The organism is Chelatococcus composti, assembly GCF_014201415.1.
GTDB lineage: Bacteria > Pseudomonadota > Alphaproteobacteria > Rhizobiales > Beijerinckiaceae > Chelatococcus_A > Chelatococcus_A composti.
The window spans coordinates 112,791-168,398 of sequence record NZ_JACHEH010000005.1 but is presented as its reverse complement, the minus strand read 5'-3'; the positions used below and the strand labels follow the sequence as shown (position 1 = coordinate 168,398).

Annotated in this window: 53 protein-coding genes (2 of these 53 running past the window's edge); 43 read left to right on the top strand and 10 right to left on the bottom strand. The window is 68.9% G+C overall.

Features of this window, described 5'->3' with window-relative positions; all coding sequences use genetic code 11:
- The 8 genes from repC to HNQ73_RS12010 form a co-directional block, all read left to right on the top strand.
- Positions 1–1,183, top strand: the 3' portion of a protein-coding gene (gene repC, locus HNQ73_RS12045) for a plasmid replication protein RepC (protein WP_183335117.1). The gene continues 215 nt to the left of window position 1, outside the view; the window shows 1,183 of its 1,398 coding nt (coding positions 216–1,398); its start codon lies beyond the left edge, outside the window; the stop codon is at positions 1,181–1,183.
- A gap of 346 nt (positions 1,184–1,529) precedes the next feature.
- Positions 1,530–2,588 (top strand): LacI family DNA-binding transcriptional regulator, encoded by a 1,059-nt coding sequence (locus HNQ73_RS12040; protein ID WP_183335116.1) that lies wholly within the window; start codon positions 1,530–1,532, stop codon positions 2,586–2,588.
- 76 nt (positions 2,589–2,664) lie between these two features.
- A complete protein-coding gene (locus tag HNQ73_RS12035) occupies positions 2,665–3,951 on the top strand; it encodes an ABC transporter substrate-binding protein (RefSeq protein ID WP_183335115.1) in 1,287 nt (428 codons plus the stop codon).
- 72 nt (positions 3,952–4,023) lie between these two features.
- Positions 4,024–4,878, top strand: a complete 855-nt coding sequence (locus HNQ73_RS12030; RefSeq protein WP_373284917.1) for a carbohydrate ABC transporter permease — start codon at positions 4,024–4,026, stop codon at positions 4,876–4,878.
- Positions 4,875–5,726: a carbohydrate ABC transporter permease gene (locus HNQ73_RS12025; RefSeq protein WP_183335113.1), complete on the top strand. Its 852-nt coding sequence runs from the start codon at positions 4,875–4,877 to the stop codon at positions 5,724–5,726. Before HNQ73_RS12030 ends, HNQ73_RS12025 begins: the two co-directional genes overlap by 4 nt.
- 22 nt (positions 5,727–5,748) lie before the next feature.
- The gene (locus HNQ73_RS12020; protein WP_183335112.1) at positions 5,749–6,822 is read left to right on the top strand and encodes an ABC transporter ATP-binding protein; all 1,074 of its coding nucleotides are present in this window, start codon (positions 5,749–5,751) and stop codon (positions 6,820–6,822) included.
- 1 nt (position 6,823) lies between these two features.
- The gene (locus HNQ73_RS12015; RefSeq protein ID WP_183335111.1) at positions 6,824–8,110 is read left to right on the top strand and encodes an MGH1-like glycoside hydrolase domain-containing protein; all 1,287 of its coding nucleotides are present in this window, start codon (positions 6,824–6,826) and stop codon (positions 8,108–8,110) included.
- A gap of 15 nt (positions 8,111–8,125) precedes the next feature.
- Positions 8,126–8,809, top strand: coding sequence for a PIG-L deacetylase family protein (locus tag HNQ73_RS12010; protein WP_183335110.1), 684 nt, complete (start codon positions 8,126–8,128; stop codon positions 8,807–8,809).
- On the opposite strand, the gene HNQ73_RS12005 is transcribed toward HNQ73_RS12010, so the two are convergent.
- Complete coding sequence (locus tag HNQ73_RS12005) at positions 8,806–9,669, bottom strand: LysR family transcriptional regulator (protein ID WP_183335109.1); 864 nt, start codon at positions 9,667–9,669, stop codon at positions 8,806–8,808. The genes HNQ73_RS12010 and HNQ73_RS12005 overlap by 4 nt on opposite strands.
- Positions 9,670–9,789: 120 nt before the next feature.
- On the opposite strand from HNQ73_RS12005, the gene HNQ73_RS12000 reads away from it, so the two are divergent.
- Both HNQ73_RS12000 and HNQ73_RS11995 read left to right on the top strand, forming a co-directional pair.
- A complete protein-coding gene (locus HNQ73_RS12000; RefSeq protein ID WP_183335108.1) occupies positions 9,790–10,725 on the top strand; it encodes a dihydrodipicolinate synthase family protein in 936 nt (311 codons plus the stop codon).
- A 166-nt stretch (positions 10,726–10,891) separates the two neighbouring features.
- Positions 10,892–11,836, top strand: coding sequence for a ring-cleaving dioxygenase (locus HNQ73_RS11995; protein ID WP_183335107.1), 945 nt, complete (start codon positions 10,892–10,894; stop codon positions 11,834–11,836).
- Here the strand turns inward: HNQ73_RS11995 and HNQ73_RS11990 are convergent.
- A complete protein-coding gene (locus tag HNQ73_RS11990) occupies positions 11,833–12,510 on the bottom strand; it encodes an aspartate/glutamate racemase family protein (protein ID WP_183335106.1) in 678 nt (225 codons plus the stop codon). The genes HNQ73_RS11995 and HNQ73_RS11990 overlap by 4 nt on opposite strands.
- Before the next feature lie 362 nt (positions 12,511–12,872).
- Between HNQ73_RS11990 and HNQ73_RS11985 the strand changes: the two genes are divergently transcribed.
- The 5 genes from HNQ73_RS11985 to HNQ73_RS11965 all read left to right on the top strand — a co-directional run bounded on the left by HNQ73_RS11985 (position 12,873) and on the right by HNQ73_RS11965 (position 17,337).
- On the top strand, positions 12,873–13,307 hold the full coding sequence (locus HNQ73_RS11985) for an Rrf2 family transcriptional regulator (protein WP_183335105.1): 435 nt from the start codon (positions 12,873–12,875) through the stop codon (positions 13,305–13,307).
- An 80-nt stretch (positions 13,308–13,387) separates the two neighbouring features.
- Positions 13,388–14,605, top strand: a complete 1,218-nt coding sequence (locus tag HNQ73_RS11980; protein WP_183335104.1) for an MFS transporter — start codon at positions 13,388–13,390, stop codon at positions 14,603–14,605.
- 181 nt (positions 14,606–14,786) lie between these two features.
- A complete protein-coding gene (locus HNQ73_RS11975; protein WP_183335103.1) occupies positions 14,787–15,446 on the top strand; it encodes an RraA family protein in 660 nt (219 codons plus the stop codon).
- 20 nt (positions 15,447–15,466) lie between these two features.
- Positions 15,467–16,519 (top strand): LacI family DNA-binding transcriptional regulator, encoded by a 1,053-nt coding sequence (locus HNQ73_RS11970; protein WP_183335102.1) that lies wholly within the window; start codon positions 15,467–15,469, stop codon positions 16,517–16,519.
- Positions 16,520–16,758: 239 nt separating this feature from the next.
- Positions 16,759–17,337: a cupin domain-containing protein gene (locus tag HNQ73_RS11965; RefSeq protein ID WP_183335101.1), complete on the top strand. Its 579-nt coding sequence runs from the start codon at positions 16,759–16,761 to the stop codon at positions 17,335–17,337.
- Positions 17,338–17,372: 35 nt separating this feature from the next.
- Here the strand turns inward: HNQ73_RS11965 and HNQ73_RS11960 are convergent, their stop codons facing one another.
- Complete coding sequence (locus HNQ73_RS11960) at positions 17,373–18,809, bottom strand: aldehyde dehydrogenase family protein (RefSeq protein WP_183335100.1); 1,437 nt, start codon at positions 18,807–18,809, stop codon at positions 17,373–17,375.
- Positions 18,810–19,166: 357 nt separating this feature from the next.
- Between HNQ73_RS11960 and gabT the strand changes: the two genes are divergently transcribed.
- The 13 genes from gabT (at position 19,167) to HNQ73_RS11895 (ending at position 34,242) form a co-directional block, all read left to right on the top strand.
- Complete coding sequence (gene gabT / locus HNQ73_RS11955) at positions 19,167–20,450, top strand: 4-aminobutyrate--2-oxoglutarate transaminase (protein WP_183335099.1); 1,284 nt, start codon at positions 19,167–19,169, stop codon at positions 20,448–20,450.
- A 30-nt stretch (positions 20,451–20,480) separates the two neighbouring features.
- The gene (locus HNQ73_RS11950) at positions 20,481–22,037 is read left to right on the top strand and encodes an acetolactate synthase large subunit (RefSeq protein ID WP_183335098.1); all 1,557 of its coding nucleotides are present in this window, start codon (positions 20,481–20,483) and stop codon (positions 22,035–22,037) included.
- 325 nt (positions 22,038–22,362) lie between these two features.
- Positions 22,363–23,940 carry an ABC transporter substrate-binding protein gene (locus tag HNQ73_RS11945; protein WP_210305171.1) on the top strand — a complete coding sequence of 526 codons (1,578 nt, stop codon included), beginning with the start codon at positions 22,363–22,365 and terminating at the stop codon, positions 23,938–23,940.
- A 102-nt stretch (positions 23,941–24,042) separates the two neighbouring features.
- On the top strand, positions 24,043–25,020 hold the full coding sequence (locus HNQ73_RS11940; RefSeq protein WP_183335097.1) for an ABC transporter permease: 978 nt from the start codon (positions 24,043–24,045) through the stop codon (positions 25,018–25,020).
- Between the two features lie 5 nt (positions 25,021–25,025).
- A complete protein-coding gene (locus tag HNQ73_RS11935) occupies positions 25,026–25,862 on the top strand; it encodes an ABC transporter permease (RefSeq protein WP_183335096.1) in 837 nt (278 codons plus the stop codon).
- A 10-nt stretch (positions 25,863–25,872) separates the two neighbouring features.
- Positions 25,873–27,501: an ABC transporter ATP-binding protein gene (locus HNQ73_RS11930; RefSeq protein WP_183335095.1), complete on the top strand. Its 1,629-nt coding sequence runs from the start codon at positions 25,873–25,875 to the stop codon at positions 27,499–27,501.
- Positions 27,502–27,535: 34 nt separating this feature from the next.
- Positions 27,536–28,579 carry a histone deacetylase family protein gene (locus HNQ73_RS11925; protein ID WP_183335094.1) on the top strand — a complete coding sequence of 348 codons (1,044 nt, stop codon included), beginning with the start codon at positions 27,536–27,538 and terminating at the stop codon, positions 28,577–28,579.
- A 5-nt stretch (positions 28,580–28,584) separates the two neighbouring features.
- The gene (locus HNQ73_RS11920) at positions 28,585–29,295 is read left to right on the top strand and encodes a GntR family transcriptional regulator (RefSeq protein ID WP_183335093.1); all 711 of its coding nucleotides are present in this window, start codon (positions 28,585–28,587) and stop codon (positions 29,293–29,295) included.
- 18 nt (positions 29,296–29,313) lie between these two features.
- Positions 29,314–30,570, top strand: coding sequence for a Zn-dependent hydrolase (locus tag HNQ73_RS11915; RefSeq protein WP_183335092.1), 1,257 nt, complete (start codon positions 29,314–29,316; stop codon positions 30,568–30,570).
- 24 nt (positions 30,571–30,594) lie between these two features.
- Entirely contained in the window at positions 30,595–31,659 is a 1,065-nt protein-coding gene (locus HNQ73_RS11910; protein WP_183335091.1) for a phosphotransferase, read from the top strand.
- Positions 31,656–32,975, top strand: coding sequence for an aspartate aminotransferase family protein (locus HNQ73_RS11905; RefSeq protein WP_183335090.1), 1,320 nt, complete (start codon positions 31,656–31,658; stop codon positions 32,973–32,975). The genes HNQ73_RS11910 and HNQ73_RS11905 overlap by 4 nt, the downstream gene beginning before the upstream one ends.
- Entirely contained in the window at positions 32,972–33,889 is a 918-nt protein-coding gene (locus tag HNQ73_RS11900; RefSeq protein WP_183335089.1) for a DMT family transporter, read from the top strand. The genes HNQ73_RS11905 and HNQ73_RS11900 overlap by 4 nt, the downstream gene beginning before the upstream one ends.
- A gap of 23 nt (positions 33,890–33,912) precedes the next feature.
- On the top strand, positions 33,913–34,242 hold the full coding sequence (locus tag HNQ73_RS11895) for a cupin domain-containing protein (RefSeq protein WP_183335088.1): 330 nt from the start codon (positions 33,913–33,915) through the stop codon (positions 34,240–34,242).
- A 7-nt stretch (positions 34,243–34,249) separates the two neighbouring features.
- Here HNQ73_RS11895 and HNQ73_RS11890 read toward each other — a convergent pair whose 3' ends face one another.
- Complete coding sequence (locus HNQ73_RS11890) at positions 34,250–34,732, bottom strand: Lrp/AsnC family transcriptional regulator (RefSeq protein WP_244650145.1); 483 nt, start codon at positions 34,730–34,732, stop codon at positions 34,250–34,252.
- Between the two features lie 58 nt (positions 34,733–34,790).
- On the opposite strand from HNQ73_RS11890, the gene ehuR reads away from it, so the two are divergent.
- The 11 genes from ehuR to HNQ73_RS11835 all read left to right on the top strand — a co-directional run bounded on the left by ehuR (position 34,791) and on the right by HNQ73_RS11835 (position 46,805).
- Positions 34,791–36,257: a MocR-like ectoine utilization transcription factor EhuR gene (ehuR, locus tag HNQ73_RS11885; protein WP_244650143.1), complete on the top strand. Its 1,467-nt coding sequence runs from the start codon at positions 34,791–34,793 to the stop codon at positions 36,255–36,257.
- Between the two features lie 92 nt (positions 36,258–36,349).
- On the top strand, positions 36,350–37,369 hold the full coding sequence (gene eutB, locus HNQ73_RS11880; RefSeq protein WP_183335086.1) for a hydroxyectoine utilization dehydratase EutB: 1,020 nt from the start codon (positions 36,350–36,352) through the stop codon (positions 37,367–37,369).
- Complete coding sequence (gene eutC / locus HNQ73_RS11875; protein WP_183335085.1) at positions 37,366–38,379, top strand: ectoine utilization protein EutC; 1,014 nt, start codon at positions 37,366–37,368, stop codon at positions 38,377–38,379. The genes eutB and eutC overlap by 4 nt, the downstream gene beginning before the upstream one ends.
- Positions 38,376–39,557 (top strand): ectoine hydrolase DoeA, encoded by a 1,182-nt coding sequence (gene doeA, locus HNQ73_RS11870; protein WP_183335084.1) that lies wholly within the window; start codon positions 38,376–38,378, stop codon positions 39,555–39,557. The genes eutC and doeA overlap by 4 nt, the downstream gene beginning before the upstream one ends.
- Before the next feature lie 12 nt (positions 39,558–39,569).
- Positions 39,570–40,580 (top strand): N(2)-acetyl-L-2,4-diaminobutanoate deacetylase DoeB, encoded by a 1,011-nt coding sequence (gene doeB / locus HNQ73_RS11865; protein WP_183335341.1) that lies wholly within the window; start codon positions 39,570–39,572, stop codon positions 40,578–40,580.
- A gap of 100 nt (positions 40,581–40,680) precedes the next feature.
- Positions 40,681–41,532 carry an ectoine/hydroxyectoine ABC transporter substrate-binding protein EhuB gene (gene ehuB / locus HNQ73_RS11860; protein ID WP_183335083.1) on the top strand — a complete coding sequence of 284 codons (852 nt, stop codon included), beginning with the start codon at positions 40,681–40,683 and terminating at the stop codon, positions 41,530–41,532.
- Positions 41,533–41,613: 81 nt separating this feature from the next.
- Entirely contained in the window at positions 41,614–42,279 is a 666-nt protein-coding gene (gene ehuC, locus HNQ73_RS11855) for an ectoine/hydroxyectoine ABC transporter permease subunit EhuC (protein WP_019403067.1), read from the top strand.
- On the top strand, positions 42,276–42,968 hold the full coding sequence (ehuD, locus tag HNQ73_RS11850; protein ID WP_183335082.1) for an ectoine/hydroxyectoine ABC transporter permease subunit EhuD: 693 nt from the start codon (positions 42,276–42,278) through the stop codon (positions 42,966–42,968). Before ehuC ends, ehuD begins: the two co-directional genes overlap by 4 nt.
- Positions 42,965–43,774, top strand: coding sequence for an ectoine/hydroxyectoine ABC transporter ATP-binding protein EhuA (gene ehuA / locus HNQ73_RS11845; protein WP_183335081.1), 810 nt, complete (start codon positions 42,965–42,967; stop codon positions 43,772–43,774). The genes ehuD and ehuA overlap by 4 nt, the downstream gene beginning before the upstream one ends.
- Positions 43,775–43,902: 128 nt before the next feature.
- Positions 43,903–45,402 carry an NAD-dependent succinate-semialdehyde dehydrogenase gene (locus HNQ73_RS11840; protein ID WP_183335080.1) on the top strand — a complete coding sequence of 500 codons (1,500 nt, stop codon included), beginning with the start codon at positions 43,903–43,905 and terminating at the stop codon, positions 45,400–45,402.
- Between the two features lie 14 nt (positions 45,403–45,416).
- Entirely contained in the window at positions 45,417–46,805 is a 1,389-nt protein-coding gene (locus HNQ73_RS11835) for an aspartate aminotransferase family protein (RefSeq protein WP_183335079.1), read from the top strand.
- 32 nt (positions 46,806–46,837) lie between these two features.
- Here HNQ73_RS11835 and HNQ73_RS11830 read toward each other — a convergent pair whose 3' ends face one another.
- The 4 genes from HNQ73_RS11830 to HNQ73_RS11815 all read right to left on the bottom strand — a co-directional run bounded on the left by HNQ73_RS11830 (position 46,838) and on the right by HNQ73_RS11815 (position 50,937).
- Positions 46,838–48,094 (bottom strand): quaternary amine ABC transporter ATP-binding protein, encoded by a 1,257-nt coding sequence (locus tag HNQ73_RS11830; RefSeq protein ID WP_183335078.1) that lies wholly within the window; start codon positions 48,092–48,094, stop codon positions 46,838–46,840.
- A gap of 11 nt (positions 48,095–48,105) precedes the next feature.
- Positions 48,106–48,963 (bottom strand): ABC transporter permease, encoded by an 858-nt coding sequence (locus HNQ73_RS11825; RefSeq protein ID WP_373284916.1) that lies wholly within the window; start codon positions 48,961–48,963, stop codon positions 48,106–48,108.
- Between the two features lie 65 nt (positions 48,964–49,028).
- Positions 49,029–50,057, bottom strand: coding sequence for an ABC transporter substrate-binding protein (locus HNQ73_RS11820; protein WP_183335076.1), 1,029 nt, complete (start codon positions 50,055–50,057; stop codon positions 49,029–49,031).
- A gap of 292 nt (positions 50,058–50,349) precedes the next feature.
- Positions 50,350–50,937 carry a dioxygenase family protein gene (locus HNQ73_RS11815; protein WP_183335075.1) on the bottom strand — a complete coding sequence of 196 codons (588 nt, stop codon included), beginning with the start codon at positions 50,935–50,937 and terminating at the stop codon, positions 50,350–50,352.
- Positions 50,938–51,131: 194 nt separating this feature from the next.
- Here HNQ73_RS11815 and HNQ73_RS11810 point away from each other — a divergent pair, with 194 nt between their 5' ends.
- The 3 genes from HNQ73_RS11810 to HNQ73_RS11800 all read left to right on the top strand — a co-directional run bounded on the left by HNQ73_RS11810 (position 51,132) and on the right by HNQ73_RS11800 (position 53,329).
- Entirely contained in the window at positions 51,132–52,127 is a 996-nt protein-coding gene (locus tag HNQ73_RS11810) for a c-type cytochrome (protein WP_183335074.1), read from the top strand.
- Between the two features lie 70 nt (positions 52,128–52,197).
- The gene (locus HNQ73_RS11805) at positions 52,198–52,581 is read left to right on the top strand and encodes an antitoxin Xre/MbcA/ParS toxin-binding domain-containing protein (RefSeq protein ID WP_183335073.1); all 384 of its coding nucleotides are present in this window, start codon (positions 52,198–52,200) and stop codon (positions 52,579–52,581) included.
- On the top strand, positions 52,541–53,329 hold the full coding sequence (locus HNQ73_RS11800) for an RES family NAD+ phosphorylase (RefSeq protein ID WP_183335072.1): 789 nt from the start codon (positions 52,541–52,543) through the stop codon (positions 53,327–53,329). Before HNQ73_RS11805 ends, HNQ73_RS11800 begins: the two co-directional genes overlap by 41 nt.
- On the opposite strand, the gene HNQ73_RS11795 is transcribed toward HNQ73_RS11800, so the two are convergent.
- Both HNQ73_RS11795 and wrbA read right to left on the bottom strand, forming a co-directional pair.
- On the bottom strand, positions 53,292–54,491 hold the full coding sequence (locus HNQ73_RS11795; RefSeq protein ID WP_183335071.1) for an MFS transporter: 1,200 nt from the start codon (positions 54,489–54,491) through the stop codon (positions 53,292–53,294). The genes HNQ73_RS11800 and HNQ73_RS11795 overlap by 38 nt on opposite strands.
- Positions 54,488–55,186 (bottom strand): NAD(P)H:quinone oxidoreductase, encoded by a 699-nt coding sequence (gene wrbA, locus HNQ73_RS11790; RefSeq protein ID WP_183335070.1) that lies wholly within the window; start codon positions 55,184–55,186, stop codon positions 54,488–54,490. Before wrbA ends, HNQ73_RS11795 begins: the two co-directional genes overlap by 4 nt.
- Before the next feature lie 96 nt (positions 55,187–55,282).
- Here wrbA and HNQ73_RS11785 point away from each other — a divergent pair, with 96 nt between their 5' ends.
- Positions 55,283–55,608, top strand: the beginning of a protein-coding gene (locus HNQ73_RS11785; protein WP_183335069.1) for a LysR family transcriptional regulator. 622 nt of this gene lie beyond the right edge of the window; only the first 326 of its 948 coding nucleotides appear in the window; it begins with the start codon at positions 55,283–55,285; its stop codon lies beyond the right edge, outside the window.

Below are 55,608 nucleotides of genomic sequence, written 5' to 3'. Positions count from 1 at the left end.
GCTGACGTCGGGAAGCGATCTCGTCGTCTTTCCCTCCAACCGCGAACTCTCCCTGCGTGCCCACGGCATGGCGGCTGCGACCCTCAGGCGCCATCTCGCTGCGCTCATCGAGGCCGGTCTCATCATCCGGCGCGACAGTCCCAACGGCAAGCGCTATGCCCGCAAGGGCCCCGGCGGCGTCATCGAGACCGCATACGGCTTCGACCTGTCGCCACTCATCAGCCGGGCGAGCGAGTTCGAGCGCATTGCCGAGGAAGTGCGGGCCCATCGTCACGCCATCCGCCTCCTGCGGGAGCGCATCACGCTGTTGCGCCGCGACATCCGCAAGCTCATCGCCTTCGCCGAGCAGGAAAAGCTGCCAGGCCCCTGGCATGATCTTGCCGTACGCTTCGCCGACCTCTCCGCTCCGCTCCCCGCAACGACTCCAAGTGACGTTCTCGAAGCGACGGCCACTGCCCTGCAGCGCCTCTGCCAGGAAGTGCATAAGTCACTGAAAGAAAATGCAATTTTTCAAAATTTGAGCGCCAATGAGTCCCAAATTGAGCGCCACCAACAGACTCCCCCTGCAGAGAATCCAGATTCTGAAAGCGCGCAGATCGCTGCAACGGCTTACGCCTCCGCCCCAACCTCGCACCAAGGCAATGGCAATCCGAGCGATATCCACCTGCCGGATGTCCTGACGGCCTGCCCGACGATTTCCAGCTACAGCAGCACGCCCATTTCCAGCTGGAGCGATCTGCTCAAGACAGCAGAACTCATCCGCCTCTTTCTCGGCATTGGCCAGCACACCTGGCACGAGAGCTGCCAGATTCTCGGATCAAGAACGGCTTCCGTCGTCGTCGCAGCCATCCTCGAGCGACACGACCAGATCCGCAGCCCCCGGGCCTATCTCCATTCCCTGACGACCCGGGCCAAAACGGGTGCCTTCTCGGTTGCCCCCATGATCAAGGCCCTCCTGCGTGCCAGACTTGCGGCAACACAACCGCCAAACGCCACCCTCAAGGTAACGGATAACACTGCCGGAGAAGCCATCGGCTCCCTCCCTTCACCGCGTCGTGCCGAGCATCCGGCAGAACGCCTCCCGATGCCTCCTTTTCCAGGACAATCGCGGCTTCGCGACCTGAAAGATCCGCCCCGTCGTCCAGAGCACCGCTTGTTCGCCCGGTCGGGACATGGGCCATGACGAGGAAGGAACGCGCCACAGCGTTCAGGTCCAAGCGCATTCTTTGACCAGCACGCCGATGCCATCGCCGATGTGGTCATGGTGCCCAGGACACGCAGCGAAGGGGAGAGTGGACGTCAGAGAGCGGCCATTTCATCCATGGTTCCCGCCAATTTTCGATGGCCTTGGCCGTGATGCTCGCGTGCGGCACGATTTTCGGTGCGCGAAGGACAAGAAGCCCTCTCTCGCTCACCGCCAAGCCCGGCTCTGCCAGCGTCACGCGACCTTCGCTGCCTTTGGCTGAGACAATGCCCGCTTGACAGGTCGGGCGGTTGGCGGCACGCTTCCAAAACGTTTTGGATGAGCGATGCACGCACCGACGAACAGGACGGAAACGAAGCGGCTGCGCCTCAAGGAGCTTGCGGCCCATCTCGACCTGTCGATCACGACGGTATCGAGGGCACTCGCGGGCTATCCGGACGTGAGTGAACAGACGCGCCAGCGCGTCCGCGAGGCGGCCGACGCCTTCGGCTACGTGCCGAACCAGGTTGGCCGGATGCTCGTGTCAGGCCGCAGCAATTTCGTCGGCATGCTGCTGCCGATCGAACCGCACGCGCTCGTCGACCCCTATCTGGCGGACTTTCTCGCCGGTCTCGCCGGCGGTCTCACGCAGCGCGGGCGCGACCTTTTCCTCGCGACCGTTCCGGCGGGGCAGGATGACCTTGCCGTTCTGCGCCGCGTCGTCGAGAGCCGCAGGGCGGACGCAGTCGTCCTCTATCGCCTCACCTGCGAGGACCCGCGTGTCACCTTCCTCATCGAGCGCGGCGTGCCCTTCGTGGCACACGGGCGCACGCTGGCCAGCACCGAGGCCTATTCGTGGCTCGACACTGACGGCGAGGGCGCCTTCTACGATCTCGGCCGCAGGCTCATCGCCCTTGGCCATCGCCGCTTTGCCATGCTGGGGCCGGCGAAGGACTATACCTATGCCTTCCTGCGTCGGCGCGGCCTGGAGCGGGCGCTTGCGGAGGCGGACCTGCCGCCGCCGGTGGTGATGGCGGCGCCGCTCGGCGATGCAGGCGCGATGGCGCGGGCGGCGGCGGCGCTCATCAATTCCGACCCGCGGCCCACGGCCGTCGTCGGTCTCAAGGATCAGCTTGCGCTTGCCGTGCTCGAAGAGGCCCGGCGCGAAGGCATCGCTGTGCCGCAGGCGCTCACGGTGGTCGGCTTCGACGACACGCCGGTCGCCGCCTATGCCGACCCGCCGCTGACGACCTTCAGCCAGAGCATCGCCGAGGGCGCGGCGACGATCGCCGCCATGGTGGTCGAGCGTCTCGAGCAGGGCGAGGCCGGCATCAGGGGACATCTCGTCAAGCCGCGCTTCGTGCCACGCGCGAGCCACGGGCCCGCGCCGGCCGGGGCGGGATGAACGCGGCGGACAGCCGCAACGGCGCGAGCGCAAGACCAACAACAAGCGCTTCGCCCGACCCCAGGGAGGACGTGACATGACGCTGAGAAAACCGGGAAGGAAGATCGCGCTCGCTGCGCTGGCGCTCGCTCTGGGCGTCGCGGGCAGGGCCGAGGCGCAGGGGCTGCTGTTCTGGTCGACCCAGGCCAAGCCCGTCGAGGAGACGCAGAAGATGCGCACCGAGGTGCTCGGCGGCTTCGGCAAGCCCGTCGAGTACTACGGCAACGACGCGGGCCCCTTCTTCACCCGCATCCAGGCGGAGCTGAAGGCCGGCAAGGGCACCATCGCGCTGCTCGGCGGCCTGCACGGCGAGCTCGCCTCGCTGTCAGCCGATCTGATCGACCTGAAGGACGTGCTCGCCGCCGCGGGCGACGCCAGGGTCAACCCCACGCTCCTGTCGCTCGGCACCTACGGCACGGCCGAGCAGAAATACGTGCCCTGGATGCAGGCGAGCTACGTCATGGCCGCCAACAAGGAGGCCCTGAAATACCTGCCCGAGGGCGCCGACATCCAGAAGCTCACCTATGACGAGCTCATTGCCTGGGGCAAGGCGATGCGCGAGGCCACCGGATCGCCGAAGATCGGGCTGCCGGCCGGGCCCAAAGGCCTGCTGCACCGCTTCCTCCAGGGCTACCTCTACCCCTCCTACACCGGCTCGGTGGTGACGAAGTTCCGCTCCGGCGAGGCGGAGGCGATGTGGAACGCCTTCAAGACGCTGTGGGCGGAGGTGAACCCCGCCTCGACTAATTACGGCTTCATGCAGGAGCCGCTGCTCACCGGCGAGGTGTGGGTCGCCTGGGAGCACACGGCCCGCCTGCAGGACGCACTCAACCAGAAGCCGGACCAGTTCGTCACCTTCCCGGCTCCGGCCGGCCCCGCGGGACGCGGCTTCATGCCGGTCGTTGCCGGCATCGCCATCCCCAGAACCTCGCCGAACGTCGAGGAGGCCAAGGCGCTCGCCGCCTACATGCTGAAGCCCGAGACGCAGATCGCGACGCTGAGGGCGACGAGCTTCTTCCCCGTGGTCGAGGTGGCGCTGCCCGACGACATGCCGGCCGCGGTGAAGATGTCGGGAGCGGCGGTGGCAGCCCAGTCCGCCGCGCCGGATGCGTTGCCGAGCCTGCTGCCCATCGGCCTCGGCAGCCTCGACGGCAAGTTCAACAAGGTCTTCCTCGACACTTTCCAGCGCATCGTGCTGCGCGGGCAGGACGTGCGCGCCGTGCTCGACGACCAGGCGGCGACGCTCAGGGACATCATGGCTGAGAGCAAGGCGCCGTGCTGGGCACCGGACAAGGCGAGTGAAGGCCCTTGCCCGGTCGAGTGATCTGTCGCGACCATTCGGGGCGGTCCGCGCGCCGCGCCGGGCCGCCCTCACGGAGGCATGCGCATGCTTAGGCTGGCGAGCGGCGAGAAGGTGCTGTCCTACGTGCTCATCCTGCCGGCGAGCCTGTTTCTCGCGGCCTTCTTCTTCGTGCCCTTCGTGCAGGTGGTAGTCGAGGCCTTCACGGGCGAGGAGGGCTTCACCCTCGCCCATTTCAGGACCATGGCCGATGACTGGAAGTTCGGGCCTGCGCTCGCCAACACGCTGGGCCTCGCCCTCGTCGTCGTGCCCGTCCAGATTACGCTCGCGCTCGTCATGGCGAGCCTCGTCACGCGGCTGGAGCGCGGGCGGGACATGGTGCTCTACGTCTTCACCATCCCGCTCGGCATCTCCGACCTCGCGGCCGGGCTCATCTGGTTCGCGCTGCTCGAGCAGAACGGCTTCCTCAACAGCATCCTCTACGGCCTCGGGCTCATCTCCGGGCCACAGAACCTGCTCGACTACCGCAACACGGCGGCCCTGTTCGCGGCGGTGGTGGTGGCGGAGGTGTGGCGCGCCACGGCCATCGTGCTCGTCATCCTCGTCGCCGGCATGGGGCTTATCCCGAAGGAGTATGACGAGGCGGCCGAGGTCTTCGGCGCAGGGCCGTTGAAGCGCTTCTTCCTCATCACGCTGCCGCTGCTCAGACCCAGCCTGCAGACGGCGCTGATCCTGCGCACGATCCTTGCCTTCGAGGTCTTCGCCGTCGTCGCCGTGCTCGCCGGCAACAACCTGCCGGTACTGATGGGCGAGACCTATTCCTGGCAGTTCGACCTTCAGGACCACAAGGTGGCCTCGGCCTATGCCATCGTCATCCTGGCCATCTCGCTCGCCTTCACGGTCTTCTTCCTGTGGGCGCTGCGCGACCGCACGCGGGAGGCTGCGGCATGACCAGTCTCGCAACGACGGAAGCGGAGGCCCCGGCTCGGGCGGAGCCGCGCCGCAGCGGCCGCCTCCTCATGGCAAGCGCCGTTGCAGTACTCGTGGCCTGGGTGCTCGTGCCGATCTACCTCCTCGTCGTCAATGCCTTCGGCTCCGTCGCGGCGGTGTCGGCCTGGCCGAAGTCGCTGGTGCCGGAGTTCGATCTTTCGAGCCTCGCCTTCTTCGCCAACTACGCCGGCGTGCCGAGGGCGCTGCTCAACTCCTTCCTCGTGGCGGGGCTGACGATGGTCATGTCCATCGGGCTCGGGGCGCCGGCCGGCTACGCGCTGGCGCGCTTCCGGTTTCCCGGCGCCAACCTCTTCCGCCTCGCGGTGCTGATGACGCGGGCCTTCCCGCTGCCGCTGCTGGCGCTGCCGCTGACGGTGCTCTTCATCCGCGTCGGCCTCGACGACACCATTATCGGCCTCGCGCTCGTCCACACGACGCTCGCCATGCCCTTCGCGGTGCTCATCATGGCTTCGCTCTTCCTCAGCATTCCCGAGGAGCTCGAGGAGGCGGCCTGGACGCTCGGCTGCTCGCGGCTCTCCGCCTTCCGCAAGGTGGTGCTGCCGCTGGCGCTGCCGGGCATCGCGGCGGCCGGCATCTTTGCCTTCGTCATCTCGTGGAACGAGGTCTTCGCGGCAGCGGTGCTCACCATCGAGAACAAGACGCTAACGGCATTCCTCCTGCAGAGCCTCGACGTCTCGCCCCTGCCACTCAAGTTCGCAGGCGGGGCCGTTCTCATCGTGCCGGCGCTCCTCTTCCTCTTCGCAGTGCGCAAGTACCTCTTTTCCCTCTGGGGCATCGCCAACCGCTAGGCGATGGGCAAAGGGCAACCGAATGGCCGACATCGACATCAGGCAGGTCGCCAAGCGCTTCGGCAACCACCAGGCCCTGCATGCCGTGAACCTCACGGTGGCCGACGGGGAGTTCGTCGTCCTTCTCGGCGCCTCAGGCTCGGGCAAGACGACGCTCCTGCGCATCGTCGCCGGGCTTGAGAAGGCGAGCCATGGCACGGTGATCATCGGCGGCCGGCGGGTGGACGACCTGCCGCCGCGCCGGCGCGGCATCGCCATGGTGTTCCAGAACTACGCCGTCTTTCCGCACATGACGGTGTTCGACAACATCGGCTTTGGCCTCGCCATGCAGAAGGTGCCGGCGGCCGAGATCGAGCGCAGGGTGCGCCGCGTCGCCGAGCTGCTGCACATCGAGGAGCTGCTGAAGCGCTATTCCGGCCAGCTCTCCGGCGGCCAGCGCCAGCGCGTCGCCGTCGCCCGTGCGCTCGCCGTCGAGCCCGCCGTGCTGCTGATGGACGAGCCCCTGTCCAACCTCGACGCCCTGCTGCGGCTCGAGATGCGCGCCGAGCTCAAGGGTGTGCTGCAGGAGAGCCGCACCACCACCATCTACGTCACCCATGACCAGGTGGAGGCGATGAGCCTCGCTGACCGCATCGCCGTCATGCACGAGGGCCGCATCGTCCAGGCGGCCCCGGCCACCGAGGTCTATCACCACCCCGCGACGCGTTTTGTCGGCGGCTTCATCGGCAACCCGCCCATGAACTTCCTGCCGGCCGAGCGGGAAGGGGAGGGGGCGCGCGTCGCCGGCCACCTCTTCCGTGATGCGCCCGCCGCCGACGCCGCGCTGCTGTTCGGCATCCGGCCCGAGGATCTGGTGCCGGCCGGGAAGGGGCTTGCCGGCCGCGTCCGGGTGGTGGAACCGCTCGGTCCGCACCAGCTCGTGACCATGGATCTCGCCGGCCACCTCTTCCGCGTCGTGCTCGACAACGACCTTGCCGTTCGCCCCGGGGAGACCCTGACGCTCGCGCCGCGCCCCGGCCGGGTGCGCTGGTTCGACGCCGACAGCGGGGTGAGCCTGACCCAGACGACCCAGCCCGAACCCGCCACCGGAGCATGAGATGACCACCCATTCCCTTGAGGCCCTGCGCGCGCAGGCCGCCGCCATCGTGCGTGACAACGACCGCGGCGCCTATACCGTGCCGACCAAGGGCCTCTATCCCTTCCAGTGGAACTGGGACTCCTGCCTCACCGCGCTTGGCCAGCGGCACAGCGACGAGCGCCGCGCCTTCCTGGAGATCGAGACGCTCTTCGCGCACCAGTGGCCGGACGGCATGGTGCCGCACATCGTCTTCCACACGCCGGACGACAGCTACTTCCCGGGCCCCGAGGTCTGGCGCACGGGCCGGCCGACGCCGACCTCGGGCATCACGCAGCCGCCGGTGGCCGGCCTCGTGCTGCGCCGTCTCGTCGAGACGGCGGCGGACAGGGCCCTCGCGGAGGAGAAGGCGCGGCTCCTGTTGCCGAAGATTGCCGCCTGGCATCGCTGGTTCCATGCCATGCGTGACCCTGCCGGCTCTGGTCTCGTCGCCATCCTCCACCCCTGGGAATCGGGCCGCGACAACAGCATCGACTGGGACGAGGCCCTGGCACGGGTGCCGACCGACGGGGTGGAGCCCTACGTCCGGCGCGACACCCAGCACGTCGACCCTGCCGAGCGGCCGCGAAAGGTCGAGTACGACCGCTACCTGTGGCTCGTGCAGCGCTTCCGCAGCCTTGGCTGGGACAACCGCGTGCTGCACGACGCCTCCCCGTTCCGGGTTGTCGACCCCGCCATCAACGCCATCCTCGTCCGCTCCGAGGAGGACATCGCCCATCTCGCCAGACGCTTCGGCGAGACTGAGCTGGCTGCCGAGGCAGAGGCGCGGGCGGCACGGGCGCGGGCGGCCTTCGACAGCCTGTGGAGCCCGGACCTCGGCCAGTACCTGCCGTTCGACCGCGTGGCCGGACAGCTCGTCACGAGCCCCTCGGTGGGCGGGCTGCTGCCGCTACTCGCCGGGCTGGGCGACGAAGGCAAGCGCATCGCGATGCGCGACCGCATCCGCACCCTGCGCTCGCGCGTGCGGCGGGGCGTGCCGACCCACGATCCAGCCGATCCGCGCTTCGAGGCGAAACGCTACTGGCGGGGGCCCTGCTGGCTCATCATCAACTATCTCCTCGCCGACGGGCTCGACCGCTGCGGCTTTCCCGAGGATGCGGCGGCGGTGCGGGCGGACAGCCTGGCGCTGGTCGAGAACGGCTTTGCCGAATATTACGATCCGCTGACCGGCGAGGGCCTCGGCGGCGGCAACTTCACGTGGACAGCGGCCATCGTCATCGAAACGCTCGCAACGAGCGCCGCCGCCTGAGCGTGGGGAAAAGCCATGCGCATCATCGGCTTCGGCGCCCATCCGGACGATGTCGAGATCTTCTTCTTCGGCCTCCTCGCCGTCTACCGGGCGGCGGGGCACGAGATCGGCTGGGTCGTCGCGACAGACGGTGCCGCCGGAGGGGAGGGGGATGCGCAGATGCTGCGCCGCACCCGCCGCGCCGAGGCGACGGCCGGGGCGGCCGTCCTCGGCATCTCGCCTGTCTTCCTCGACGCGGCGGACGGCGCACTGGCCGAGGACCGGGCGGTGCCTGGCCGCATCGAGGCCCTGATCGCCCAGATGGCACCGGATCTCGTCGTGACGCACGCGCCGAACGACTACCACCCGGACCATCGGGCGCTGAGCCGGATGGTGAGCGACGCGGCGCGCTTCCGGGTGCCTGTGCTGTTCGCCGACACGATGCTTGGCGTCGATGCCTCGCCCACGATCTATGTCGATATCTCGGCGCATTTCGACGCCAAGTGCGCCGCCATCGCCGAGCACGTCTCGCAGCGCCCGCAGCGCTTCATCGAGGCGGTGACGGGCTGGAACCGCTTCCGCGCGCTGCAGTGCGGCTATGACGGCTGTGCCTTTGCGGAGGCCTTCTCGTTCACGCCACGCTTTCCCTTCAGCGACATTCGCGCCCTCCTGCCGCCGGCGCCGCCGCTGCGCCCTCTCGGCCGGCCGGCGGCTGGCTAGCGTCTGCGCGCCTCGCCGATGAGGGCCTCAATCAGCCTCCGGCGTCGCGAGCTGCGTGGCCAGATGACGCCGATGCGCCGCGAGATGTCGAGGCCCGGTACCGGCAGCCTGGCGATGGCAAGGCCCTCAGGCCACGGCGGTGGCCAGTCGGGCAACAGTGCGACGCCGAGGCCGCGGTCGACCAGCACTGCGATCGCATCGAGCGCGTCCAGCTCGAAGCGCTCGCGCGGGCGGATGCCGAGGCGGCGCAGCGCGCCGTCGACGAGCCGGCCGCCCCAGTGGTTGCGGTCGTAGCGGATGAAGGGCTCGCCCGCGAGCAGGCGCAGCGGGTCCCTGTCCGCCCAGGCGCGCGGCGCGGCGAGGACGAAGGGCTCTTCCCGGATGAGGGCGAAGGCGAGCGTCTTGGGCGGGGCAAAGGGCGGCTCCACGACGAGGGCGGCATCGAGTTCGCCGCCGATGACCCGGTCATACAGTTCGATCGAGTTGCCGGGCTGCACGTAGATCTCGACCTGCGGGTAGTTGGCCGCGAGGCGGGCGAGCACGCCCGGCAGGATGCCGGTGACGGCGGTGGCGATGGCGCCGATACGCAATTCGCCGGCCGGCGTATCGGCGAGGGCGAGCGCCTTCAGCTCGCGCTCGTCGGCGAGGAGGAGGCGCGCCCGCTCGATGACGGCGGCGCCTGCCTCCGTCGGCCGCATGGTGCGGCCTGCGCGGACGAGGAGGGTCGTGCCCAGCTCGGCCTCGAGCGCCCTGATGCGCTGCGCGACGGCGGCGGGCGTGATGGCGAGGCGCCGGGCGGCTTCGGCCATGGAGCCGTGGTCCGCCACGGCGACAAGGCTTTCGAGAAAGCGGGTGTCCATCGAACAGAAAATCTACGTTCTAAACAAAGAACAATAGAGATTTTATTTCGAGACGCCAGGGCCGATGTATGGCCGGCGGCTTGACCGAAGCCGCTCCGAATGTCCGCCAAGGAGACGATCATGCCACTCACCAACGAAGCCCGCGGCGTGTTTCCCATCGCGCCGACGCCCTTCCTTCCCTCGGGCGAGATTGACTGGGCGAGCGTGGACCGGCTGTTCGACTTCTACCGCGAGATCGGCGCCGACGGCCTGACCGTGCTCGGCATCATGGGCGAGGCGCCCAAGCTGGAGGCCGAGGAATCGGTTGCCCTCGTCAAGCGCTGCATCGCGCGCGTGGGCAACCTGCCCGTCATCGTCGGCGTCTCGGCGCCGGGCTTTGCCGCCATGCGCGCGCTGGCGCGCACGGCCATGGATCTCGGCGCGGCGGGCGTGATGATCGCGCCGCCCTCATCGCTGCGCACAGACGACCAGATCGTCACCTACTACGCCCAGGCGGTGGAGGCGATCGGCGCCGATGTGCCCTTCGTCATCCAGGACTATCCGCTGACGCTTTCGGTCGTCATGACGCCCGGCGTCATCCGCCGCATCGTCATGGACAATCCCTCCTGCGTGATGCTGAAGCACGAGGACTGGCCGGGCCTCGAGAAGATCTCGACGCTCCGCCGCTTCGAGGCCGACGGTTCCATGCGGCCGATCTCCATCCTGTGCGGCAACGGCGGCCTTTTCCTCGACTTCGAGATGGAGCGCGGTGCCGACGGCGCCAACACCGGCTATGCCTTTCCCGAGATGCTGATCGACGCGGTGCGCCTGCAGGCACGCGGCGAGCGCGATGCGGCGCATGACATCTTCGACGCGCACCTGCCGCTGCTGCGCTACGAGCAGCAGCCGGGCATCGGCCTCGCCGTGCGCAAGTATGTCATGATGCGGCGCGGCATCCTCGCCTCCGACGCGCAGCGCAAGCCGGGCGCGCGTCTCAGCGAGGCGGCCGTGGCGGAGATCGACTATCTCCTGCGGCGCCTTGCCGACCGCGACCCGCGCGCGGCCGGGCTCGTCTGATTCGCCCCGCGACGGCGGCCGGCCCATCCGAGCCGGCCGTCGGCGGGTCTTCCTGCTGGCTCGTCCGCTCCGTCCCGTCGTCGGGCAGGTTCCCGTGTCGGCATTGCAATGCCCGCTGTCTGGCCGATAGTCGGTTGGCTTGAAGCGACGAGCCGGGAGGACGGCCATGGACCATGTGCTGACGGGTATCCACCACCTGACGGCGATTACGGCGCAGGCGCGCGAGAACCACCGCTTCTACACCGGCGTGCTGGGCATGCGCCTCGTCAAGAAGACGGTGAACCAGGACGACACCTCCGCCTACCACCTCTTCTATGGCGACGGTGCCGCCTCGCCCGGCTCGGATGTGACCTTTTTCGACTGGCCGGTGGGGCGCGAGCGGCGCGGCACCCATGCCATCGTCGGCACGGGTCTCAGGGTTGGCGGTGAGGAGAGTCTCGCCTGGTGGCGCGAACGCCTTGCCGAGGCCGGCTGCACGGTCGGCGACATCGGCGAGCGGGCGGGGCGCCCGGCGCTTGCCTTCGAAGATCCGGAAGGCCAGCGCCTCCATCTCGTCAGCGACGGCGGTTCCGGGCAGGCCCATCCGTGGCCGGACAGCCCCGTGCCGGCGCATCACCAGATCCGCGGTCTCGGGCCGATCACGCTCTCCGTGCCCGATCTCGCGCCGACGCAGTTCATCCTCACCGAAGTGCTCGGCATGCGGCCGGAGCGGGTTCATCCCGTCGACGGCACGACGCTGCACGTCTTCGCCATGGGAAACGGCGGCCCCTCCGCCGAGCTGCATGTCCTCGTCGAGCCCGGCCTCGGGCCGGCGGTGCAGGGGGCGGGCGGCGTCCACCATGTCGCCTTCCGGACGCCGGACAGGGAGGGGCTCACGGCCTGGGCAGAGCGGCTCCGGGCCTTCCGCCTGCCGAACAGCGGCGAGGTGGAGCGCTACTATTTCCGCTCGCTCTATTTCCGCGAGCCGAACGGCATTCTCTTCGAGATCGCCACGGACGGTCCGGGCTTTGCGGTCGACGAGCCGCTCGACAGTCTCGGCGAGAAGCTCGCCCTGCCGCCCTTCCTCGAGCCGCAGCGGGCAGCGATCGAGGCGAGGCTGAAGCCGCTCTAGGCGGCCGCGCTCGCCAGGCCGATCGCCCGGCGCACGGCGGCCGGCACCGGCTCGATGATGGGGACGGATGAACGGGGGGTGAGCAGCTTGGCGACGCGGGCGAGCGGCCCGCCGCCGATGATCACGGCCTCGGCGCCGTCCTCCTCCACGGCGGCATCGACGGCGGCGGCGAGCGCGGCCTCGAGCCGCGCCGGCGCGGCGGTCAGCTCCGTCGGGTCCCCTTCGGTGAGGCGCGTGCCGCGGAACTGTGCGCCATAGCCGAGCGCCGCCGCGCGCGCGTTGATGGCCTCCACGAGGCCGGGCGTCGTCGTGACAACGGAAAAGGCGCGTCCACCCGCCGCGGCCTCGGACATCCCCGATTCCCCGATACCGATGACGGGGCAGGGCAGGATTTTCCGCGCCGCGTCGAGGCCGGGGTCGCCGAAGGCCGAGACGATCACGGCATCGACGCGCTGCTTCCCGGCCGCGATTTCCTCGGCGAGGTCCTGCGCCATCTGCGCGATGGCCTCGCCGCTCTTCGACAATGCCGCCTGATCAACGATCATGCGCGCACCGAAGGGCGCCGTGCGGCCCGTGATCATCGCCGAAGTCCCCGCCGCCTCGCGGGCGATGGCGACCATGGTGTCGGTCGTTGCCTCGTTCGAATTCGGATTGAAGAGGACGATGTGCACCATAATTTCCGACCTCGTCGACGCTGCCGGCGATGCCCCGTCTTGGCACGGAGGGCACCCGAGAATGGTCCATGGGCGGGCAGGTGCAAGCTGTGTGCCGCAACGTTTGCGTTGTCACGCAGCCGGCAGGTCGGACCGCCCGCGAGCGGTGCGTCAATCTATGACCGAAGATGCCCCGCCGCATATTCCCTCCCCGCATGGCTTGCATGCGGCGGCCGGGCTGGCGGCCGCGGGACGCGCCCCTGCAGCTCGAGCGGGGCGGTGGCGCTCCGCCCCCCGGACCGATGCCCGTCGGCGCCTTGCACACTGCAGAACCGCTTGACGAGCACGCGTTGTAACAAATACTGTTACGACAGGGTGTAAGCATGAGTTCCAACAGCCGGCTGACCATCGCGACGCACATTCTTGCCTGGATGGCGCTTGTGGAGACGGGGCGTGCCGATCCGGTTACGTCCGAGAGAATTGCCCGCAGTGTCAACACCAATCCGGTTGTCATAAGGCGGCTGCTGGGTGCCCTGGCAAGGAAGGGGCTGGTCAAGAGTCACCGTGGTGCAAATGCGGGGTGGACATTGGCGACAAGCGCCGATGCGATCACCCTGTCCGATATTTATCGCGCGGTCGATGACGGGTCGTTATTCGCCATGCATGCGTCCCCTCCCAACCAGGCCTGTCCGGTCGGGCGGGGAATTCAGCCTGTGCTCACACAAGTTTACGACGCCCTCGATGCGGTGCTGCAGAAGCAGCTGGCTGAGGTGACGATCAAAGACATTCTGGACCGGATTCTCGCGAAAGATCGGTGATCCGGTGCAGTGGCCATGAAGGCGGGGGCACCTTTTCATGTCGATTGATGTAACTAATACGGTTACAATAGGGTGTCGAAATGGATATGCGCGTCATCCCGCTCGCGTTGGGGGCTTTCGCAATCGGCACGGACAGTTTCGTGGTTGCGGGCATTCTGCCTGAGATCGCGCAGAGCCTGAACGTGAGCATCGAGGCGGCGGGGCAGTTGATCACGGCCTATGCCGTTTCCTACGCGATCATGACGCCGGTCATGGCCGCGCTGACATCGCACTGGTCGCGTCGGCTCGTGCTCGGATGTGGTCTGGCGATCTTCACCGCCGGGAACGTGATGACGGCCGTGCTGGCCGATTTCGGGTTGATCTTGGCAAGCCGGGTGATCGCCGGCCTGGGAGGCGCGATCTACATGCCTGCTGCAAGCGCCGTGGCGGTCATGCTTGTTCCTCCCGAAGCGCGAGGTCGGGCGCTTGCGATCGTCATGGCGGGACTGAGCGGCGCCACTGCCCTGGGAGCTCCCCTCGGAACGCTGGTCGGAAATGTTGGGAGCTGGAGGGCGACGATGTGGGTCGTCGCCACGCTCGGCGTGCTGGCTACGCTGGCTATCGCCACTCTCCTTCCGGCGATCGCCGCAACCGCCCGGCTGACCCTGCGCGAACGGCTGTCTCCCCTTCGGGACGCCCGTGTCCTGCTGACCCTCGCGACCACGCTGCTCGTGCTGACGGGACTGTACACCGTCTACAGCTACATCAGCATCGTTTTTGCCCGTGCCACGGCCGGGCGCGGCGAAGTGCTTGCGATGCTGATCGCGGTGTGGGGAGCGGCGGCCGTCGTCGGCAACATCGCGGCTGGAGCGCTGACCGATCGCTTCGGGAGTCGCTTGGTCCTCAATGTCGCCATCGTCATTGTCGGCATCGATTTCGCCTTCCTGTCACTTTCGAGCGCAGCGCTCTCTGCAAGCATTTTGGCACTGCTCGTCTGGGGCGCATGCGGGTGGGGCATGCTCGTCCCGCAACAGCATCGCCTCGTCTCCATCGCGCCGGCGCTGGCGCCCATCCTGCTCTCGCTGAATGCCGCCACGATCTATGTGGCTGTGGCCATCTCGGGGGTATTCGGCGCGGTCATGCTCCAGTTAATCGAGCCCCATGAGCTTGGGATGGCAGGCGCCGTGCTGATCTTTTCAGGGCTCGCCGCGTCAGAGTGGGCGCATCGTCTCATCAGGCCGCTGAAGGCCACGCAGAGAATGGATGCCGTCGGCCAGAAGACGATGGCACGGGACACGACGTGCGATGAGCTGCGGTGACGATCAGCGCGTTCCCTGAGCATCCGGAGCTCAACGATTCCGCCCGGCCGCGGACCGGGCGGAACTGACCTCGTTCCCCGGTGCACCGGGCGTCCGCGTACCGTCGAGGCTTGCCAGCCGGCGCTATAACGTTAAAGATCGCCATAACGGGCATCATTACCGGCAGTCAGGGGGGAAACGCATGTCACTGTTCAGCATCGAGGAAATCCGCAGCCGCTTCTTCACGGCCGTGCTGTCCGACTGTCTCGATCAGGTCGGCCGCAGGCGGCAGGCCCTGCCGAGCTTCATCCGCCCGCTTGACGATGCCTCCGTCATGGTCGGCCGGGCGCGGACGGCCCTCTACACCGAGGTGTTCCACGTCACGCCCGGCGAGAACCCCTATGCGCTCGAGATCGCGCTGGTCGACAGCCTCGCGCGCGACGAGATTCCGGTCTTCGCCTGCGGCAGGTCGGGCCGCATCGCGCCGTGGGGCGAGCTTCTCAGCACCGCGGCGTCCGTCCGCGGCGCGGCCGGCGCCCTCATGGACGGCTGCGTGCGCGACACGCGGGCGATCCGGGCCATGGGCTTTCCCGTCTTCCACGGAGGCATCGCGCCGCTTGACAGCAAGGGCCGCGGCGTCGTCACCGCCATCGACGTGCCGATCGAATGCGGCGGCGTCGAGGTCCGGCCCGGCGACCTTGTCTTCGGCGATGCGGACGGTGTCGTCGTCGTGCCGCGCGACGTGGAGGACGAGGTGCTGAAGCTCGCCAACGAGAAGGTGTCGGGTGAGCGCAATACGCTCGCCGATCTCAGGGCCGGCCATTCGCTGGCCGATGTCTTCGCCCGCTACGGCATCCTCTGAGGGGCTTCCTCGCCGGTCGGATGAAACGCAAGGCCGTAACCATCCGCGACGTCGCCGCCGCGGCGGGCGTCACCCCGATGACGGTGTCCAACGTCATCAACGGGCGCACGGACCAGATGAGCCGCGAGACTTTCGCGCGCGTCCTCGAAGTCTGCCGGGCGCTCGACTACCGCCCGCACGCGAGCGCCCGGCGGCTGAGGACCGACAGACGCATGGCGGTGGGGGTCGTCATTGTCGACCCAACGCCGCACTATCTTGCCGACCCGTTCATCGCGGCCGTGCTCGCCGGCCTCAACGTGAGCCTGTCGGCCGGCGGCTACAGCATCGTGCTGCACGGCGCGTTGCCGGAGAAGCTGGCGATGCTGCCGATGATGCAGCGCATCGAGACCGATGCCCTGTGCGTCTTTCTTGCCGGCACGCGCGACGAGCGACGCGGGCTGCTGGCCGATCTTGCCGCGCTCGGCCAGCCGCTCGTACTGCTGCAGGAGAATCTGCCCGACATCGAGGGCGGCGGACTCGACTTGCCGGATGCCTGTGCCGTCGCGCAGGACGATTTCGGCGGCGGCGCTACCGTCGCCCGCCACGTGCTCGAAAGCGGGGCGCGGCAGATCACCATGCTGGTGCCGGACGCCGTCTGGTCGGCGATGGAGCGGCGCGAGGCGGGTGTCCGGGCCGTGCTCGCGCAGCTGGCCGACCCGCCGCGGCTCGACCTCGTGCATTGCGGGGACGAAAGCTATCTCGACACGCAGCGCGCCTTCTCGGCCTACATCGCCAGGAAGGGAGTGCCGGACGTCGTCATCGGCGGCAACGACCAGATGGCAATCGCCGCCATGAACCTGCTCACCGCCCGCGGGCATCGTGTGCCGGAGGAGGTGCGCGTCACCGGTTTCAACGGCTTCGACATCTGGCGCTATGCAACCCCGACGCTGACGACGGTATTCTCGCCGGCCTTCCTCATCGGCCAGCGGGCGGGGGAGGCGATCGTGACGCGGCTTGCGTCCGGTCGCTTCGCCGAGCGCCAGGTCATACTGCCCGTCACCTTCGGCCCCAACCGTTCCTCGGCCCGTTGCTAGACGGACGCGCCTCGCCGGCATGGCGAGGGCAGTCCCGTCTATACCGCCGGTTGCAGGACGCCTAACCTGAAGGGAGGGGAATCAGCGCGCCGGATCGCGCCGCGCAGCCCGTCTGGACGAACGGCGGCGGTTCGGGCATTTGCTCTGTTGGGGCATTTGCCCTCTTGGATGGATCGAAGGCGCTGTGCCGCGGGCCAGAGCCGCCCCCGCGGCCGGCGCCGATGCGCCGGAGGAACGAGATGACATTCGACGTGGGCGCCCGTCTCAGACAGATCAGGCAAGCCGCTGGCCTGTCGCAGCGCGAGCTGGCGTCCCGCGCGGGCGTGACGCACGGACTCATCTCGCTCATCGAGCAGAACAAGAACAGCCCGTCCGTCGCCTCGTTGCGCAAGATCCTCGAAGGCATCCCCATGACCATGGCCCAGTTCTTCGAGGAGGACCGGCCGGTCAGGAACAAGGTGTTCTTCGCTCCGGACGAACTGGTGGACCTTACCTCGCGCCTGCACAAGGCCAGCGGCACGCGTCCGCGGGGCAAGCTCACGCTGCGCCAGGTCGGCGATGCCCATGCCCACAACCTGCAGATCCTGCACGAGAGCTACGAGCCGGGCGCCGACACGGGCCTGACCATGCTCGTGCACGATTCGCACGAGGGCGGGGTGGTCCTGTCGGGCGAGCTCGAGGTGACCGTGGGGGACGAGGTCCGCGTCCTCAAGGCGGGCGACGCCTATCTCTTCGACAGCCGCATCCCGCACCGCTTCCGCAATGTCGGCAAGAGCCGCTGCACCGTCGTCAGCGCCTGCACGCCGCCTTACCTCTGAGGCGAAGGGGGCGGCACGCGGCCGCCCCCCGTCCTTCACGCGTTCTTCGGGTTGTAGCCGAACATCGCCTTCACCTCGAGGAAGTCCTCGAGGCCGTAGCGGCCCCACTCGCGGCCGTTGCCGGACTGCTTGTAGCCGCCGAAGGGAGCGGCGAGGTCGGCGGGAGAGCCGTTGATGTGCACCATGCCTGCGCGGATGCGGCGCGCCACGGCGCGGGCGTGGTCAAGGTCGCCCGAGGTGACATAGCTCGACAGGCCATAGATCGTGTCGTTGGCGATAGCGATCGCCTCCTCCTCGTCACGGTAGGGCAGGATGGAGAGCACCGGGCCGAAGATCTCCTCGCGCGCGATCGTCATGTCGTTGCGCACGTCGGCGAAGACGGTCGGGCGCACGTAGTAGCCGCGGTTGAGGTGCTCCGGCCGGCCGGGGCCGCCGGCGACGAGCCGCGCGCCCTCGGCAATGCCCTGCTCGATCAGGCGCTGGATCTTGTCGAACTGCGCCTTGCTGACGACCGGGCCGATGGTCGTGCCCTCGTCGCGCGGGTCGCCCACCACGGTGGCGGCTGCCACCTCGCGTGCCACGGCGATGGCTTCCTCCTGCCGGTCGGCAGGCACCAGCATGCGCGTGGGCGCGTTGCACGACTGGCCGCTGTTGGAGAAGCACTGGCGCGTGCCGTGGGTGACGGCGCGCACGATGTCGGCATCGGGCAGGATGATGTTGGGCGACTTGCCGCCCAGCTCCTGCGCCACGCGCTTGACCGTGTCGGCTGCCGCCCGCGCCACGGCGATGCCCGCGCGCGTCGAGCCGGTGAAGGACACCATGTCGATGTCGGGATGGGAGGCGAGCGCCTGGCCCACCGTCGGCCCGTCGCCGTTGACCATGTTGTAGACGCCGGCCGGCACGCCGGCCTCGTGCATGACCTCGGTGAAGACGATGGCGGAGATGGGCGCGATCTCGCTCGGCTTGAGCACCATGGTGCAGCCGGCTGCCAGCGCCGGGCCCACCTTGCAGCCGATCTGGTTGAGCGGCCAGTTCCAGGGCGTGATGAAGCCGCACACGCCCACCGGCTCGCGCGTCACCACGGTCTCGTTGATGATCTCGTCGAACTCGTAGTCACGCAGGACGCGCAGCACCTCCGACAGATGGCCGAGGCCGGCGGCCGCCTGCGCCTGCCGGGCGAAGCTCATCGGCGCTCCCATCTCGTCGCTGATGGCCTCGGCGATGTCGTCGTAACGCTTCTTGTAGACCTCGATCACCGATTCGAGCAGCTCGACGCGCTCCTTGCGGCTGGTGCGGGAGAAGCGCTCGAACGCGCGCTTGGCGGCGGCGACGGCCTTGTCCACGTCGGCGGTCTCGCCGAGCGCGATGCGGGCGTAGGCCTCCTCGGTCGCCGGGTTGACGACCTCGAGCGTGCGCCCGCCCGAGGCCGGTACCCAGGCACCGTCGATGTAGAACTGCAGATGGTCCTTCATGGCTTCGCCCTCTTGACGTTGTGCAGCGGTCGGTGCCGCTGGACGCTCAAAATTCTATGCGCGACAGTGGTAGGATGGTTGCAGCTTCGCCGCAAGCGGGGGAACGATACGACCCGCGGCAACATGTCCTGCCCGGCCGGAAAAGGCGGCCGACATCGGCGACTGGCGGCTCCCGCGCCGTCAGTCCGGTTCCGGAGTGTGGGACAGGGCAGATTCGAGCGCGGGAAAGGAGCGGTTGCGCGCGTCCGGTCGGCCCGGCATCGGCTGTGTTCCGCGCCGTCGAGAGGCTTGCCTTCCGCGACGTGCTCAATATTTTGAGCGGACCGATAACCGGCAGCCGCGGCAGGGACCAGGGCCATGACGACGCAGACACTCAGCAAACGCCACAAGGAGGCCGTGCCCCAGGGCATCGCCACCAAGCCGATCTATGCAGCACGGGCGGAGAACGCCGAGCTGTGGGATGTGGACGGCAAGCGCTATATCGACTTTGCCGCCGGCATCGCGGTGCTCAACACGGGCCACCGTCATCCGCGCATCATTGCGGCGGTGAAGGATCAGGCGGAAAAGTTCACCCACACCTGCTTCCATGTCGCGCCCTACGAGAGCTACATCCGCCTCGCCGAGCGCCTCAACGCCCTGACGCCGGGCGATCATCCGAAGAAGACGATGTTCGTCACCACCGGCGCCGAGGCGGTGGAGAACGCGGTAAAGATCGCGCGCGCCTACACGGGCCGCCCGGCCGTCGTCGCCTTTGGCGGTGCCTTCCACGGCCGCACGCTGCTGGGCATGGCGCTCACGGGCAAGGTCGCGCCCTACAAGAAGGGCTTCGGTCCGTTTCCGGCTGATGTTTTCCACGTGCCCTATCCGAAGACCTACCACGGCGTGGGCACTGCCGAGGCGCTGAAGGGCCTGCAGCAGCTCTTCCAGAGCGACGTCGATCCGGCCCGGGTCGCTGCCATCATCATCGAGCCGGTGCAGGGCGAGGGCGGCTTCTATCCGGCGCCGTTCGACTTCCTGAAGGCGCTGCGCGCACTCTGCGACGAGCACGGCATCCTGCTCATCGCCGACGAGATCCAGACCGGCATCGCCCGTACGGGCCGCATGTTCGCGGTCGAGCATGCCGGCGTGGTGCCGGACCTCATTACCATGGCCAAGGGCCTCGGCGGCGGCTTCCCGCTCGCGGCGGTGACCGGCCGGGCCGAGATCATGGACGCGGCCCAGCCGGGCGGCCTCGGCGGCACCTATGGCGGCAGCCCCATCGGCATTGCCGCCGCCCATGCGGTGCTCGACGTGGTCGAGGAGGAGAAGCTGTGCGAGCGCGCCGAGAAGATCGGCGCCATGATGCGCGAGCGGCTTGAGGCGATGGCGCGGCGCAACAGCTTCAACGCCATCGGCGACGTGCGCGGCCTCGGCGCCATGGTGGCCTTCGAGCTGGTCAAGGACCGCGCGACGCGCGAGCCCGACGGGGCACTCGCCGGCCGACTCGTGGCCAAGGCGCAGGAAAAGGGGCTCATCCTTCTCACCTGCGGGCCGGATGGCAACATCATCCGCCTTCTGGCGCCCCTGACGATTCCGGAGGCGCAGGTCAGCGAAGGACTCGATATCCTCGAGGCGGCGCTGGCAGAGGCTGTCGGCGTCTGAACGCGAGAAACCCCTTTCCGAGAGGATGACATGAACGGCGCCGACCGGTTGTGCGAGACGCTGCTCGCCAACGATATCGACGTGTGTTTCGCCAACCCCGGTACGTCCGAGATGCATTTCGTGGCGGCGCTCGACCGCCGCCCCGAAATGCGCTGCGTGCTCGGCCTGTTCGAAGGCGTCGTGACCGGTGCCGCCGATGGCTATGCGCGCATGGCGGACAAGCCGGCGGCTACGCTCCTCCATCTCGGGCCGGGGCTCGCCAACGGGCTCGCCAATCTGCACAACGCGCGGCGGGCCCGCACGCCCATGATCAACGTCGTGGGCGATCACGCCACCTACTTCCTCAAGCATGACGCGCCGCTGACGAGCGACATTGAAAGCCTCGCGCGCCCGATGTCGCAGTGGTTTGGGCGCATCGAACGTGCCGAGGAGGTGGAGGCCAAGACGCTGGAAGCCTATGAGGCGGCCATGCGTCTGCCGGGCGTCGCAACGCTCGTGCTACCGGCGGATGCCGCCTGGGGGGATGTGCCGCCCGGGCCGCCGCCGCGCCGCGCCGCACTGCCGCCGTTCCGCTCGGTCTCCCGCGAGGCCGTGCGCCAGGCGGCCGAGACGCTGCGCTCGGGCAAGCGCGTCGCGTTGCTCATGACCGGCCGCGCGCTGCGCGCCGACGCCCTCGCCATTGCCGACAGGATCGCTTCCGCGACGGGTGCGCGCCTGCTGATGCAGACTTCCAACAGCCGCGTGGAGCGCGGGGCGGGGCGGGTCTGTATCGATAACGTGCCCTATCCGGTGGACATGGCGCTCGCCGCCCTCGCCGACATCGACGCCATGATCGTCGTCGGTGCCAAGGTGCCGGTCGCCTTCTTCGCCTATCCGGGCAAGCCGGGGCTTCTCGTGCGCGAAGACTGCGCGATCGTCGATCTCGCGCGCCCGGGTGACGACCTCTTCGAGGCGCTCGCGTGGCTGGCGGACGAGCTCGGCATCGCGCCCAACGCGCCAGTGCGCGTGAGCCAAGGCTTTGCCGACGACGAGGGCTTTCCGAGCGGCGCCCTCACGAGCGACGCGGTGGCTCTCGTCGTGGCGCGCATGCTGCCGGAAGGCGCCATCGTCTGCGATGAGAGCATCACGGCAGGGGCCAAGTTCTTCGCGCTGTCCCGCGATGCGGCCGAGCACGATTATCTGCGAATCACCGGCGGCGCGATCGGCATCGGCATCCCGCTCGCGGCCGGCGCCGCGGTGGCCTGCCCCGACCGCAAGGTGGTGGGGCTGCAGGCGGACGGCAGCGGCATGTACACGGTGCAGGGCCTGTGGACCCAGGCGCGCGAGAACCTCGACGTCGTTACCGTCGTCTTCGCCAACCGCAGCTATGCGATCCTCGAAGGCGAGATGCGCAACGTGGGTGTCAACCATTTCGGCCGCAACGCCCGGCGCATGCTGACGCTCGATGAGCCGGCGCTGGACTGGGTGTCGATGGCGCGCGGCATGGGCGTGGAGGCCGGACGCGCGGAAACCGTTGAGGATTTTATCCGTCTCTTCGACGGAGCCCTGCGCCAGCGCAGCCCCTTCCTCATTGAAGCAGTTGTCTGATCCTGGGGGCAGCCACCTCGCGGGCGTCAAATATAATTGACGTTCATGTTGTATGATGCATCTTAATTGAGCGGCGTCTGCCCCATCCTTGGGCAGCAGGCGCAAGGCTGACGGGGGTGCCGGCGAGAACGGCCACGAGGCCGCCGCCGCCCGTCGGGAGGAGACGAACGCAGGTGGGCGAAGCGGCCAAAGGGCCGAACAGGGGGTGGCATGTCCGCCCCGCGCAGCTTCACTCCCGTCTTCGTCGCGCACCGGTTTGGCACAGGCCTTGCGATGCCCTGGCAAGGCCAAGCCGCAAGGCAGGGCAACCAAAAAGGGGGAGTGGATGAAGAAATCTAGCCGATTGATCGCAGGGCTCGTAGGCCTTGCCGGTCTCACGTTCGCCGCTGCGGCGGGCGCCCAGGAGAAGCCGACATCGGGCGGCACGCTCAACATGATCGCCCAGCCCGAGCCGCCGACCCTCATGGTCGGGCTCAACACGCAGGGCCCGACGCTCTACGTAGGCGGCCAGATCTACCAGGGCCTCCTGAGCTACGGGAAGGATCTGTCGCTCCAGCCGTCGCTCGCCAAGGCCTGGGAGGTCTCCGAGGACGGCCTTACCTACACCTTCACCCTGCAGGAAGGCGTGAAGTGGCACGACGGCAAGCCGTTCACGGTCGATGACGTCATCTTCACCGCCGACAAGTTCCTGCGCGAGGCGCATCCGCGCTGGCGCTACATCGTCAACACCTATGTCGAGAGCATCACTTCGCCGTCGCCCGACAAGGTGGTCTTCAAGCTCAAGCGGCCCTTCTCGGCCTTCCTCTACGCCTTCGAGCTGAGCTCCTTCCCGGTCGTGCCGAAGCACATCTACGACGGCACCGACTACCGCACCAACCCGGCCAACAACACGCCCATCGGCACGGGTCCCTTCAAGCTCAAGGAGTGGAAGCGCGGCTCCTACATCCACCTCGTGAAGAACGAGGACTACTGGAAGCCTGGCCTGCCGCGCATCGACGAGCTCTACTTCCGCATCATTCCCGATGCGGCCTCGCGTGCCGTCGCCTTCGAGAAGGGCACGGTGGACGTGCTGCGCGGCGGCGACGTGGAAGGCTTCGAGGTGCGCCGCCTGTCAAAGCTCGACGGCGTGCAGACCACGACGGACGGCTGGGAGATGTACTCCCCGCTCGCCTTCATCGAGTGGAACCTGCGCAGGCCGCCGTTCAACAACAAGCTCGCGCGCAAGGCGATCATGCACGCGATCGACCGCGACTTCATCGTCCGCAACATCTGGTTCGGACTCGGCAAGACCGCGGTCAGCCCCTTCGCGTCGACGACCCGCTTCTTCACGGACGACGTCGTGAAGTATCCCTTCGACATGGCCAAGGCGAAGGAGCTGCTCGCCCAGTCCGGCATCAAGCCGCAGGAGCACACCATCCGCGTGATGCCGATCCCCTACGGCGCGCAGTGGGACCGCACCGCCGAGTACGTGAAGCAGCAGCTCGAGCAGCTGGGCTTCAAGGCCGAGCTTGTCTCCATCGACGCCGGCGGCTGGTCGAAGGCGGTTTCCGACTGGGACTTCGACCTCACCTTCAACTACACGTACCAGTATGGTGACCCGGCGCTTGGCGTCGCCCGTCACTACCTGTCGTCCAACATCATCAAGGGCACGCCCTTCGCCAACAACGAGGGCTACGAGAACCCGGTGGTGGACGAGCTGTTCCTGAAGGCTGCGAGCGCGGTGGATGAGGCGGAGGCCAAGGCTGCCTATGCCGAGGCGCAGAAGATCATCACCGACGACATGCCGCTCGGCCTGCTCTTTGAGCAGCGCAACGTCACCATCTGGCGCGACAAGGTGAAGGAACTCGTGCGCACCGGCATCGGCGTGAACGAGTCCATGGACGAGACTTGGATCGCCCAGTAACGCTGGCCGCTCCAGGAGCCCGGCGCTGTGCGCGGCGCCGGGCGGGCCGGCTCTTCCGGCCATGCCCCCTGCCGCTGCCGCCCAGGCAAACCGGAGTAAGGCGTGAAGACGCTCGAATTCCTCATCCAGCGCCTCGTCAAGGCCGTCATCGTGGTCCTCGGCGTGGTGATCCTCAACTTCCTGCTGATCCAGCTCGCGCCGGGTGATCCCGCTTCGGTGCTGGCCGGCGAGGCGGGGGCCGGAGACGAGCAGTTCATTGCACAGCTGCGTGCCCAGTTCGGGCTCGACCAGCCCGTCTACGTGCAGCTCTGGAGCTATCTCCAGAACATCCTGTCGGGCGACCTCGGCTATTCGTACCGCAACCAGGTGCCGGTGGCACAGCTCATCATGGAGCGCCTGCCGGCGACGCTGCTGCTGACGGGCAGCGCCTTCATCTTCTCGCTCATCCTCGGCGTCGTGCTCGGCGTTCTTGCCGCCTACAAGCGCGGCAGCTTCGGCGACAGCCTCATCATGACGGGAGCGCTCATCTTCTACGCCACGCCCCTGTTCTGGGTGGCGCTGATGGCGGTGCTCGTCTTCTCCATCCATCTCGACCTGCTGCCGCCCTTCGACATGGAGACGATCGGCGCCAACTACACGGGCTGGGCGCGGGTCGTCGACATTGCCCACCACCTCGTGCTGCCCACGGTGACGCTCGGCCTCTTCTTCACGGCCGTCTACACGCGCCTCACCCGTGCCTCGATGCTCGAGGTGATGAACCTCGATTTTGTGAAGACCGCGCGCGCCAAGGGTGTGCCCAAGGGGCGCATCATCCGCCGCCACGTGTTGCGCAACGCCATCCTGCCGGTCTTCACCTTCGCCAGCGTCCAGGCCGGCCAGCTTGTCGGCGGCGCCGTGCTCACCGAGACGGTCTTCGCCTGGCCTGGCATTGGCCGCCTCATGTTCGATGCGCTGATGCAGCGGGACTATCCGGTGCTGCTCGGCGTCTTTCTCGTGACGGCGATCGTCGTCGTGCTCGTGAACCTCGTGACGGATCTGCTCTACCGCTTCGTCGATCCGCGCATCGAAACCGCAAGGTAACGGCCATGAGCTTCTTTCGCCGCTATGCGCAGAACATCGGCGCGCTGATCGGCCTCGCCATTCTCGCGGTCGTCGTCTTCGTCGCGCTCGCCGCTCCGATCCTCTATCCCGGCAGCCCGTGGCAGGGCGTGGCCGAGCCGCTGCTGCCGCCCTTCGAGGATCCGGCCTATCCGCTCGGCACGGACCTGCTCGGCCGCGACATCGCCGCTGGCATCGCCTATGGCGCGCGCGTCTCGCTCCTCATTGGCATCATCTCCACGGCGGTTGCCGTTGTCATCGGCGTTGCCATCGGTGCGCTTGCCGGCTTCTACGGCGGCCGCGTGGACGACATGCTGATGCGCTTCACCGAGTTCTTCCAGACCATCCCGGCCTTCGCCATGGCCGTGGTGCTGGTGGCGATCTTCAGCCCCAACATCACCTCCATCACGCTTGCCATCGCTGTCGTGTCCTGGCCGCCGGTGGCGCGGCTGGTGCGCGGCGAGTTCCTGAGCCTGCGCTCGCGCGAGTTCGTCCAGGCTGCGGTGGTCGTGGGCCAGACGGGGCCGCGCATCATGGCCACCCAGATCCTGCCCAACGCCATCTCGCCCATCATCGTCACGGCCTCGCTGATGGTGGCGACCGCCATCCTGACGGAGAGCTCGCTGTCCTTCCTCGGACTCGGCGACCGCAACATGATGAGCTGGGGCTTCATGATCGGCGCGGCGCGCACGATGCTGCGTGAGGCCTGGTGGCTCAGCGTCTTCCCGGGCCTCGCCATCCTCATCACCGTCCTCGCCATCAACCTCATCGGCGAGGGGCTGAACGACGCCATGAACCCGCATCTGCGTGGCCGCAAGGGGTGAGGACGAGACGATGAACGCGACCACCCCCCTTCTCCAGGTCGAGAACCTGTCGATCGAGCTGCCGGCGGGGCTCGACCGCAAGTACGCCGTCGAGAATCTGTCCTATACGCTCAATGCCGGAGAGATCCTCTGTGTCGTGGGCGAATCCGGCTCCGGCAAGTCGATGACGGCCAATGCCATCATGGGGCTGCTGCCGTCCTACCTGAAGCCGTCGTCCGGGCGCATCCTCCTCAAGGGGCGCGATCTGCTCGCCATGAGCGAGGCGGAGCTTGCCCGCGAGCGCGGCCGCACGGTCTCCATGATCTTCCAGGAGCCGCTGTCAGCCCTCAACCCGCTGATGACCGTGGGCGACCAGATCGCCGAGGTCATGCTGGTGCACGGGGAGGGCGACGCCGCGAGCCGCGAGCAGCGCGTGCTCGAGCTGCTCGACTACGTCGGCCTGCCGGACCCGGCGAGCCTGCGCCATTCCTATCCCTTCCGCCTGTCCGGCGGCCAGCGCCAGCGCGTCATGATCGCCATGGCGCTCGCCCTCGAGCCGGCGATGCTCATCGCCGACGAGCCGACGACGGCACTCGACGTGACGACGCAGGCGCAGATCCTCGATCTCATCCGCCGCATCCAGCGTGCCAAGGGCATGGGCGTGCTCTTCATCACCCACGACTTCGGCGTCGTGGCCGACATCGCCGACAAGGTGGTGGTGATGGAGAAGGGCCTCGTCGTGGAGCAGGGGACGGCGGACGAGGTGCTCAACCGGCCCAAGCATCCCTACACGCGCCGCCTCATCGCGGCGGTGCCGCATCCGGACGAGAACGCGACTCGCGCCGATGCCGATGGCGATGTGCTGCTCGAGGTGCGGGGCCTGCGCAAGACCTACCGCAGCGGCGGTGGTCTGTTCACGCGCCCGCGCATCGTCAAGGCCGTCGACGACGTGAGCTTCACGCTGCGCCGCGGCGAAACGCTCGGCGTCGTGGGCGAATCCGGCTCCGGCAAGTCGACGCTCGGGCGCTGCATCCTGAAGCTCACCGACGTCGACGGCGGGCAGATCCTCTATCGCGGCAAGGATATCGTGCCGCTGTCGCAGGCGGCGTTCCGGCCCCTGCGGCGGCACCTGCAGATGGTGTTCCAGGACCCCTTCGCCTCGCTCAACCCGCGCCAGACCATCGGCCGCATCCTGACGGACGGTCCGGTGGCGAACGGTATGCCGCTGGCCGAGGCCGAGAAGAAGGCGCGCGAGCTCCTGTCGCTCGTCGGGCTCGACCCCTCCGCTTACGATCGCTATCCCCACGAGTTCTCCGGCGGCCAGCGCCAGCGCGTCGGCATCGCCCGCGCGCTCGCGCTCGACCCGGAGTTGCTCGTGGCCGACGAAAGCGTCTCGGCGCTCGACGTGTCAGTGCAGGCGCAGGTTCTCGACCTGCTGCAGGACCTGCAGAAGAAGCTGAACATCGCCGTCATCTTCATCACCCACGATCTGAGGGTGGCGGCCGAGGTCTGCGACAAGATCGCGGTGATGTATCGCGGCGCCATCGTCGAGTTCGGCCCGCCGGGCGAGGTCTTCAACGCGCCCCGCCATGCCTACACCCAGCAACTGATCGCGGCCATCCCTGGCCGCCACTGGAACCCCCGCGCGGCCGTCGCCTGACCGGGCGAGGCCGCGGAGCCGAGGAACCGAGCGCATGCGTGCTTTCTTTCACCCCGAGCAGCATCTTCACGATCCCAAGCAGTTTATGCGGGTCGGCCGCATCGCCGACCCGACCGATCTGCCAAGCCGCACGGAGGCGCTGATCGGGGCGCTGGCGCGGAAGGGCATCACGCCTGAGACGCCGCAGGACTTCGGCACGGCACCGGCGCTCACCATCCACAAGGCGCACTATCTCGACTTCCTGGCGACGGCCTACGAGCGCTGGGTCAAGCTGCCCAACGCCGGGCCGGAGGTGCTGCCCAACGTCTCGCCCTACTGGAACGGCAGCCCTGACCGCGACGGCCGGCCGCCCTGCCGCACCAGCCACATGGTGGCCGAGGCGGGCTACTATCTCGGCGATCTTGCTGTGCCGATCGGGCCGCACACCTGGCGCTCGGTGCTTCGCTCCACCCATACGGCGACCGCCGCGGCCGATGCCGTCATCGGCGGCGAGCGTTTCGCCTATGCGCTCTGCCGTCCCTCCGGTCACCACTCCCGCACGGACCGGGCCACCGGCTTCTGCTATCTCAACAACTCGGCCATCGCCGCACAGCGCCTGCGCTCGCGTTTCGGCAAGGTGGCCATCCTCGATGTCGACGCCCATCACGGCGACGGCACGCAGGAGATCTTCTACCGCCGCTCCGACGTGCTGACGGTGTCCGTCCACGCCGATCCGCAGATCTACTACCCCTTCTACATCGGCTACGCCGACGAGCGCGGCTCGGGCGAGGGCGAGGGCTTCAACCTCAACCTGCCGCTCGAGGCCGGCAGCGGCGACAAGGCCTTCCAGGCTGCCGTGGCGCGGGGGCTCGAGGCGGTGGCTGACTTCGGCGCCGAGGCGCTTGTCATCGCGCTTGGCTACGACAGCCACCAGGCCGATCCGCTCAGCGTCCTGTCCGTCACGACGGAGGGCTTCGCCGGCATCGGCCGGCTGGTCGCCGCGGCCGGCCTGCCGACGGTCGTCGTGCAGGAGGGCGGCTACCAGGTCTCCGTGATCGGCGATTGCCTGGAGCAGTTCCTGAGCGGTCTTGCGGGATAGGGCCTGTGAACGACCGCTACCGCCATAGCACGGGCGCGCGCATCGGGCACCACGCCTTCGACGCGATCGAGCACGTGCGCCTCGGCGAAGCGGTATACCAGCGCATCGCCGACGCGCTGGTCCGTGGCGAGCTGCGGCCCAGCGAGCGCCTGAAGATCCGTGACATCGCCGGGGAGATGGGCACGAGCGTCACCCCCGTGCGCGACGCCATCCTGCGGCTGGTGCAGGACGGGGCGCTCGTGCAGCGCAGCCCGCGCGACATCCGCGTGCCCGTGCTCAAGCTCGACGAATATCTCGAGATCCGCCGCATCCGCCTCGTGCTCGAGGGGCTCGCGGCGGAAGATGCGGCGCGCAAGGCGACGATCGACGACATTGCGCGTCTCGCCTCCATCCTCGCCGACAACGAGCGCGCCTTCACCGAAGGCCACGTGGAGGAGGCGGTTGCCCTCAACCAGGTGTTTCACTTCGCGCTCGCCGAGGTCGCCGGCCTCGGGCAGCTGCGAGCCATCCTGCATCGCCTGTGGCTCAAGATCGGGCCGATCATCTCCGCCGCCTACGAGCGCGGCGGGCGCGCGATGATCGAGCATCACCCTGCGGTGCTCGACGCCATACGCCGGTCAGATCCTGCCGGGGCGCGCGCTGCCATCCAGCGCGACATCACCTGCGGCAGCGACGTCATCCTCGGCGCCGATGTGATTGCTTTCCCTTCCGACTGACGTTCCGAGAGTTTCGCCATGGCAACCTCCTCGACCCTCCCGCGTGACACGCGCATTGATGCCCAGCGCTTCTGGACGACCATCGAACGTTCGGCCGAGATCGGCGTGGGGCGCGAGGGCGGCCTGTCGCGCCTGGCGCTGACCGACGCCGACAAGCAGATGCGCGACCTTTTCGTGAGCTGGTGCCGCGAGGCGGGCCTGACGGTGACGGTCGACAAGGTCGGCAACATCTTCGCCCGCCGCGCGGGGAGGGAGAACGACCTGCCGCCGGTTGTCATGGGCAGCCATCTCGACACCCAGGCCAACGGCGGCCGCTTCGACGGCATCGTCGGCGTGCTCGGCGCGCTCGAGGTGGTGCGCCGGCTCAACGACATCGGTCACGTCACGCGCCGGCCCATTGAGATCGTCAACTGGACCAACGAGGAGGGGGCCCGCTTCTCGCCGCCGATGACGGCTTCCGGCTGCTTCGCCGGTGCCTACAGCCTCGACTTTGTGCACGGCCGGCCGGCCGACGACGGCCCGACCTTCGGCGAGGAGCTGAAGCGCATCGGCTATCTCGGCGAGGCGCCGGTCGGCGGCCGCCCGCTCGACGCCTATTTCGAGCTGCACATCGAGCAGGGGCCGATCCTCGACGCGGAGAAGGTGCAGGTGGGCGTCGTCACCCACGCCTATTCGTCGCACGGCTTCCTTGTCGGCTTCCGCGGCGAGACGGCCCACACCGGTCCGTGCGCCATGGAGAAGCGGCGCAACGCGCTCGTCGCTGCCGCGCGCCTGCTCGTCGCAGTCGACGACCTCGGCTGGGAGGTGGCGGCAACCGGTGGCAAGGCGACAGCGGCGCGTCTGGTGGCCTGGCCCAACAAGGCCGGCATCCTCTCCGACTGGGCCGAATGCGTCTGCGACGTGCGCCACGATGATCCGGCCACGGCGGCCGTGATGGCCGAGCGCGTGACGCGTGCCATCGGCGAGGCGGCGGCGCGCGCCGGCTGCACGGCCGAGATCCTCGACCGCTGGCAGTGGGGCGGGCGCATCTTCGACGAGGAGATGGTGGCGAGCGTGCGCGAGACGGCCCAGGCTCTCGGCTTCACGCACCGCGACCTGCCGAGCCAGGCAGGGCACGACGCCTATTTCCTGGCGCGGATCTGTCCGACGGCGATGATCTTCACCCCCTGCCGCGGCGGCATCACCCACAACAACAATGAGTTCGCGAGCCTCGAGGAGCTGGCCCCCGGCGTCAACGTGCTGCTGCATGCCGCTGTTGCCCGGGCCGACCGCTGACGCACCGTGCGACGGATGGGCACGATGTCGACCTCACGCACCCCGCCGGCGGCGGGCGACCTTCTGGCAACCGGCGTTTCGCAGCTCGACGCCGCCGAGGCGGAGCGCCTGGCACGGGAGCATTTCGGTCTCGTCGTCAAGGCCCGGCCGCTGACCGGCGAGCGTGACAGCAACGTCCTCATCACCGATGCGGACGGCCGGCGCTTCGTGCTCAAGCTCGGCAACCCGGCGGAGGAGCCGGAGGCCATCGACTTCCAGATGCGGGCGCTGCAGCATGCGCGCTCGCGTGATCCGTTTCTGCCCTTGCCGGAGCCGGTGCCGACCCTGGACGGCGCGCTCATGGTCGAGATTTCCGGGCCGGACGGCACGCGCATCCTGCGCGTCCTCTCCTATCTCGACGGCCTGCCGCTGCCCGAGGCGCCGCGCAGCGCGGCCCAGCGACGGGCGATCGGCGCGCTGCTCGCGCGGCTCGACCGGGCGCTCGGTGACTTCGCCCACCCCGCGGGCGACCAGGCTCTCCTGTGGGACCTGCAGCAGGCGGCCAAGGTGCGCGACCTCTTTGTCCACCTGCCGCCGGGCCGCGACCACGGCCTGCCGCGGCGATTCCTTGACGCGTTCGAGGACCATGCGCTGCCTGTGCTGCCGGGCCTGCGGCGGCAGGTGATCCACAATGACGGTAATCCGCACAATCTTCTCGTCGCGCCGGATGCGCCGGATGTGGTGACCGGGCTCATCGATTTCGGCGACGCAGTGCAGGCACCGCTGGTGCAGGAGGTGGCCGTCGCGGCCGCCTACCAGCTCGTCGACGAGGGCCATCCGCTCGCCGGCGCCGCGGACGTTGTGGCGGGCTACGCGCAGGCCATGCCGCTCAATGAGGACGAGCTCGCGGTGCTGTTCGACCTCATCGCCGCCCGGCTCGTGCTCATCGTTTCGATAGGTGGCTGGCGTGCGGCCCGCTACCCGGAGAACGCCGCCTATATCCTGCGCAACAACGCCGCCGCCTGGGCCGGCCTGCAGCGCATCGCCGCGCTCACGCGCGACGAGGCCCGCACCTTCCTCACTGCCGTTGCGAGGGGAGAAATCCCATGACCATGATCAATGCCTACAATCCGGCTGGCGCCGGAGCGGTGCCCGAACGCGAGAGGCAGATGATCGCCCGCCGCGAGCGGCTGCTGGGGCCTGCCTACCGGCTGTTCTATGAGAACCCCGTACACGTGGTGCGGGGGGAGGGGGCGCGGCTCTACGACCCGGACGGAAACGCCTATCTTGACGTCTACAACAACGTTGCCTGCGTCGGGCACTGCCACCCGCATGTGGTGGAGGCGATCGCGCGGCAGGCGGCGATCCTCAACACGCACACGCGCTATCTCAACGACCTGGTGCTCGACTATGCCGAGCGGCTGCTGGCGCTGTTCCCGCCCGCGCTCGGCCATGTGATGTTCACCTGCACGGGCAGCGAGGCCAACGACCTCGCCCTGCGCATTGCCCGGGCCCACACCGGCGGCACGGGCTTCATCGTCACCCGCTACGCCTATCACGGCGTCACCGGTACGCTCGCTGGCATGTCGCCCTCCCTCGGGCCGGGCGCGCCGCTCGGCGAGGCGGTGCGCACCGTGCCGGCGCCCGACAGCTATCGCGGGCAGGGTGACATCGGGGCGCGCTTTGCGGAGGACGTGGAGGCGGCCATTGCCGACATGAAGCGGGCGGGCATCCGCCCCGCGGGCCTCATCGTCGACACGATCTTCTCGAGCGACGGAATCTTTGCCGACCCGCCCGGCTTCCTCGCGCCGGCGGTGGAGGTGATCCGCCGGGCGGGCGGTGTCTTCATCGCCGACGAGGTGCAGCCGGGCTTCGGCCGCACCGGCTCGCACATGTGGGGCTTTGCGCGCCACGGCATCACGCCCGACATGGTCAGCCTCGGCAAGCCCATGGGCAACGGCCATCCCGTCGCCGGGCTCGTCGTGCGCCCCGAGGTCGTCGAGACCTTCGGCCGCACCGTGCGCTACTTCAACACCTTCGGCGGCAATCCCGTCTCCTGCGCGGCGGGCATGGCGGTTCTCGACGTCATCGAGAAGGAGCGACTGCTCGAGAATACCCAGCGGGTCGGCGCCCGCCTCAGGGCGGGGTTCGATGAACTCGCCCGGCGATATGAGGCGATCGGTGACGTGCGCGGCGCGGGGCTGTTCGTGGGCGTGGAGCTGGTGCGCGACCGGGAGAGCCGCGCCCCGGCGGGCGACATCGCCGCGCGCCTCGTCAACGGCCTGCGCGAGCGGCGCATCCTCATCAGTGCCTCCGGCCCCGGCGGCAACGTCCTCAAGATCCGCCCGCCGCTGGTGTTCTCCGAGGCCGATGCGGACATCTTCCTCGCCGCGGTGGACGAGGTACTCGGCGGGATCGTTTCATGAGCGCGACGGGCGCCGCGTCCGACACGTCCACCCCCGCGGCGCTCGAAGGGCGCCACCTCGGCGCCGTCCTGCTGCTCGCCCTGCTGTGGGGCTTCAACTGGCCGGCGGTGCGCATCGCGCTCGACGAGATCGCGCCGTGGACGCTGCGCACCATCGGCCTTTCGCTGGGCGGGGTGGTGCTGATGGGCGTCGCCCGGATGCGCGGCCTGCCGCTCCTGGTGCCGGCGCGGGCGGTGCCGGTGCTTGTCCTGACCGGCCTTCTCTCGATCGCCGCCTTCAACATCCTGCTCGCTTTCGCGCAGCTCGCGGCGCCGACCTCCCGCGCGGCGATCCTGACCTTCACCATGCCACTGTGGGCCGCGCTCTTCGCCCGGCTGCTCCTCGGCGAGCGCCTCGACGGGCGCAAGCGCGCGGGCCTTGTGCTCGGTGTCCTCGGCCTTGCGGCGCTCGGCGTGCCGCTCGTCCTCGCCGGCGCCTGGTCCTATGGGCTCCTGCTGGCGCTCGGTGCCGGCATGGCCTGGGCGCTCGGCACCGTCATCGGCAAGCGCCATCCCGTTCCCGCCTCCGCCCTCGTCATCGCCGGCTGGCAGCTCCTCATCGGCGCCGCCGCGGCGGCTGCCGGCATGCTCGCCTTCGAGGGGTTGCCGGCGCCTGTCCGGCCGGGGCCGAAGGTGCTCGCGGCGCTCGCCTATCACGTGCTCCTTGCCCAGGCGCTCGCCTATCTCGTCTGGTTTTCGGCGCTGGCGCGCGTGCCGGCCGGCACCATGAGCCTCGGCACGCTGCTCGTTCCCGTCGTCGGCGTCCTCGGATCCATGCTCCTCATTGGCGAGCGTCCGGCCGCCACCGACTGGCTCGGCCTTGCCCTCCTCGTCGCAGCGGCGGCGGCGGTGCTGCCCCGTCCGCGCCTGTCCTGAAACCTGTCCCGTGAGGTGATCCGATGGCCTTCAAATGCACCGTTCCCGCCGTTCCCACCGTGCAGGTCGACGACGCCAACATCCGCATCACGCGCTGGGATTTCGCGCCGGGCGCCGTGACCGGCTGGCACAGCCACGGCTGGCCCTATTTCGTCGTGCTGCTGACGGACGGCATCCTGCGCATCCACGACGGCAAGGAGGTGCACGACAACCACCTCGTCGCCGGCCAGTCCTACATGCGGCAGGCGGGCGTCGAGCACGACGTGATGAACGGCTCCGACCATCCGCTGTCCTTCATCGAGATCGAGGTGAAGAACCCGGCGGCTTTCGCAGGCACACCCGGACAGGGCTGATCGCGCCTTACGTGGCCGTCGCGGCGATCTCGGCGACGCTCGGTGGGGCGGCCTTGATCGTCTTGGTCACCACATAGGTGAAATAGCGCTCGATGCCGATCTCGGCCGTCAGCAGCCGGTCGATGAGGCGCTGATAGCTGTCGATATCGCGCGTCATGACGCGCATGATGTAGTCGACGCCGCCGCCGGTGGCGTCGCAGGCGACGATCTGCGGCTCGCGCGCGATCGCATCTTCGAAGCGGCGGAAGTCGGCCTGCGCGTGGCTGCGCAGCGTCACCTCGACGAGCACGGTCGTGAAGCGGCCGATGCGCTCCAGGTCGAGCCGCGCCTCGTAGCCGCGGATGAGGCCGATCTCCTCGAGCCGCTTCAGCCGCTCCCAGCAGGCGGTCGGCGACAGGTTGACCGCCTCGGCGAGCCTCAGCTTCGTGATGCGCCCGTCGCGCTGCAGCACGGAAAGGATGTTGAGGTCGATCCTGTCGAGTTTTGCCATCGCGTCCCGCAGCCGGATATTGTAATGATGTCGAAGCGGCATTGTAGCGGGTCAATCCATGGTGCGACACATCGAAGTTGACGCCGGCGGCGAGGCGGGCCATGGAGACGCGGCATCCGGATCGGCCGGGGGATGGCATCCGCTGCTGCCGCGCCGGCCCGGCGCGACCAAGCACAAGCTGCTCACCGAGGCGATCATCGCCGATATCGAGGCCGGCCTCCTGCCGCCGCGCGCGCGCATGCCGACGCACCGGGAGCTGGCGCGCCGCATCGGTGTCTCCGTGCAGACGGTCAGCATCAGCTACAAGGAGGCTGAGCGCCTCGGCTACCTGAGCGGCGAGGTGGGGCGCGGCACCTTCGTGCGCAGCCGCATCACCGAGCAGGCCGACCGCTTCATGCTCGACCGCAGCCCGGGTGACAAGGCGGACCTGTCCATCATCCGCGCCGTCTATACGGAGGCGCACGAGCGCGCCTCGCGGGCCATGATGACCATGCTCGCCGAGGCGGACAACAGCACCTTCATGCGCCCGTGCCGGCCCATCGCCGGGCTCGACGCGCATCGCGCCGCCGGCCAGCAATGGGTGGCGCGGCTCGGCGTCAGCACGGATCGCAACCGCATCCTCATCACCAACGGCGCGGCGCACGGCCTGTTCCTCGCCGTCGCCGCCGTGGTGCGGCGCGGGGACGTGGTGCTGACGGAGAGCCTGACCGACCACGGCATCATCGGCCTCGCCAACGTGCTCGGCTTCACCTTGCGGGGCCTGCCGACCGACGGGGAGGGCGTGCTGGTGGAGGCTTTCGAGGCCGCCTGCCGCAGCGGCGACGTCGCCGCGCTTGTCATGGTGCCCACCCTCGGCAATCCGACGAGCCACGTGGCAGGAGCCGAGCGGCGCCGGCAGATCGCCGAGGTGGCACGCCGGCATGGCGTCTTCATCATCGAGGACGAGGTCTACAAGCCGCTGGTCGCCGAGCCATTGCCCGCCTATGCCGAGCTCCTGCCGGACCTTGCCTTTTTCGTCACCAGCTTCACCAAGTCGGTGCTGACGGGGCTGCGCGTCGGCTATCTCGTGGTACCGCCGCAATATGCCATCCGTGTCGCCAGCATCCTGCGCGTGACGAGCTGGAGCGCCACCAACCTCGCGGCGGAGATCGCGACGCGCTGGGTGGAGGACGGCACGGCGGACGAGCTCGTGGCCCTGCAAAGGGCCGAGGCGCAGGCGCGCCAGGCGATCGTCGCCGAGGTGCTCGGCTCCTATGTGGCCGGCAGCCACCCGCTCTCGCTCAGCGCCTGGCTCGCCGTGCCGCCGCACTGGAGCGAGGAGGGGCTGGTGCGCCAGCTGGCGCGCCGCGGCATCGCCGTGACGCCCTCCGATCCCTTTGTCGCCGGCGAAGAGCGGCCGGCGGGCGGCATCCGCATCTGCCTCGGCGGGCGCCTGTCGCACGCGGCCCTGCGCGAGACGCTGGAGGCGGTGCGCGACACCTTCGCCCAGTTGCCGCCCATCTACGACGTCGACGCCATCGCCTGACGAAAAATTGTAATGATTTAATGTTTCGATTGACATGATACATGCGTGGTCCGAGCATGCTCCCGAACCAGTGACGGGAGCTGCCTTCGCCCATGTCATCTGCCGGGCCCAGGTCAATCGACGCGCCACCCATTGACGCTCCGCCGGTCGGCCTCGCCGCGATCGAGCGCGCGCGAGGTGCGCTTGCGGGAAGGGTATCGGCGACGCCGCTGGTGCATTCGCCGAGCCTGACGGGGCGGCTGGGCGCGCCCGTCTTCCTCAAGCTCGACAGCCGGCAGGAAACCGGCAGCTTCAAGCTGCGCGGCGCCACCAACGCGCTTCTCGCGCTTGGTGATGATGCGCGCCGGCGCGGTGTCGCCACGGCCTCGACCGGCAACCACGGTCGCGCGCTCGCCCATGCGGCGAAGGCGCTCGATATCCGCGCCGTCGTCTGCCTCTCGGCGCTCGTGCCGGCCAACAAGGTAGAGGCCGTGCGGGCGCTCGGCGCCGAAGTGCGCATCGTCGGCCGCTCGCAGGACGACGCCCAGGTCGAAGTCGACCGCCTCGTGAGCGAGGAGGGGCTGACGGCCATCCCGCCTTTCGACCATCCGGATGTCATCGCCGGCCAGGGCACCCTCGGCCTCGAGGTGGTGGAGGAACTGCCGGACCTTGCCACGATGCTCGTGCCGCTGTCCGGCGGCGGGCTCGCCGCGGGCGTGGCGGCGGCGGTCAAGGGCGTGAAGCCGTCCGTGCGCGTGATCGGCATCTCCATGGCGCGCGGCGCGGCCATGCACGCGAGCCTCGGGGCCGGCCGGCCCGTCGCCGTGGAGGAGGTGGAGACGCTGGCCGATTCCCTCGGCGGCGGCATCGGGCTTGCCAACCGCTACACCTTCGCCATGTGCCGGGCGCTGCTGGACGATGTCGTGCTCATCGACGAGGCGGAGATCGCCGCCGGCATCTGCCACGCCTTCCATGCCGAGGGCGAGGTGGTGGAGGGCGCGGGTGCGGTCGGCGTCGCCGCCATCCTCGCCGGCCGGATCGCGGCTGACGGCCCGGTCGTCGCGCTCGTCACCGGGCGCAACATCGATCCGGAGCGCCATCGCGCCATCGTGGCGGAAGGAGGTGCCGCGTGAGCCGCATGCTGATCCTGGGCGAGGCTGAGCTGCGCCGCATCGTCGCCCTCGACAGGAGCGCCGTCGATGCGGTGGAGGGGGCCTTCGCCGCGCTTGCGACGAAGGCCGTGGCGATGCCGCCGATCATGCGCATCGACGTCCCCGAACACCGCGGCGAGGTGGACGTGAAGAGCGCCTACGTGCCCGGCCTCGGCAGCTTCGCCATCAAGGTGAGCCCCGGTTTCTTCGACAATCCGAAGATCGGTCTGCCGAGCCTCAACGGGCTCATGATCCTCTTTTCCGCCCATACGGGGCTCGTCGAGGCGCTGTTTCTCGACAACGGCTATCTCACCGACGTGCGCACCGCCGCGGCCGGCGCGGTGGCGGCGAAGCACCTCGCCCGGCCGGATGCGCGTGTCGCCGCCATCCTCGGTGCGGGCGTGCAGGCGCGCCTGCAGCTCGAGGCGCTGGCGCTGGTCAGGCCGATCGCCGAGGCGCGCATCTGGGCGCGCGACGCGGAGAAGGCGCGCGAGACGGCGGCGGCCATGGCCGACAAGCTCGGCATCGCCGTCACGGCGACGGAGAACGCTGAGAGCGCCGTGACCGGCGCCGATGTGATCGTCACCACGACGCCGGCCGAGGCGCCGATCCTGAAGGCGGACTGGCTCCGCCCCGGCCAGCATGTCACGGCCATGGGCTCGGACGCCGAGCACAAGAACGAGATCGACCCGGCGGTCTTCGGCCGCGCCACCTATGTCGCCGACAGCCTGAAGCAGACGCGCCGGCTCGGCGAACTGCACCACGCTATCGCCGCCGGTGTCATCACCGACGAGACGGCCTTTGCCGAGCTCGGCGCCGTCGTCGCGGGCCTCGCTCCGGGCCGGCGGAGCGAGGACGAGATCACCCTGTGCGACCTGACGGGCACCGGCGTGCAGGATACGGCCATCGCCATCCTCGCCCACCGCCGTGCGGTGGAAGCGGATGCCGGCATGGCCTTCGACACAACGACAAGGACGGGAGCGGACGCGTGAGCGCAGCCACACTCAACTTCTCGCGGGAGGAATACGCCGCGCGCCTCGCCAAGACGCGTGCGGCGATGGAGAAGGCGGGCATCGATCTCCTGATCGTTACCGACCCTTCCAACATGCACTGGCTGACCGGCTACGACGGCTGGTCCTTCTATGTGCACCAGTGCGTGCTCGTTGCCGGCGACGGCGAGCCGGTCTGGTACGGCCGTACGCAGGATGCCAACGGCGCCCGGCGCACGGCCTGGATCGGCGACGACAACATCCTCGCCTATCCGGACCACTACGTGCAGTCCACCGAACGCCATCCGATGGACCTGCTGTCGCAGATCATCACGGACCGCGGCTGGGGCAATGCCGCCGTCGGCGTCGAGATGGACAACTACTATTTCAGCGCCGCCGCCTACGCCTCGCTGCAGAAACACCTGCCGAACGCGCGCTTCAAGGATGCGACGGCGCTCGTCAACTGGCAGCGCGCGGTCAAGAGCACGACCGAGCTCGACTACATGCGCAAGGCGGGCCGCATCGTCGAGAAGATGCACGCGCGCATCCTGGAGGTCGTGAAGCCCGGCATGCGCAAGAGCGACCTCGTCGCCGAGATCTACGACGCCGGCATCCGCGGCGCGGACGGCTACGGCGGCGATTATCCCGCCATCGTGCCGCTCCTGCCCTCGGGCGCCGATGCCTCCGCCCCGCACCTGACCTGGGACGACGCGCCGATGCGCGAGGGCGAGGGCACCTTCTTCGAGATCGCCGGCTGCTACAGGCGCTATCACTGCCCGCTGTCGCGCACCGTCTTTCTCGGCAGGCCGACGCAGGCCTTCCTCGATGCGGAGAAGGCGACGCTCGAGGGCATGGAGGCGGGGCTTGCAGCGGCGAAGCCCGGCAATACCTGCGAGGACATCGCCAATGCCTTCTTCGCGGTGCTCAGGCGCTACGGCATCGTCAAGGACAACCGCACCGGCTATCCGATCGGCCTCAGCTATCCGCCCGACTGGGGTGAGCGCACCATGAGCCTCAGGCCGGGCGATCGCACGGTCCTGGAGCCGGGCATGACCTTCCACTTCATGACGGGGCTGTGGCTCGAGGACATGGGCCTCGAGATCACCGAGAGCATCGTCATCACCGAAGACGGCGTCGCGTGCCTGTCGAACGTGCCGCGCCAGCTCTTCGTCAGGGACTGAAGACCCGTGCTCATGAACCCCGCCCTGCGCCCCTCGCCGGTCGTGCCGACCATCGACCTTGCCGCACCCGGCGTGCGGCACGGGCACCTGCGCCTGCCCTACAGCCGCGACGACAGTGCCTGGGGTTCGGTGATGATCCCGATCACCGTCGTCGCGGGCGGGGAAGGGCCGACGGCCCTCGTCACCGGTGGCAATCACGGCGACGAATACGAGGGGCCGGCGGCGCTGTTCGACCTCGCGCAGCGCCTCACGCCGGAGGAGGTGAGCGGGCGCGTCATCATCGTGCCGGCCATGAACTACCCGGCCTTTGCGGCCGGCACGCGCACCTCGCCCATCGACCGCGGCAATCTCAACCGCTCCTTCCCAGGCCGGCCGGACGGCACGGTGACGGAGAAGATCGCGGACTACTTCACCCGCCATCTCGTGCCGCTCGCCGATATCGTGCTCGACTTCCATTCCGGCGGGCGCACGCTCGATTTCGTGCCCTATGCGGCCGCGCACGAACTGCCCGACAAGGCGCAAGAGGCGCGCTGCTTCGCAGCAGTGGCCGCCTTCGGCGCTCCCTATTCGATGCGCATGCGCGAGATCGACGCGGTCGGCATGTACGACACGACCGTCGAGGAGATGGGCAAGGTCTTCGTCACCACCGAGCTCGGCGGTGGCGGCACCGCAAGCGCGCGCACCATCGCCATCGCCCGGCGCGGCGTCGCCAACGTGCTGCGGCACGCCGGCATCCTCGCCGGACAGCCGGAGCCGGCCGCGAGCCGCTTCCTCGACATGCCGTCGGACGACTGCTTCGTCTTCGCCGAGGAGGCGGGCCTCGTCGCCTTCGTCAGGGACCTCGGCGAGGAGGTTTCGGAAGGGGAGGTGGTCGCGCTGATCCACCCCATCGCGCGCACGGGGCTCGCCCCCCTCGCGATGCGCGCGAAGCACGGCGGCATCCTCGCGGCGCGGCATTTTCCCGGCCTCGTCAAGCCGGGCGACTGCCTCTTCGTCACTGCAACGATCGAGGAGGCGCCCTGACCCGCTCGCCGCGCTAGCGGCCAAGCCATTTCCGCCGGCGGCAGCGCCGAAAGCCGAGCCAATCGGCATGCGGACGATTGAAGACCAGAGGAGAAGATCGATGAAACCGTTCCTTGCCACCGGCGCCGCCGCCATCGCCCTCGTTCTCGGCCTCGGCACCGCCCAGGCCGCGAGCCTCGACGAGATCAAGTCCCAGGGCTACATCCGCGCCGCCACCGCCAACGAGGTGCCCTACGGCTACATGACGGCGGACGGCTCCGCCGCCGGCATCGGCCCGGAGGTCGCCATCGCCGTGCTGAAGCGCATGGGCATCACCGAGATCAACTGGACGGTGACGCCCTTCGGCACCCTGATCCCCGGCCTCAAGGCCAACCGCTACGACTTCGTCGCGGCCGAGCAGAACATCTCGCCCGAGCGCTGCAAGCAGGTGGCCTTCACGGAGCCGAACTCGAGCTATGGCGAGGGCCTGCTCGTCAAGAAGGGCAACCCGAAGGGCCTGACGACCTATGCCGACATCGCCAAGGACCCGTCGCTGAAGGTGGCCGTCGTTTCCGGCGCCAACAACATCGACTTCCTGCGCGCCGTCGGCGTCAAGGACGAGCAGGTGGTGTTCATCACGGCCAATGCCGATGCGCTCGCCACCGTGCAGAGCCGCACCGATGCCTATGCGGCGACCGAGCTCACCGTCGCCAACCTCGCCAAGGGCCAGGGGGCGGTCGAGCAGGTGAAGCCCTTCACCGACCCGGTCGTCGACAACAAGCCGGTGCGCAACTATGGCGGCTTCGCCTTCCGCCCCGAGGACAAGGACCTTCACGACGCCTTCAACAAGGAGCTCGTCGAGTTCCGCAAGACGGACGAGTACAAGAAGATCCTCGCCTCGTACGGCCTCAGCGAGGAGAGCATCAAGGCGGCGTCCGAGAAGAACGTCGCCGACCTGTGCGCCGGCAAGTGACCCTGGGCTAGAGCGCAGCGTCGCGCCCGGTCGGGCCGGGCGCGACATTCCCGTCCACGACGTCCGACCGGGAGGGCCGCGATGGACTGGCTCACCTATCTGCCATCCCTGGCGCAGGGCGCCCTCGTGACCGCATGGATCACGCTGGCCTCCATCGCCATCGGGGCGGCGCTCGCCTTCGCCGCCGGCATCGCCCGCGTCGAGGGCGGGCGCGCCGTCTCGACGCTCGCGCTGTGCTACACCGAGGTGTTTCGCGGCACCTCCCTGCTCGTGCAGCTCTTCTGGCTCTATTACGCCCTGCCGCTCGTCGGCCTGTCCTTCGATCCGGTGACGACAGGCATCGTCGGCCTGTCGCTCCACGTCGGTGCCTATGGCTCGGAGATCGTGCGCGGAGCGCTCAATGCCGTGCCGGTGGCGCAGCGCGAGGCGGCGCGGGCGCTCAACTTCGGGCGCGTGCACACGCTCATGCGCATCTGCCTGCCGCAGGCGATCGTCGAGATGATGCCGGCCTTCGGCAATCTCGCCATCGAGACGCTGAAGCTCTCCTCGCTCGTCTCGCTCATCTCCATCGCGGACCTGACCTTCCGCGCCCAGTCGATCCGCAACATCACGCTCGACAGCGCCACCGTCTACACGCTGACGCTCGTCGGCTACTTCCTGATGTCGCTGGTGCTCATGCTCGCCATGCGCCTTATCGAGCGGATGGTGCGGCGCGGGGCGGCCTTTCCGAGGGCGGCGCACGCATGATGTACGGCTACACATGGGATCTCACGACGCCGCTCACCTATGCGGCGTCCATCCTGCCGATCCTGCTGATCGGTCTCACCGTGACGCTGCAGGCGGCGGCGGCCGGCTTCGCGCTCGCCCTCGTGCTCGGCCTCGCCTTCGCGCTCCTGCGCCGCAGCCGCATCAAGGCGGTGGCCCTGACGACGGCCTTCGTCGTCGAGTTCCTGCGCGACACGCCGCTCCTCGTGCAGCTCTTCTTCCTCTACTACGTGCTGCCCGACTACGGGATCACTTTGCCGGCCTTCCTCACCGGCGTCATCGCGCTCGGCCTGCAATATTCCGCCTATACGTCGGAGGTCTACCGCGGTGGCATCGAGGCCATCCCGCGCGGGCAGTGGGAGGCCGCGACGGCGCTCAACATGACGCGCTGGCAGACCTATCGCGACATCGTCATCCCGCAGATGGTGCCGCGCATCGTCCCGACCATGGGAAACTACCTCGTCGCCATGCTCAAGGAGACGCCTGTGCTCTCCGTCGTCACCGTGCTCGAGATGCTCGGCCTCGCCAACATGATCGGCGAGCGCACCTTCGAATATCTCGTGCCGCTGTCGATGGTCGGCATCATCTTCCTTCTGCTCACCCTCATCTGCTCGGCCGGCATCCATCGACTTGAGAAGGTGCTGCCGAAAGCCGGGATACCGCTGCGATGAACAAGGTCCTTGCACAACAGCCGGATGCGGCGAGCGCCGCCGCCGCGCCCGTCATCGAGTTCCGGGGTGTGACCAAGCGCTTCGGCGCGCTCACCGTGCTCGACGACTTCAACTTCTCCGTCGCGCCGGGCGAGAAGGTGACGCTCATCGGTCCCTCGGGCTCGGGCAAGTCGACGGTGCTGCGCATCCTCATGACGCTGGAGCCTTTCCAGGAAGGACAGCTGACGCTCGCCGGCATTCCCTATCACGAGCCGAACGGCAAGGGCCCCTTCCGCGCCAGCGACCGGCACCTGCACCAGATCCGCAGCCACGTCGGCATGGTGTTCCAGAGCTTCAACCTCTTCCCGCACATGAGCGTGCTGCGCAACGTCACCGAGGCGCCGGTCGCCGTGCTCGGCCTGTCGCGTGCCGAGGCCGAGTGCCGTGCCATCGACCTGCTGCGCATGGTCGGCCTCGCCGACAAGAAGGACCAATATCCCGCCCAGCTCTCCGGCGGTCAGCAGCAGCGCGTCGCGATCGCCCGCGCGCTCGCCATGCGCCCGCGCGTGCTGCTCTTCGACGAGCCGACCTCGGCGCTCGACCCGCAGCTCGTGGGCGAGGTGCTCGGCGTCATCCGTAATCTCGCCAGCGAGCACGACCTCACCATGCTGCTCGTCACGCACGAGATGCGCTTCGCGCGCGAGGTGTCGGACCGGGTCTGCTTCTTCGACAAGGGCCGCATCGTCGAGGAGGGTGAGCCCGAGCGCATCTTCACGGCCCCGGCCGAGCCGCGCACGCGCGAGTTCCTGCAGTCGGTGCTCGGCTGAGGCGGCGAGAGTCTTTCGCCGCCCGGCCGAAATACCGAAACTTCCTCGGCGGCGGCAGGCGAGAACGGACCAAGTCTCGGCGCCGCCGCGGCTAGCCTTGCGGTGAAGGACTTCGCCGGAGGAGAACCATGAACGCTCTTGCCGCGACGGCGCGTGCCGTCGAGTATCACCCGGGCTACGGCCGCCTGAAGGACCAGCGGCTCGTACGCACGCTCGGCTATGTCGACGGACGCTGGACGGCAGCGCCCGACGGGGCCGTCTTCGATGTGAACGATCCTGCCGACGGCACGCTCGTCGCCCGTGTGGCCGCGCTCGGGGCCGATGCCGCCGACGCGGCCGTTGCGGCGGCGCATCGCGCCTTCCCCGCCTGGCGGGCGCTGCTGCCGCAGGAGCGGGCGGCGCGGCTCAGGGCCTGGTACGACTTCATCATGGCGGCGCGCGAGGACCTCGCCGTCATCATGGTGATGGAGCAGGGCAAGCCGCTCGCCGAGGCCCGCGGCGAGATCGACTATGCCGCCTCCTTCGTCGCCTGGTATGCCGAAGAGGCGGTGCGGGTGAATGCCGAGGGCGTCACCAGCCATCTTCCGGACGCGGAGATGATGGTGCGGCGCGAGCCGGTCGGCGTCGCCGCCCTGCTGACGCCGTGGAACTTCCCCTCCGCCATGCTGACGCGCAAGGCCGCCGCGGCGCTCGCCGCCGGCTGCACCGTGGTCGCCCATCCCTCCTCCTACACGCCTTTGTCGGCGCTGGCGCTCGCCGAGCTCGGCGAGCGGGCCGGCCTGCCCGGAGGCGTCTTCAACATCGTGACGGGCGATGCGGCCACCATCGCCGGGCGCTTCTGCGAGGACGAGCGGGTGCGCGCGGTGAGCTTCACCGGCTCAACCGAGATCGGCCGGCAGGTGGCGGCCAAGGCCGCCGCCGGCATGAAACGGCTGGTGCTGGAGCTCGGCGGGCATGCCCCGCTCATCATCTTCGACGATGCCGACCTCGACCGCGCCGTTTCCATCGCGATCGACGCCAAATTCGCCACCTCGGGGCAGGACTGCCTCGCCGCCAACCGCATCTATGTCCAGCGCGGCCTCTACGCGGCCTTCTGCGAGCGTTTCGCCGCGCGGGTGAGGACGCTCAAGGTCGGCCCCGGCCTCGCGTCGGGGACCGATATCGGCCCCTTGATGCATGCGCGCGCGGTCGCCAAGGCCAGGGCACATGTGGACGATGCCGTGCGGCGCGGGGCGCGCTGCCTCGTCGGCGGGGAGGCGGAGGAGGGCACCCTGTTGTTCCAGCCGACCGTGCTCGTGGATGTGCCGGACGAAGCGGTCATCATGCGCGAGGAGACCTTCTCCCCGGTCGCACCCGTCACGCCCTTCGAAGACGAAGCGGAGGTGATCGCCCGGGCGAATGCCAGCGACTACGGCCTTGCCGCCTACGTGGTGACGCGGGATGGGGCGCGGGCCCTGCGCCTCGGCCGGGCGCTCGACTACGGCATGGTGGCCGTCAACCGCGTCAAGCTCACCGGCCCGCCCGTGCCCTTCGGCGGCGTCAAGCTCTCGGGCCTCGGCCGCGAGGGCTCGCGCCACGGCCTCGAAGCCTTCACCGACCTCAAATATCTCTGCCTCGACCTTTCCTGATCCCGGAGACGACCATGCTCGACAAGACCATCCTGCCCGACAACGAACTCACCGCCTGGGACCGGGACCATTTCTTCCACCCGTCGACCCACATGGGGCAGCACGCCCGTGGCGAGAGCCCCAACCGCATCATCGCCGGCGGCGAGGGCGTCCATATCGTCGACCGGCAGGGCCGGCGCAGCCTCGACGCCTTCGCCGGGCTCTATTGTGTCAATGTCGGCTACGGCCGGGAGAAGATCGCCGAGGCCATCGCCGAGCAGGCGGCGAAGCTGCCCTACTATCACGCCTATGTCGGCCACGGCTCCGAGCCGTCGATCCGCCTCGCCAAGATGATCATCGACCGCGCGCCGCAGGGCATGAGCCGCGTCTTCTTCGGCCTCTCGGGCTCGGATGCCAACGAGACCAACGTCAAGCTCGTCTGGTACTACAACAACGTGCTCGGCCGGCCTAAGAAGAAGAAGATCATCTCGCGCTGGCGCGGCTATCACGGCTCCGGCCTGATGACCGGAAGCCTCACGGGCCTTGCCGCCTTCCACAACCAGTTCGACCTGCCGCTGCCGCCCGTGCTTCACACCGAGGCGCCGTACTACTTCCGCCGTCCCGACCGGAGCATGGACGAGGACCAGTTCTCCGCCTGGTGCGCCGAGAAGCTCGAGGAGCTGATCCTCGCCGAGGGGCCGGAGACGGTGGCGGCCTTCATCGGCGAGCCGGTGCTCGGCACCGGCGGCATCGTGCCGCCGCCCAGGGGCTACTGGGAGAAGATCCAGGCCGTGCTCGCCAAATACGACGTCCTGCTCATCGCCGACGAGGTGGTGACCGGCTTCGGACGCCTCGGCTCGATGTTCGGCTCCGACCACTACGGCATCCGGCCGGACCTCATCACCATCGCGAAGGGGCTGACCTCGGCCTATGCGCCGCTCTCGGGCGTCATCGTGTCGGAGAAGGTGTGGCGCGTGCTCGAGGAGGGCTCGGACAAATTCGGCCCCATCGGCCATGGCTGGACCTATTCGGCCCATCCGCTCTGTGCCGCGGCGGGCGTCGCCAATCTCGAGCTCGTCGATGAGCTCGGACTCGTCGCCAATGCGGGGGAGGTCGGCGCCTATTTCCTGAAGGGCCTCAAGGAGGCGCTCGCCGACCATCCCCATGTCGGCGAGGTGCGCGGCGAGGGGCTGCTCGCGGCCGTCGAGTTCGTGAAGGACAAGGACGATCGCGCCTTCTTCGACGCTGCCGAGAAGGTCGGCCCGCGCGTCGCAGCGGCGCTTCTCGAGCGCGGCGTCATCGGCCGCGCCATGCCGCACGGCGACATCCTCGGCTTCGCGCCGCCGCTGTGCCTGACGCGCGAGGAGGCGGATGTGGTCGTCGCCGCGGCGAAGGCGGCGGTCGAGGCCGTGCTGCCGCGGTGAAACGGTGAGGCGGGCCGTGGGCCCGCCTCCGCTCACGCCGCGCTGTCGATATCGGCGCGGCGGCTCGCGGCCGCCTCGCCGGCGCCCGCACTCTCGACGAGATCCGCCTGGGTGCGCTCGCTGACGAGCACCTCGCTCACGCTTTCGGGACGGACGATGCCGGCGAGGTCCCCGTCCTCGGTGACGACCGGCAGCGGATGGGGGCTCTCGAGCAGCGTCGGGATGGCGCTCTCGATCGCCGTGTCGGCGGTGACGGCGGGATGGGCCTCCGCCACGGCGGCGACGGCCTCTCCGGCGCCCTGGGTCACCGCCGCACGCTCCAGCCCTTCCTTCGTCACCACGCCGGCAAAACGCCCGTCGTCGACCACATAGGCGACGTCGGACTTGGTGCGGCGCATGGCGGCGAGCGCCTCGCCGATGCTCTCCTCGCTGAGGCGCAGGGCCGGCGGCTGCATCAGGCTGTCGACGGTCAGCGCCCGGGCGCGGTTCACGTCGCGCACGAAGGCCTCGACGTAAGGGTCGGCCGGCGAGAGCAGGATGTCGGTGGGCGTACCCACCTGCACGAGCCGCCCGTCCTTGAGGATGGCGATGCGGTCGGCGAGGCGCAGCGCCTCGTCGAGATCGTGGGTGATGAAGACGATGGTCTTGCCCGTCGCGCGCTGCAGGGCGACGAGCTCGTCCTGCAATTCGCTGCGGATGAGGGGATCGAGCGCCGAGAAGGCCTCGTCCATGAGGATGATGTCGGTATCGGCGGCGAGCGCGCGGGCGAGGCCGACACGCTGCTGCATGCCGCCCGACAGCTCCCCGGGATACCGGTCCTCGTAGCCCTTGAGGCCGACGCGCTCCAGCCAGTCGCGGGAGCGTGCCTCGCGCTCGGCCTTGGGGAGGCCGCGGATCTCGAGGCCGTAGGCGGCGTTTTCGAGTACCCGCCGGTGCGGCAGCAGGCCGAAGCGCTGGAAGACCATGGCGATGCGCCGGCGGCGCAGGGCGATGAGCTCCTTCTTCGACAAGGCCATGATGTCCGTGCCGTCGATGCGCACCGCGCCGGCGGTCGAATCGATCAGCCGGTTGATGTGGCGCACCAGCGTCGACTTGCCCGAGCCGGACAGGCCCATGACGACGAAGATCTCGCCCGCCTCGATGGAGAGCGTGATGTCGTCGAGGCCGAGGACGTGGTTCGTCTCGGCGAGCAGCGTCTTCTTGTCGGCCCCGGCGCGCACCCGCGCGAGGGCTCCCTCCGGATCGTTGCCGAAGATGGTGACGACATGGTCGAGTTCGATGAGCGGCATGGCGGCTCTTCTCAGGCCTCGGCGCTGCGGTGGCGCTGCAGGCGCCGGCCGTAGGCCTGGGTGATGCGGTCGATCACGACGGCGAGGATGACGATGGTGATGCCGCCGACGAGGCCGGTGCCGGAATCGTTGCGCTGCAGGCCGAGCAGCACCGTCTCGCCGACGCCTCGCGCGCCGATCATCGAGGCGATGACGACCATGGACAGCGCCAGCATCGTGGTCTGGTTGATGCCCTGCATGATGGTCGGCATGGACAGGGGAATCTGCACCCCCGTGAGGATCTGGGCACGCGTCGCGCCGAAGGCGCGGCTCGCCTCCACGACCTCGCCGTCGACCTCGCGGATGCCGAGGTCGGTGAGGCGGATGAGCGGCGGCAGGGCATAGATGACGGTGGCGAGGATCGCCGGCACCTTGCCGAGGCCGAAGAGCATCGCCGCCGGGATGAGATAGACGAAGCTCGGGATGGTCTGCATCAGGTCGAGCACGGGGATGAGCCCGCGGCGGAACATCCGCGAGGAGGCGGCGAGGACGCCGAGCGGCAGGCCGACGAGAATGCAGAAGCAGACCGACACGAGGATGATGGCGAGCGTCTGCATCGCCTGGTCCCACATCCCGAGCGCGCCTATGAACCACAGCCCGGCGGCGGCGCCGACGGCCATGAGCGGCTTGCGGCTCGCCGCCAGCGCCACGGCCGCGATGATCAGGATCATCGCCCAGGGCGGCACGGCGCGCAGCCCGCGCTCGATGAAGAGCAGCCCCTGGAGGAGGACGTTTGAGAAGGCTTCGAAGGCGTCGCCGTAATCGACGACGAGGAAATCGACGAGGTCGTTCGTCGCGGAGGCGATCGGCCCGCGGATGTCGGGAAAGATGTTCATGCCAAAGGTGTCCGGTGGGGCGCCTCACCGCCGGTGGCGGCGGCGAGGCGCTTGGGCAGTCAGAGCGCCTGCTTGACGCGCTCGGCGACGTCCGCCGGCACCCACTGCGTCCACAGATCCTCGCGGGTCTTCAGGAAGTTCTCGGCGGCCTTCTCGGCCGAGCCGTCATTGTCCTGCATGTAGGCGAGGGCTTCGGAGACGAGCGCGCTCGTCGTCTCGTACTTTTCGAGGAAGGCGATCAGGTTCGGCGCCTGCTTGGCGAACTCGGCATTGGCACCGATGAGCACCTTGGTGAGCGGATAGGCGGTCGCCTTCTCCACGTCCTCGGCGTTCTTCGTCTCCATCAGCGTGTTCCAGACGGCGTCGTCATAGGCCGGCTCCTCGAGCTGGACGACCTGGTCGCCGATCTTGCCGAGCACCCAGGTGGGGCCCCAGTAGTAGAAGACGATGGGCCGCTTGCGCTTGATGTTGCTCTCGATGGCCGCGATCAGCGCCGCGCCGGTGCCGGGACGGAAATTGACGTAGGAATCGTTGAGGTCGTAGGCGGCGAGCTTCTTCGTGTTGATGACCTCGCAGGCCCAGCCGGAGATGCAGTTGTAGAAGCGACCCTTCTCCGGCTCCTCCGGATCCTTGAACAGCTCCTTGAACTTCGGCAGGTCCGACACCGACTTCAGGTCCTTGGCGGGGGCATCCTCGCCTTCGACGAGGTAGCGCGGCACGAACCAGGCCTGGATGGCGTCGGGATAGTTGACGCTGACCTCGACCGCCTTGCCGTCCTTGACGCCCTCGCGCCACACCTCCGGCGCCGTGTTCGACCAGATCTCCATCACGACGTCGACGTCGCCGCGCACCGCACCCGTGTAGAGCGGGATGGTGGAGCCGGGGATCGAATCGGTCTTGCAGCCGTATCCCTTCTCCAGAATGAAGCGGGCGACAGCATTGTGAAAGAAGTTCGAATCCCAGTCGAGATCGCCGAAAACAACAGGCCTGTCGACCTCGCAGCTCTGGGCGGCAGCGGGCGCCGCGGCGCCGATGATGGCAGCCAGGGACATTGCGGCGGCAAGGCCGATCGTCTTCGTGATTGTCATTAGCTCTTCCTCTTGGTTCCGTGAATTTGATTCTTTATATTTCTTGTTCTTGTGCAAGAAAATCGATGCCAAATACAACAAGCATTGCGCAGACATGCGTCTGCGCAGTTGATGATTGCTGCATATGTATGATGCGGCGCACGTTAGGCGATATAGCCTCGCATTGCAACCCTTCAGGGCCGCAATGGATCGCGGATATGATCGGAGAAAGCCTGACGGATGCCGATGGCGCGATCAATACATATGATGATCTGCGCAAATCTCGTGGATCGACGATGCCGCCTTGCCGGCGTCAGACGACGAAGTCGTAACGGGCGAACTTTCCGTCGGCCGTCTCCTCGACACGCATCAGGAGGCGCTCGTCGAACAGGCGGTCACGCGTGTTGCGCGGCTCGCCGGGAAAGTAGAGCTGGGTGGTCAGCACGTCGCTGCCGCGGCGCTGCACCTTGACGTGATAGTGGCGCGTGCGGCCGGTGTAGACGGCGGGCATGATGGTGGTGAACCACCAGCGCCCGTTATCGTCGGTGAACTGGTGGCCGCGCAGCCTGTAACCGGCATTGTCGTATCGCCCTTCGTCGTCCGCATGCCAGAGCTCGACGAGGGCCTGCGCCTGCGGCCGGCATTGTTCGTCGAGCACGAAGCCGGCGAGCGTGATCCGCTCGCCGTCGGGCACGTCATCGGCGAAGTTGCGGCGCTGTGGCGTGTCGGGCTTGTAGAAAGGACCCTCGGTAACCGGTGGCGTCGGCTCAAGCCCGTCGCAGGAAGGCGTGCGCGTGAGGGGGGCGGGTGCCGGTTGCGCACCGGCGGAAGCCGAGGCGAGCAGGGAGGCCGCGGGCGCCGAAAGGAAGGCGTGAAGGACGGAGCGGCGGGACGGCAGCATCGCTTCTTCTCCCCTCGGTCGGGAGCCACGGATCGTGAGCCCGGGTTCGCGGCGGGCTCCCTCAAGAAATGGGAACGGCGGCCCATTGTTCCAGCGGTGCAGGTTCGGCTGCCTGCGGCCTTGCTCTTGCCGGCCGCTTCGGCTTGCATGGACGGCGGGGGCCGGGCATTCGCCCGGGGTGGACGGGGGTCATCATGGTTGTCGACAAGGTTCTGGGCAGGCTTGCCGCTGGCCTCGTCCTCGTCGTCGGGCTCGCCGGCGCGGAGCGAGCGCAAGCCCAGAGCCCGCCGGTGGCGCCCGTCACCGTCTGGAGCGTGCCGGACATCGACCATCTGCCGGATGACGAGAACGGCCGGCTCGTCCGCTACGGCCGCTCGCTGGTAGCGGCGACCTATGCCCATATCGGGCCGGAGGTAGCGGATGCTTCCCGGCGCTATGCGGGCAACAATCTCGCCTGCCGCAACTGTCACCTCGACGAAGGGCGCAAGAAGTTCGGCCTGCTCCTCGTGGGCGCCTTCGTCGACTACCCGCGCTACAGCACCCGGCGTGGCGAGGAGGTGTCGATCGAGGACCGCGTCAACAGTTGCATGACGCGGTCCATGAACGGCCGGCCCCTGCCGGCGGAAGGTCGCGAGATGCAGGCGCTCGTCGCCTATATCCGCGTGCTCTCCAACGGCCTGCCGAAGGATGCCGCTGTCGCGGGGCAGGGCCTTCAGGCGATGGCGGAGCTCGACCGGCCGGCCGATCCGGCGCGCGGCGCCGAGGTCTACCGCGCCAACTGCGCCCTGTGCCATGGCCCCGGCGGCGAAGGCGTGCGGCGCGGCGTCAGGGGTGATGCGCTCGGCTATGCGACGCCGCCGCTTTGGGGCGAGGACAGCTTCAACGACGGGGCCGGCATGAACCGCCTCGTCACCATCGCCAATTTCGTGCACGACAACATGCCGAACGGCACGAGCTGGGTGATGCCGCGGCTCGCCCCCGAGGACGCCTGGGATGTCGCCGCCTTCGTCGTCTCGCAGCCGCGGCCGCGCAAGGCGGACCTCGCCGCCGACTTCCCGGACAAGCTCGACAAGCCGGTGGACACGCCCTACGGCCCCTATGCCGACGGCTTTTCGGAAAGCCAGCACCGCTACGGGCCGTTTGCACCCATCCGTGCCGAGGTGGCGCGGCTTAGGGCGCAGAGCCGGTGACCATTTCCATTCCATAGAAATTTATGCTATTCATGTTTTCCGTGGAAAGAAGCAGTTGAAAGAAGGACCCATGGCGCAGATCCTCGAGCGGCGAGCCGATGTGCCCGACCCGGGCACGGTGCTGACGAAGGCGCTCTTGCGGGCGGCCGACCGGCTCGACATTACGGCCCGGGCGCTCGCCGGCATCGTGGGCCTGAGCGAAGCCACCGTCTCGCGCATGAAGCGCGGGGACTACGTGCTGGAGGCCGGCACCAAGACCTTCGAGCTGTCGGTTTTGTTCGTGCGCCTCTTCCGCTCGCTCGATGCGATCGTCGGCGGGGACGAGACCGTCGCCCGCGCCTGGCTGCGCAATCCCAACACACTTCTCGGTGCCCGGCCGCTCGACCGGATCGGCACCGTCGCCGGTCTCGTCGATGTCATCGCCTATCTGGACGCCCGCCGCGCTCTCGTCTGAAGCGCGTCCGCACGCGGGGCGTTGCTGGCGGCTCATCGAGGCGCAGCACCGCGTCTCGACGCTCAAGCTCGTCGACAACCTCGATGAGCAGAAGCTTCTCGAGGACCTCATCGAGGAGACGAAGCCGGCACTGCCGCCCGAGTGCCGGCACCTCGACTATCTGCTGGCAACGCCGTTCCGCTACGGCGCGGAATATCCCAAAGGCTCGCGCTTTCGCCGCGCCGGCCGCACCGCCGGCGTCTACTACGCCGCCGAGGCGCCACGCACCGCCGTGGCCGAGATGGCCTTCTACCGCCTCCTCTTCTTTGCCGAATCGCCGATGACGCCCTGGCCGGCGAACACGACCGACTACACGGCCTTCTCGGCCGCCGTTGCCGCGGCGCGGGCGCTCGACCTCACGGCGCCGCCGCTCGTGCGCGACAGGGCGCTGTGGACCAACCTTCTCGCCTATGACGCCTGCCAGGAGCTCGCCGATGCGGCGCGGGAGGCGGATATCGCCGTCATCCGCTATGAATCGGTGCGCGATCCCGAGCGGGGTGCCAATGTCGCGGTGCTGACCTGCGCCGCCTTCTCCGAGCCGCGCCCGCTCGAGCGGCAGACCTGGCGCATGCGGCTCGGGCCGAGCGGCGTGCAGGCGGTCTGCGACTTTCCTGCGAGCGGCCTCGAATTCGGCCGCGAGGCCTTCGCCGACGATCCGCGCCTCGCCGCCTTCAACTGGGAGCGGCCGACGGCTTCGCCGCGGCGCTGACGTCCGCCCGCCGCGGCGGCAGCATCGCCGCAAGCGCGATGCCGGCGAGCGCGACGACGGCCACGAGGGCGGCAAGGCTCGGCCAGCCGAGGCTTCCGGCGAGGAGCCCCGCCGCGGCCGGGCCCACGAGCAGCCCGAGGTTGTTGCCCTGCATCAGCAGCCCCATGCTGGCGGCCGCACGGTCCGGCCGCGGCGCGTGATGCGGCGCGGCATCGAAGAGGACGACGGGGATGAGGCCGGAGATGGCCGAGAACATGAGGCATGACACATAGGCGCCGGCGGCCGGCATCGACGGGGTGAAGATGCCGATGCCGCAGACAGCCATGGCCGCGAAGCCGATGACGAGAAGGCCCCGGCCGCTCCAGCCCCGGGCGATGAGGCGGCCGCAGAAAAGATTGCCGCCGGCACTGGCGAGGATGGCCAGCGCGGTCAGCAGGCTCGCCGCCGGCGGGGAGACGGCCAGGCGCTCGCCGAGGATCGTCGGCAGGAAGCCGAAGGCGGCGAAAAAGGCCGTGCAGAAGACAGCGAACAATCCGGCGAGCAGCCACGGTCCACGTCTGCTTAGCGTGTCGCGTGCATCTTCGCCGATGTGCTCCGCCGGTGGAGGCAGGGAAAGGCCCTTCGTGCGCAGGGCGACGACGAGGGCATAGCCCGCGAGCAGCGCGGCATTGGCGAGCCACAACCCGCGCCAGCCGAGGACGGGCAGCAGCGGCGCCGCGACGAGGATGATGGTCATGCCCACCGGCATGAACGTGCTCCACAGTGCGAAGACCGGGCCGGCGCGGGGCGCAGGCGTGATCGCCGCGAGAAGCGCCGGGGCCGCGACGATGACCGCGAGGAAGCCGAGGCCTTCGACGGCGCGGCTCGCGAGAAGGAGGGGCGCGCCGCCGACGCCGCCCCCGATGGCGCTGCCGAGCGCCTGCAGGAGGAGCCCGCCGACGGCGAGCCGGCGCATGCCGGCGCGCCCTGCCGCGAGCCCGATGGCCATGCCCGCCACGGCGCCCACGATGGCGAAGGCCGAGAGCAGCCAGCCGGCGACGGCGAGGGACAGTTCGAGATCCGCCCGCACGGCGTCCAGCGCCAGCGGCGCCTTGCCCACCTGGAAGGCGGACACGATGCCCGCGCCGACGATGAGGCCGGTCGTGCCGCGCCCGCCGGTCATGCGTCCTCCCGCGCGCGGATCTCGTGACGGACGCGACCGAGGGCGAGAAGGCCGGCGATCTCCGCGACGTGGCGGCCCTGGAAGCGTGCGCCGGCGAGCTCGTTCTCGCTCGGGCGCCGGTCGCCTCCGCTGCCGTCGTCGGCGAGCGTGGAGGCGCCGTAGGGCGAGCCGCCTGTGATCTCGTCCATGCGCAATTGGCCCTTGAACGTGTAGGGCAGGCCGACGACGACCATGCCGAGGTGCAGCATGACCACATGCGCCGTCAGGATCGTCGTCTCCTGCCCGCCGTGCTGGCTGCCGGTGGAGGTGAAGACGGCGCCGACCTTGCCGACCAGCGCGTCCCGCGCCCAGAGGCCACCGGCCTGGTCGAGGAAGTTCTTCATCTGCGCCGCCATGTTGCCGAAGCGGGTGGGCGTGCCGATGACGATGGCATCGTAGTCGGCGAGCTCGGCCACCGTGGCGACGGGGGCCTCCTGCGTCAGGTCGTAACCGGCCCGGCGCGCCACCTCGTCGGGCACCAGCTCGGGCACGCGCTTGACCACGACCTCGGCCCCGGCCCCGCCGGCCCCCTCGGCGACCGCCGCGGCGAGGGTCGCGACATGGCCGTAGGACGAATAGTAGAGAACGAGCACCCGCGGTCGTACCTCGTTGCCGTGCCCGCCCGCCGTCACGGAAGCATCTTCGCGTGTTCGCATGTCGTCCACCTCTCGACGTGTCGTAGAAGAGATGGACCCTTGCATCGATCGATATAAGTGAGAAAATTTCGCTTCGATTGATCGAAGATATAGATCATGCTGGATGCATTGACCCTCGACCAGCTCCGGGTTTTCGTCGCCGTCGCCGAGGCCGGCAGCTTCCGCGCGGCCGCCGCGCGCCTCGGCCGCGTGCAGTCGGCCGTCAGCCACGCGATGGCCAATCTCGAGGCGGAGCTCGGCCTCGCCCTGTTCGACCGCTCGGGCCGGCGCCCGGTGCTGACACGGGAGGGCAGGGCGTTGCTCGAGGATGCGCGGGCGGCGCTGCTCAAGGTCGATTTCCTGCGCGCCCGGGCACGCGGCCTCTCGCAGGATCTCGAGATCGAGCTGCCGATCGTGGTCGACACGCTCTTTTCCCTGCCCGT

Bases quoted from the DNA above. Each gene is read 5' to 3' on its own strand.
- HNQ73_RS12040 (WP_183335116.1), top strand. From the start codon at position 1,530: ATGCACGCACCGACGAACAGGACGGAAACGAAGCGGCTGCGCCTCAAG.
- HNQ73_RS12035 (WP_183335115.1), top strand. From the start codon at position 2,665: ATGACGCTGAGAAAACCGGGAAGGAAGATCGCGCTCGCTGCGCTGGCG.
- HNQ73_RS12025 (WP_183335113.1), top strand. From the start codon at position 4,875: ATGACCAGTCTCGCAACGACGGAAGCGGAGGCCCCGGCTCGGGCGGAG.
- HNQ73_RS12020 (WP_183335112.1), top strand. From the start codon at position 5,749: ATGGCCGACATCGACATCAGGCAGGTCGCCAAGCGCTTCGGCAACCAC.
- HNQ73_RS12015 (WP_183335111.1), top strand. From the start codon at position 6,824: ATGACCACCCATTCCCTTGAGGCCCTGCGCGCGCAGGCCGCCGCCATC.
- HNQ73_RS12010 (WP_183335110.1), top strand. From the start codon at position 8,126: ATGCGCATCATCGGCTTCGGCGCCCATCCGGACGATGTCGAGATCTTC.
- HNQ73_RS12005 (WP_183335109.1), bottom strand. From the start codon at position 9,669: ATGGACACCCGCTTTCTCGAAAGCCTTGTCGCCGTGGCGGACCACGGC.
- HNQ73_RS12000 (WP_183335108.1), top strand. From the start codon at position 9,790: ATGCCACTCACCAACGAAGCCCGCGGCGTGTTTCCCATCGCGCCGACG.
- HNQ73_RS11995 (WP_183335107.1), top strand. From the start codon at position 10,892: ATGGACCATGTGCTGACGGGTATCCACCACCTGACGGCGATTACGGCG.
- HNQ73_RS11990 (WP_183335106.1), bottom strand. From the start codon at position 12,510: ATGGTGCACATCGTCCTCTTCAATCCGAATTCGAACGAGGCAACGACC.
- HNQ73_RS11985 (WP_183335105.1), top strand. From the start codon at position 12,873: ATGAGTTCCAACAGCCGGCTGACCATCGCGACGCACATTCTTGCCTGG.
- HNQ73_RS11980 (WP_183335104.1), top strand. From the start codon at position 13,388: ATGGATATGCGCGTCATCCCGCTCGCGTTGGGGGCTTTCGCAATCGGC.
- HNQ73_RS11975 (WP_183335103.1), top strand. From the start codon at position 14,787: ATGTCACTGTTCAGCATCGAGGAAATCCGCAGCCGCTTCTTCACGGCC.
- HNQ73_RS11970 (WP_183335102.1), top strand. From the start codon at position 15,467: ATGAAACGCAAGGCCGTAACCATCCGCGACGTCGCCGCCGCGGCGGGC.
- HNQ73_RS11965 (WP_183335101.1), top strand. From the start codon at position 16,759: ATGACATTCGACGTGGGCGCCCGTCTCAGACAGATCAGGCAAGCCGCT.
- HNQ73_RS11960 (WP_183335100.1), bottom strand. From the start codon at position 18,809: ATGAAGGACCATCTGCAGTTCTACATCGACGGTGCCTGGGTACCGGCC.
- gabT (WP_183335099.1), top strand. From the start codon at position 19,167: ATGACGACGCAGACACTCAGCAAACGCCACAAGGAGGCCGTGCCCCAG.
- HNQ73_RS11950 (WP_183335098.1), top strand. From the start codon at position 20,481: ATGAACGGCGCCGACCGGTTGTGCGAGACGCTGCTCGCCAACGATATC.
- HNQ73_RS11945 (WP_210305171.1), top strand. From the start codon at position 22,363: ATGAAGAAATCTAGCCGATTGATCGCAGGGCTCGTAGGCCTTGCCGGT.
- HNQ73_RS11935 (WP_183335096.1), top strand. From the start codon at position 25,026: ATGAGCTTCTTTCGCCGCTATGCGCAGAACATCGGCGCGCTGATCGGC.
- HNQ73_RS11930 (WP_183335095.1), top strand. From the start codon at position 25,873: ATGAACGCGACCACCCCCCTTCTCCAGGTCGAGAACCTGTCGATCGAG.
- HNQ73_RS11925 (WP_183335094.1), top strand. From the start codon at position 27,536: ATGCGTGCTTTCTTTCACCCCGAGCAGCATCTTCACGATCCCAAGCAG.
- HNQ73_RS11915 (WP_183335092.1), top strand. From the start codon at position 29,314: ATGGCAACCTCCTCGACCCTCCCGCGTGACACGCGCATTGATGCCCAG.
- HNQ73_RS11910 (WP_183335091.1), top strand. From the start codon at position 30,595: ATGTCGACCTCACGCACCCCGCCGGCGGCGGGCGACCTTCTGGCAACC.
- HNQ73_RS11905 (WP_183335090.1), top strand. From the start codon at position 31,656: ATGACCATGATCAATGCCTACAATCCGGCTGGCGCCGGAGCGGTGCCC.
- HNQ73_RS11900 (WP_183335089.1), top strand. From the start codon at position 32,972: ATGAGCGCGACGGGCGCCGCGTCCGACACGTCCACCCCCGCGGCGCTC.
- HNQ73_RS11895 (WP_183335088.1), top strand. From the start codon at position 33,913: ATGGCCTTCAAATGCACCGTTCCCGCCGTTCCCACCGTGCAGGTCGAC.
- HNQ73_RS11890 (WP_244650145.1), bottom strand. From the start codon at position 34,732: ATGGCAAAACTCGACAGGATCGACCTCAACATCCTTTCCGTGCTGCAG.
- ehuR (WP_244650143.1), top strand. From the start codon at position 34,791: ATGGTGCGACACATCGAAGTTGACGCCGGCGGCGAGGCGGGCCATGGA.
- eutB (WP_183335086.1), top strand. From the start codon at position 36,350: ATGTCATCTGCCGGGCCCAGGTCAATCGACGCGCCACCCATTGACGCT.
- doeB (WP_183335341.1), top strand. From the start codon at position 39,570: ATGAACCCCGCCCTGCGCCCCTCGCCGGTCGTGCCGACCATCGACCTT.
- ehuB (WP_183335083.1), top strand. From the start codon at position 40,681: ATGAAACCGTTCCTTGCCACCGGCGCCGCCGCCATCGCCCTCGTTCTC.
- ehuC (WP_019403067.1), top strand. From the start codon at position 41,614: ATGGACTGGCTCACCTATCTGCCATCCCTGGCGCAGGGCGCCCTCGTG.
- ehuD (WP_183335082.1), top strand. From the start codon at position 42,276: ATGATGTACGGCTACACATGGGATCTCACGACGCCGCTCACCTATGCG.
- ehuA (WP_183335081.1), top strand. From the start codon at position 42,965: ATGAACAAGGTCCTTGCACAACAGCCGGATGCGGCGAGCGCCGCCGCC.
- HNQ73_RS11840 (WP_183335080.1), top strand. From the start codon at position 43,903: ATGAACGCTCTTGCCGCGACGGCGCGTGCCGTCGAGTATCACCCGGGC.
- HNQ73_RS11835 (WP_183335079.1), top strand. From the start codon at position 45,417: ATGCTCGACAAGACCATCCTGCCCGACAACGAACTCACCGCCTGGGAC.
- HNQ73_RS11830 (WP_183335078.1), bottom strand. From the start codon at position 48,094: ATGCCGCTCATCGAACTCGACCATGTCGTCACCATCTTCGGCAACGAT.
- HNQ73_RS11820 (WP_183335076.1), bottom strand. From the start codon at position 50,057: ATGACAATCACGAAGACGATCGGCCTTGCCGCCGCAATGTCCCTGGCT.
- HNQ73_RS11815 (WP_183335075.1), bottom strand. From the start codon at position 50,937: ATGCTGCCGTCCCGCCGCTCCGTCCTTCACGCCTTCCTTTCGGCGCCC.
- HNQ73_RS11810 (WP_183335074.1), top strand. From the start codon at position 51,132: ATGGTTGTCGACAAGGTTCTGGGCAGGCTTGCCGCTGGCCTCGTCCTC.
- HNQ73_RS11805 (WP_183335073.1), top strand. From the start codon at position 52,198: ATGGCGCAGATCCTCGAGCGGCGAGCCGATGTGCCCGACCCGGGCACG.
- HNQ73_RS11800 (WP_183335072.1), top strand. From the start codon at position 52,541: ATGTCATCGCCTATCTGGACGCCCGCCGCGCTCTCGTCTGAAGCGCGT.
- HNQ73_RS11795 (WP_183335071.1), bottom strand. From the start codon at position 54,491: ATGACCGGCGGGCGCGGCACGACCGGCCTCATCGTCGGCGCGGGCATC.
- wrbA (WP_183335070.1), bottom strand. From the start codon at position 55,186: ATGCGAACACGCGAAGATGCTTCCGTGACGGCGGGCGGGCACGGCAAC.